The organism is Burkholderia perseverans, from assembly GCF_022870505.1.
Taxonomy (GTDB): domain Bacteria; phylum Pseudomonadota; class Gammaproteobacteria; order Burkholderiales; family Burkholderiaceae; genus Burkholderia; species Burkholderia plantarii.
Genome location: NZ_CP045093.1, coordinates 2,939,845 through 2,995,191, shown reverse-complemented (window position 1 = coordinate 2,995,191; position 55,347 = coordinate 2,939,845). Strand labels below are relative to the sequence as shown.

General features: G+C 69.5%; 51 protein-coding genes and 1 pseudogene (1 of these 52 only partly in view). 29 read left to right on the top strand and 23 right to left on the bottom strand.

Annotation, left to right across the window (positions count from 1 at the left end; genetic code table 11):
• Positions 1–334: 334 nt before the first annotated feature.
• Positions 335–1,141: a sulfite exporter TauE/SafE family protein gene (locus tag BpN12_RS12470; RefSeq protein ID WP_246792890.1), complete on the top strand. Its 807-nt coding sequence runs from the start codon at positions 335–337 to the stop codon at positions 1,139–1,141.
• Between the two features lie 109 nt (positions 1,142–1,250).
• Here the strand turns inward: BpN12_RS12470 and BpN12_RS12465 are convergent, their stop codons facing one another.
• Positions 1,251–2,903, bottom strand: a complete 1,653-nt coding sequence (locus tag BpN12_RS12465) for an MCP four helix bundle domain-containing protein (RefSeq protein ID WP_246792889.1) — start codon at positions 2,901–2,903, stop codon at positions 1,251–1,253.
• 211 nt (positions 2,904–3,114) lie between these two features.
• Between BpN12_RS12465 and BpN12_RS12460 the strand changes: the two genes are divergently transcribed.
• Positions 3,115–3,294 (top strand): hypothetical protein, encoded by a 180-nt coding sequence (locus BpN12_RS12460; protein WP_246792888.1) that lies wholly within the window; start codon positions 3,115–3,117, stop codon positions 3,292–3,294.
• A 55-nt stretch (positions 3,295–3,349) separates the two neighbouring features.
• Here BpN12_RS12460 and BpN12_RS12455 read toward each other — a convergent pair whose 3' ends face one another.
• Positions 3,350–3,850: an MEKHLA domain-containing protein gene (locus BpN12_RS12455; protein WP_246792887.1), complete on the bottom strand. Its 501-nt coding sequence runs from the start codon at positions 3,848–3,850 to the stop codon at positions 3,350–3,352.
• A 338-nt stretch (positions 3,851–4,188) separates the two neighbouring features.
• On the opposite strand from BpN12_RS12455, the gene BpN12_RS12450 reads away from it, so the two are divergent.
• The 5 genes from BpN12_RS12450 to BpN12_RS12430 all read left to right on the top strand — a co-directional run bounded on the left by BpN12_RS12450 (position 4,189) and on the right by BpN12_RS12430 (position 10,391).
• The gene (locus BpN12_RS12450; protein ID WP_246792886.1) at positions 4,189–4,848 is read left to right on the top strand and encodes an HAD family hydrolase; all 660 of its coding nucleotides are present in this window, start codon (positions 4,189–4,191) and stop codon (positions 4,846–4,848) included.
• Between the two features lie 379 nt (positions 4,849–5,227).
• Positions 5,228–6,535 (top strand): MFS transporter, encoded by a 1,308-nt coding sequence (locus BpN12_RS12445; RefSeq protein WP_246792885.1) that lies wholly within the window; start codon positions 5,228–5,230, stop codon positions 6,533–6,535.
• 46 nt (positions 6,536–6,581) lie between these two features.
• The gene (locus tag BpN12_RS12440) at positions 6,582–7,520 is read left to right on the top strand and encodes a dihydrodipicolinate synthase family protein (protein WP_246792884.1); all 939 of its coding nucleotides are present in this window, start codon (positions 6,582–6,584) and stop codon (positions 7,518–7,520) included.
• A gap of 196 nt (positions 7,521–7,716) precedes the next feature.
• Entirely contained in the window at positions 7,717–9,462 is a 1,746-nt protein-coding gene (locus BpN12_RS12435) for an IlvD/Edd family dehydratase (RefSeq protein WP_246794707.1), read from the top strand.
• Positions 9,459–10,391 carry a 2-hydroxyacid dehydrogenase gene (locus tag BpN12_RS12430; protein ID WP_246792883.1) on the top strand — a complete coding sequence of 311 codons (933 nt, stop codon included), beginning with the start codon at positions 9,459–9,461 and terminating at the stop codon, positions 10,389–10,391. Before BpN12_RS12435 ends, BpN12_RS12430 begins: the two co-directional genes overlap by 4 nt.
• A 54-nt stretch (positions 10,392–10,445) precedes the next feature.
• Here BpN12_RS12430 and BpN12_RS12425 read toward each other — a convergent pair whose 3' ends face one another.
• Together BpN12_RS12425 and BpN12_RS12420 are read right to left on the bottom strand one after the other, a co-directional pair.
• Positions 10,446–11,351 (bottom strand): LysR family transcriptional regulator, encoded by a 906-nt coding sequence (locus tag BpN12_RS12425; RefSeq protein ID WP_246792882.1) that lies wholly within the window; start codon positions 11,349–11,351, stop codon positions 10,446–10,448.
• Between the two features lie 254 nt (positions 11,352–11,605).
• Entirely contained in the window at positions 11,606–12,754 is a 1,149-nt protein-coding gene (locus BpN12_RS12420) for an MFS transporter (RefSeq protein ID WP_246792881.1), read from the bottom strand.
• 228 nt (positions 12,755–12,982) lie between these two features.
• Between BpN12_RS12420 and BpN12_RS12415 the strand changes: the two genes are divergently transcribed.
• Positions 12,983–13,468 carry a winged helix-turn-helix transcriptional regulator gene (locus BpN12_RS12415; RefSeq protein WP_342346192.1) on the top strand — a complete coding sequence of 162 codons (486 nt, stop codon included), beginning with the start codon at positions 12,983–12,985 and terminating at the stop codon, positions 13,466–13,468.
• 6 nt (positions 13,469–13,474) lie between these two features.
• Here BpN12_RS12415 and BpN12_RS12410 read toward each other — a convergent pair whose 3' ends face one another.
• Positions 13,475–13,993 carry a hypothetical protein gene (locus tag BpN12_RS12410; protein ID WP_246792879.1) on the bottom strand — a complete coding sequence of 173 codons (519 nt, stop codon included), beginning with the start codon at positions 13,991–13,993 and terminating at the stop codon, positions 13,475–13,477.
• 330 nt (positions 13,994–14,323) lie between these two features.
• On the opposite strand from BpN12_RS12410, the gene BpN12_RS12405 reads away from it, so the two are divergent.
• The 5 genes from BpN12_RS12405 to BpN12_RS12385 all read left to right on the top strand — a co-directional run bounded on the left by BpN12_RS12405 (position 14,324) and on the right by BpN12_RS12385 (position 18,072).
• A complete protein-coding gene (locus BpN12_RS12405) occupies positions 14,324–14,707 on the top strand; it encodes a nuclear transport factor 2 family protein (RefSeq protein ID WP_246792878.1) in 384 nt (127 codons plus the stop codon).
• A gap of 72 nt (positions 14,708–14,779) precedes the next feature.
• A complete protein-coding gene (locus tag BpN12_RS12400) occupies positions 14,780–15,730 on the top strand; it encodes an alpha/beta fold hydrolase (protein ID WP_246792877.1) in 951 nt (316 codons plus the stop codon).
• 112 nt (positions 15,731–15,842) lie between these two features.
• Positions 15,843–16,373, top strand: coding sequence for a heme-binding protein (locus BpN12_RS12395; RefSeq protein ID WP_246792876.1), 531 nt, complete (start codon positions 15,843–15,845; stop codon positions 16,371–16,373).
• 139 nt (positions 16,374–16,512) lie between these two features.
• Positions 16,513–17,055 (top strand): hypothetical protein, encoded by a 543-nt coding sequence (locus BpN12_RS12390; RefSeq protein ID WP_246792875.1) that lies wholly within the window; start codon positions 16,513–16,515, stop codon positions 17,053–17,055.
• 72 nt (positions 17,056–17,127) lie between these two features.
• The gene (locus BpN12_RS12385; protein ID WP_246792874.1) at positions 17,128–18,072 is read left to right on the top strand and encodes a LysR family transcriptional regulator; all 945 of its coding nucleotides are present in this window, start codon (positions 17,128–17,130) and stop codon (positions 18,070–18,072) included.
• Between the two features lie 36 nt (positions 18,073–18,108).
• Here the strand turns inward: BpN12_RS12385 and BpN12_RS12380 are convergent, their stop codons facing one another.
• Positions 18,109–19,068: an NAD-dependent epimerase/dehydratase family protein gene (locus BpN12_RS12380; protein ID WP_246792873.1), complete on the bottom strand. Its 960-nt coding sequence runs from the start codon at positions 19,066–19,068 to the stop codon at positions 18,109–18,111.
• Positions 19,069–19,269: 201 nt separating this feature from the next.
• Positions 19,270–19,713: a MarR family winged helix-turn-helix transcriptional regulator gene (locus tag BpN12_RS12375; RefSeq protein ID WP_246792872.1), complete on the bottom strand. Its 444-nt coding sequence runs from the start codon at positions 19,711–19,713 to the stop codon at positions 19,270–19,272.
• Positions 19,714–19,889: 176 nt separating this feature from the next.
• Here BpN12_RS12375 and BpN12_RS12370 point away from each other — a divergent pair, with 176 nt between their 5' ends.
• Both BpN12_RS12370 and BpN12_RS12365 read left to right on the top strand, forming a co-directional pair.
• Positions 19,890–20,726, top strand: coding sequence for a hypothetical protein (locus BpN12_RS12370; RefSeq protein WP_246792871.1), 837 nt, complete (start codon positions 19,890–19,892; stop codon positions 20,724–20,726).
• A gap of 89 nt (positions 20,727–20,815) precedes the next feature.
• Positions 20,816–21,541, top strand: coding sequence for a GNAT family N-acetyltransferase (locus tag BpN12_RS12365; protein ID WP_246792870.1), 726 nt, complete (start codon positions 20,816–20,818; stop codon positions 21,539–21,541).
• 82 nt (positions 21,542–21,623) lie between these two features.
• On the opposite strand, the gene BpN12_RS12360 is transcribed toward BpN12_RS12365, so the two are convergent.
• Positions 21,624–22,202 carry a TetR/AcrR family transcriptional regulator gene (locus tag BpN12_RS12360; protein WP_246792869.1) on the bottom strand — a complete coding sequence of 193 codons (579 nt, stop codon included), beginning with the start codon at positions 22,200–22,202 and terminating at the stop codon, positions 21,624–21,626.
• Positions 22,203–22,331: 129 nt separating this feature from the next.
• Here BpN12_RS12360 and BpN12_RS12355 point away from each other — a divergent pair, with 129 nt between their 5' ends.
• Together BpN12_RS12355 and BpN12_RS12350 are read left to right on the top strand one after the other, a co-directional pair.
• The gene (locus tag BpN12_RS12355; RefSeq protein WP_246792868.1) at positions 22,332–23,750 is read left to right on the top strand and encodes an amidase; all 1,419 of its coding nucleotides are present in this window, start codon (positions 22,332–22,334) and stop codon (positions 23,748–23,750) included.
• Between the two features lie 107 nt (positions 23,751–23,857).
• A complete protein-coding gene (locus BpN12_RS12350) occupies positions 23,858–24,952 on the top strand; it encodes an alpha/beta fold hydrolase (protein WP_246792867.1) in 1,095 nt (364 codons plus the stop codon).
• 29 nt (positions 24,953–24,981) lie between these two features.
• On the opposite strand, the gene BpN12_RS12345 is transcribed toward BpN12_RS12350, so the two are convergent.
• Positions 24,982–25,140, bottom strand: coding sequence for a hypothetical protein (locus tag BpN12_RS12345; protein WP_246792866.1), 159 nt, complete (start codon positions 25,138–25,140; stop codon positions 24,982–24,984).
• On the opposite strand from BpN12_RS12345, the gene BpN12_RS33390 reads away from it, so the two are divergent.
• Positions 25,075–25,533 carry an isochorismatase family protein gene (locus BpN12_RS33390; RefSeq protein WP_342346207.1) on the top strand — a complete coding sequence of 153 codons (459 nt, stop codon included), beginning with the start codon at positions 25,075–25,077 and terminating at the stop codon, positions 25,531–25,533. The genes BpN12_RS12345 and BpN12_RS33390 overlap by 66 nt on opposite strands.
• 162 nt (positions 25,534–25,695) lie before the next feature.
• Positions 25,696–26,601 carry a LysR family transcriptional regulator gene (locus BpN12_RS12330; protein ID WP_246792864.1) on the top strand — a complete coding sequence of 302 codons (906 nt, stop codon included), beginning with the start codon at positions 25,696–25,698 and terminating at the stop codon, positions 26,599–26,601.
• A 122-nt stretch (positions 26,602–26,723) separates the two neighbouring features.
• Here BpN12_RS12330 and BpN12_RS12325 read toward each other — a convergent pair whose 3' ends face one another.
• Both BpN12_RS12325 and BpN12_RS12320 read right to left on the bottom strand, forming a co-directional pair.
• Positions 26,724–28,121 carry a hypothetical protein gene (locus tag BpN12_RS12325; protein ID WP_425306265.1) on the bottom strand — a complete coding sequence of 466 codons (1,398 nt, stop codon included), beginning with the start codon at positions 28,119–28,121 and terminating at the stop codon, positions 26,724–26,726.
• A gap of 551 nt (positions 28,122–28,672) precedes the next feature.
• On the bottom strand, positions 28,673–29,080 hold the full coding sequence (locus BpN12_RS12320) for a hypothetical protein (protein WP_246792863.1): 408 nt from the start codon (positions 29,078–29,080) through the stop codon (positions 28,673–28,675).
• A gap of 1,070 nt (positions 29,081–30,150) precedes the next feature.
• Here BpN12_RS12320 and BpN12_RS12315 point away from each other — a divergent pair.
• Both BpN12_RS12315 and BpN12_RS12310 read left to right on the top strand, forming a co-directional pair.
• On the top strand, positions 30,151–30,864 hold the full coding sequence (locus BpN12_RS12315) for a hypothetical protein (RefSeq protein ID WP_246792862.1): 714 nt from the start codon (positions 30,151–30,153) through the stop codon (positions 30,862–30,864).
• Positions 30,864–31,973, top strand: coding sequence for a DUF2817 domain-containing protein (locus BpN12_RS12310; RefSeq protein ID WP_246794704.1), 1,110 nt, complete (start codon positions 30,864–30,866; stop codon positions 31,971–31,973). Before BpN12_RS12315 ends, BpN12_RS12310 begins: the two co-directional genes overlap by 1 nt.
• Positions 31,974–32,064: 91 nt before the next feature.
• On the opposite strand, the gene gcvA is transcribed toward BpN12_RS12310, so the two are convergent.
• Positions 32,065–33,015 carry a transcriptional regulator GcvA gene (gene gcvA, locus BpN12_RS12305; protein ID WP_246792861.1) on the bottom strand — a complete coding sequence of 317 codons (951 nt, stop codon included), beginning with the start codon at positions 33,013–33,015 and terminating at the stop codon, positions 32,065–32,067.
• 482 nt (positions 33,016–33,497) lie between these two features.
• On the bottom strand, positions 33,498–34,127 hold the full coding sequence (locus BpN12_RS12300; RefSeq protein ID WP_280529117.1) for a glutathione S-transferase family protein: 630 nt from the start codon (positions 34,125–34,127) through the stop codon (positions 33,498–33,500).
• A 322-nt stretch (positions 34,128–34,449) separates the two neighbouring features.
• Here BpN12_RS12300 and BpN12_RS12295 point away from each other — a divergent pair, with 322 nt between their 5' ends.
• Positions 34,450–35,373 carry a LysR family transcriptional regulator gene (locus BpN12_RS12295; protein WP_246792859.1) on the top strand — a complete coding sequence of 308 codons (924 nt, stop codon included), beginning with the start codon at positions 34,450–34,452 and terminating at the stop codon, positions 35,371–35,373.
• 2 nt (positions 35,374–35,375) lie between these two features.
• Here BpN12_RS12295 and BpN12_RS12290 read toward each other — a convergent pair whose 3' ends face one another.
• The 5 genes from BpN12_RS12290 to BpN12_RS12270 form a co-directional block, all read right to left on the bottom strand.
• Positions 35,376–36,092, bottom strand: coding sequence for an SDR family oxidoreductase (locus BpN12_RS12290; RefSeq protein WP_246792858.1), 717 nt, complete (start codon positions 36,090–36,092; stop codon positions 35,376–35,378).
• A gap of 82 nt (positions 36,093–36,174) precedes the next feature.
• Positions 36,175–36,846, bottom strand: coding sequence for a peroxiredoxin-like family protein (locus tag BpN12_RS12285; RefSeq protein WP_246792857.1), 672 nt, complete (start codon positions 36,844–36,846; stop codon positions 36,175–36,177).
• A gap of 113 nt (positions 36,847–36,959) precedes the next feature.
• Positions 36,960–37,526: a carboxymuconolactone decarboxylase family protein gene (locus BpN12_RS12280; protein WP_246792856.1), complete on the bottom strand. Its 567-nt coding sequence runs from the start codon at positions 37,524–37,526 to the stop codon at positions 36,960–36,962.
• A gap of 417 nt (positions 37,527–37,943) precedes the next feature.
• Positions 37,944–38,741 carry an IS5 family transposase gene (locus BpN12_RS12275; RefSeq protein ID WP_246792855.1) on the bottom strand — a complete coding sequence of 266 codons (798 nt, stop codon included), beginning with the start codon at positions 38,739–38,741 and terminating at the stop codon, positions 37,944–37,946.
• A 48-nt stretch (positions 38,742–38,789) separates the two neighbouring features.
• On the bottom strand, positions 38,790–40,307 hold the full coding sequence (locus tag BpN12_RS12270) for a class I SAM-dependent methyltransferase (RefSeq protein ID WP_246792854.1): 1,518 nt from the start codon (positions 40,305–40,307) through the stop codon (positions 38,790–38,792).
• Between the two features lie 479 nt (positions 40,308–40,786).
• Between BpN12_RS12270 and BpN12_RS12265 the strand changes: the two are divergent.
• Positions 40,787–41,297, top strand: a pseudogene (locus BpN12_RS12265) (transposase).
• Positions 41,298–41,606: 309 nt separating this feature from the next.
• Here the strand turns inward: BpN12_RS12265 and BpN12_RS12260 are convergent.
• A complete protein-coding gene (locus tag BpN12_RS12260) occupies positions 41,607–42,719 on the bottom strand; it encodes an NADH:flavin oxidoreductase/NADH oxidase (RefSeq protein ID WP_246792853.1) in 1,113 nt (370 codons plus the stop codon).
• 572 nt (positions 42,720–43,291) lie between these two features.
• Here BpN12_RS12260 and BpN12_RS12255 point away from each other — a divergent pair.
• Complete coding sequence (locus tag BpN12_RS12255) at positions 43,292–44,206, top strand: LysR family transcriptional regulator (protein WP_246792852.1); 915 nt, start codon at positions 43,292–43,294, stop codon at positions 44,204–44,206.
• A gap of 69 nt (positions 44,207–44,275) precedes the next feature.
• Here BpN12_RS12255 and BpN12_RS12250 read toward each other — a convergent pair whose 3' ends face one another.
• The 4 genes from BpN12_RS12250 to BpN12_RS12235 form a co-directional block, all read right to left on the bottom strand.
• Entirely contained in the window at positions 44,276–46,507 is a 2,232-nt protein-coding gene (locus tag BpN12_RS12250) for a xanthine dehydrogenase family protein molybdopterin-binding subunit (RefSeq protein ID WP_246792851.1), read from the bottom strand.
• Between the two features lie 35 nt (positions 46,508–46,542).
• Positions 46,543–47,523 carry an FAD binding domain-containing protein gene (locus tag BpN12_RS12245; protein ID WP_246792850.1) on the bottom strand — a complete coding sequence of 327 codons (981 nt, stop codon included), beginning with the start codon at positions 47,521–47,523 and terminating at the stop codon, positions 46,543–46,545.
• Complete coding sequence (locus tag BpN12_RS12240; protein WP_425306264.1) at positions 47,523–48,320, bottom strand: (2Fe-2S)-binding protein; 798 nt, start codon at positions 48,318–48,320, stop codon at positions 47,523–47,525. Before BpN12_RS12240 ends, BpN12_RS12245 begins: the two co-directional genes overlap by 1 nt.
• Before the next feature lie 356 nt (positions 48,321–48,676).
• Positions 48,677–49,621, bottom strand: a complete 945-nt coding sequence (locus tag BpN12_RS12235) for a LysR substrate-binding domain-containing protein (RefSeq protein ID WP_246792849.1) — start codon at positions 49,619–49,621, stop codon at positions 48,677–48,679.
• Between the two features lie 174 nt (positions 49,622–49,795).
• Here BpN12_RS12235 and BpN12_RS12230 point away from each other — a divergent pair, with 174 nt between their 5' ends.
• From BpN12_RS12230 to BpN12_RS12210, 5 genes are all read left to right on the top strand, one after another.
• On the top strand, positions 49,796–50,824 hold the full coding sequence (locus tag BpN12_RS12230) for a DUF1338 domain-containing protein (RefSeq protein ID WP_246792848.1): 1,029 nt from the start codon (positions 49,796–49,798) through the stop codon (positions 50,822–50,824).
• 319 nt (positions 50,825–51,143) lie between these two features.
• Positions 51,144–52,292: a branched-chain amino acid ABC transporter substrate-binding protein gene (locus tag BpN12_RS12225; protein WP_246792847.1), complete on the top strand. Its 1,149-nt coding sequence runs from the start codon at positions 51,144–51,146 to the stop codon at positions 52,290–52,292.
• Positions 52,293–52,446: 154 nt separating this feature from the next.
• On the top strand, positions 52,447–53,946 hold the full coding sequence (amaB, locus tag BpN12_RS12220; RefSeq protein WP_246792846.1) for an L-piperidine-6-carboxylate dehydrogenase: 1,500 nt from the start codon (positions 52,447–52,449) through the stop codon (positions 53,944–53,946).
• Positions 53,947–54,025: 79 nt separating this feature from the next.
• Positions 54,026–55,198, top strand: coding sequence for an NAD(P)/FAD-dependent oxidoreductase (locus BpN12_RS12215; RefSeq protein WP_246792845.1), 1,173 nt, complete (start codon positions 54,026–54,028; stop codon positions 55,196–55,198).
• 17 nt (positions 55,199–55,215) lie between these two features.
• Positions 55,216–55,347, top strand: partial view of an aminotransferase-like domain-containing protein gene (locus tag BpN12_RS12210; protein ID WP_246794702.1) — the beginning only. The gene runs 1,077 nt beyond the window's last position; only the first 132 of its 1,209 coding nucleotides appear in the window; its start codon is at positions 55,216–55,218; its stop codon lies beyond the right edge, outside the window.

The window sequence follows — 55,347 nt, the reverse complement described above, 5'->3', positions numbered from 1 at the left end:
ACTGCCACTTCCTGCCACGAATCGCTGCCGATGGCGGCGTCGGCATGGGCTGCACGCGCCGCGGCCGGCTTGCGCCATCCGTTTCCGCCGGGTGTGCTGTGAGCAAAATCAAGTGTTTAGGCGCGCCTGTCGCAGGCTGGCATGCGACTTGTTAATAGTCGCTGCCTTCGTTGCACGCCCTCCCCAGGGCGCCACCCCCGACAGAAAAGAAAAGGAAACCGCGTTGACCCATGATGCCCATGCCGCCGTGGCGGCCGCCCGCTGTCATCCGTCGTCCGTCGCCTTGCCGCCGGCCGGCTCGCCGCGCGCGGCCTTCCCCTGCCGGAGCCGCTGAATGGAAACCGCACTGATCCTCGGCGCGCTGGTGGGCGCGGTGCTCGGCCTGACCGGCGCGGGCGGCGGCATCCTCGCCGTGCCGGCGCTGGTGGTGGGACTCGGCTGGCCGATGCAGCAGGCCACGCCGGTGGCATTGATCGCGGTGTCGGGCAGCGCGGCGATCGGCGCGCTGGAGGCGTTCCGGCAGCGGCTGGTCCGCTATCGCGCCGCGCTGCTGATGGCGGCGGCGGGCGTGCCGGCCACCTCGCTCGGCGTGCGTGCCGCGCATGCGCTGCCGCAGCGGCTGCTGCTCGCGCTGTTCGCGGCGGTGATGCTGGTGGTTGCGTTGCGGCTGTGGCGTCAGGTGCGGGCCGGGCGCACCGGGCAGCCCGACGCCTCGCCGCTCTGCGTCGGCCATCTCGATCCCGCGACCGGCCGGCTCGCCTGGACGCCGCGTACCGCCGTCGCACTCGCGGCCACCGGCGCCGTCACCGGCCTCATGACCGGGCTGCTCGGCGTGGGCGGCGGCTTCATCATCGTGCCGATGCTGCGCAAGCTGACCGACGTGCCGATGCACGGCGTGGTGGCCACCTCGCTGATGGTGATCGCGCTGGTGGGCGCGGGCGGCATCGCCTCGACGGTCGCGCACGGCACGCCGGTGCCCGTCGAGGTCGCCGTCTGGTTCAGCGTGACCACGGCGGCCGGCATGATCGCGGGCCGCTTCGCCTCGCATCGGCTCGCGGCGCGCCACGTGCAGGCCGGCTTCGCCGCGGTGCTGAGCGTGGTCGCGGTGGGGCTGCTCGCGAAGGCCGCGTTCGGCGCCTGAGCACGGCGGCTAGGGCGGCGATCGAAGCGGACCGGCGGCAGATCGCGCGTCATCGACCGACGCGTGAAGCGGCCGTCGGGCACGACCACCCAGCGCGAGGGCGCGCGCCCTAGGCCTTGGCGAACCGTTCGAACAGGTTCGCCTGCACCAGCGCGAACACCGCGGTGATATGCCGGGCGAGCGCGACGGCGTCCAGATCGTGCAATCGCACTTGCCGCGAGACCTGTTTCATCAAGGCCGCGAAGCCCAGCGCGCCGACGTAGGCGCTACTCGCCTCGAGCGTGTGCGCGAGCCGTGCGGCGTAGTGCAGGGCGCCGTATTCGAGCGCGTGGGTCAGCGCGGCGACCTGCGATGCCGAACTGGAGAGGTAGATCGCGACGACGTCGCGGGCGAGGTCGGGCATCTCGTCGTTGGCCTGCTCGCGCAGCGCGGCCACGCAGGCGTCGTCGATCGCGGCCTCGCTCGCGTAGTCCGGCAGCGCCGGGCCGCTGGTTGCCTCGAGGGCCGGCATGGCGGCGCCGGCCGGCGCGCCTGCGTCGATCGCCACGGGCATCGCGGCGCGCGGCGCGACCGGCAGATGCGTGCGGATCGCCGAGGCGAATTCGACGAACGTCAACGGCCTGGCGACGATGCTGCTGATGCCGATCGGATGGCGCGGGACGATGCTGCCCGCGCGCTCGGCGGGGTCGCGCGTGATGCCGTCCGCGCCGTCCATCAGCCGCGCCACGGCCTTGAGCAGGCGCCCGGCGCCGGCCCGCAGCGCCGCCCGCGGCCGCGCCGCCGGCACCGCACCGTTGCGCAGCACCCAGGCGCCGGCACCGCCGCCCATCAGCAGGGACGCGACGCCGAGCACACCGGCCAGCAGCAGCGCCTCGTGATAGCGCTGCTGCGCCCGGGCGAATTCGGCGAGCGCATCCTGGTGGCTCGACTGGATACCCTGCTCGATCATGAGCAGCAAGGCCGCGAAGACCTTGGGCGCCTCGCCGCCCGCCAGCTCGCGCGCCTCGATGCCGCCGGCCTCGCCGTGTTCGCTGGCGTCGACCGTCTGCTGGTCCAGCGCCAGATACTTCGTCCAGTTCCGGTGGATCCGGTCGTAGCGTTCGCGCTCGCGCGGCGAGCCGATCATCTGCTCGTATTGCGAGAAGTCGCGGTTCAGCGCCGCGATCGCGGCGCTGCGCCGGTGCAGCTGGCTGCGGCGCGCGGCCGGATCGGTGATGAGGGTCAGGCGCAGCGTGTTCCGGCGTACCCGGTTGGCGTTGGCCTGGATGTCGTCGAGCGTCTCGACGCCGGGCAGCAGGACGGTCGTGATGGTATGCGTGCCGGCGAACGCGCGGGAGACCTGATAGGCCCCGGCCGTCACGGCGAGACACAGCAGGAGCAGCGCGCCGATGATCCCGGTACCGGGACGCGCCTCGATTTTCATTTCGTTGACATGCATGACTTCACCCCGTCGCTGTTGTATCCCGTATCCGTTCGTCAGCGCCGCCGATGCCCGGAGTCGATCGCCGACCCCGCGCGATGCGTGCTCCACCATTCGGCCAGGCTTGGATCTTCTGTCGATCGTTTGCTCGTCGACTTTGCGTTTGCCCGCTGACTTCACTTTCCCAGCAAAGCGCGGTCTCGCCAATGGCGGTAGATACCTAGTTAACGGGGACGCGACGCGATTGCTGAATAGTCGACCCATAGGGATGAACCCGATCGGATTGAACCGTGTCGTCGGCCGGATCGCGCCGTGCGACGAGGCTTCGCGGGATCCTTGCATGGCCCGGGATGTTCGGGCGGGAAACTGCCGGGACAAAAAGCGCCGTCAGCCATCGCCGTTTGCTGCCGGCATCGCGAGCATGGCGCGGCGGCTGCCGTGGCGTGACGATGCCACGCTCGTGGCGGTAAGGGGGCCGACGGATCGACCTCGATGAAGCCGTTCCGGCAATCAGCCGGCGCAACGTTTTCATCCGATTTACTAGGGAGTCCCTATGTTTTCGGCAACCGGACGAAGCGTGATGATCGGCGGCTTCATCGGCGCGGGCGGCCAGCGTTCCGCGCAGTTGCAGCCCTTCGAGCCGCCGTGCATCGTCGGCGCGGCGGCGGGTGCTGGTCCAGGTTGCATCGGCGGCGCTGCGGTTCGTCCCGCGCCGCCCGATCATCCCACGTAGGCCGCGGTCGAATTGCCGCGCACGCGCGAGCGGTTCGGGCCGAACCGCAGCGCGCCTACGGCGCCGGGGCGATCGGCGTCACGTTCGGCAGCAGTGCCGCCTGTCCGCGATAGGTACCGTCGGCGTCGGTCAGCTGCCAGACGGTGACGTTCTCGATCCAGAACCGCGCGCCCGATTTCGCGATCCGGATGCCGCGATAGTCGTCGACGTAGCCGTGGTTCGTCACCTGATCGAGAAATGCCTGCCGCTCGCTGCGCTCGGGCGCCTCGGCCGACAGGCGCGAGGGCAGCGTGGTCAGTTCGTGCCAGTCGTAGCCGAAGATGGCCTGCGCGCGCCGATTGCCGTAGACGAACACCGGATCGGCGGCCGTGTCGTGCGCGAGGATGCCGAACGGCGCGGCCTCGTAGAGCCAGGCCGCCTGCTGGCCGGCCGGCACGGTATCGGGGACGAGCGGCTTGCCGAGCAGCCGGCGATAACTGTGAGCGAGCAGCGCGAAGAACGCGGGGTCGGTGCCGGACGAAGGCGGTGAAAGGGGCGAAGGCGAGGGCTGAGTCATGCGTGGCTGGCGAATGGAGGCGTGGAGGCATGGAATCGGAGCGAGACACGGCCGGCATGCGGGCGGTAGCCCGGGCGGCGCGACAGCGGCCCGACGTACCCGCGAAAGCGCGCCGGAAAATTCACCGCGGGCATACCGCGTCTGCGCCGACCCATCCGCCGCCATTGTAGGCGACCGGCCGCGCCGCCGCCGCCGGCCGGCACGAACCGCGCGCAAGCCATGCGAAGCGCCCGCGCTTGACGAAACACCGCGCGCGGCCGCGGGCGTTCCGCTATGATCGAGCGTTTGCGATTCCGGCACCGCCGCCCGGCCAGGCTGGCAGCCGCACCGATCCGATCATGTTTCCAGCCAGCCGCGCCTATCTCTTCGATTTCGATCTGACGCTCGCCGATTCGAGCGACGCCATCACGTTCTGCGCCGAGTCGGCGCTGACCGACATGGGCATCACGCCGCCGCCGGCGGCGCGCATCCGCGAGTCGATCGGGCTGACGCTGCCCGCCACGTTCACGTTCCTGACCGGCCTCGACGACGCCGCGCTCGCGGCCACCTACGCCACGCGCTTCGTCGCGCACGGCGACCAGGTGATGGTGAAGATGACGCGCTTCTACCCGGAAGCGATCTCGCTGCTGTTCACGCTGTCGGCGCAGGCGATTCCGGTCGCGATCGTGTCGACCAAGTTCCGCTACCGGATCGAGCAGATCCTGCGGCATGCGAATCTCGCGCACTACGTGACGGCGATCGTCGGCAACGAGGACGTCACGCATCACAAGCCGCATCCGGAAGGGCTGCACAAGGCGCTCGCGCTGCTCGGCGTCGCGCCGCACGAGGCCGTGTACATCGGCGACCACGCGGCCGACGAGCAGGCCGCGGCCGCCGCCGGCGTGCCGTTCATCGGCGCCGTGACGGGCCAGATCGACGCGGCGCAGTGGCGCGAACGCGGCTGCCGGTCGGTCGAGCGCGACCTCGGCGAGCTGATGACGTTCGGTACGACGCGCTGAGCCTTGCCCAAGCGGGCGCCGTCTGAACGGCGCCCGAATGCTTCTCGCTCCGTCGGCACCGCGCGCCAGCCGGGTGGCTGACTCGAGCCGCCTCCCGTTTCTCCCCTCTCGCCTCCCGCCGCCGGGCCACCCCGGCGCCCGCACCACATTCCCCCGCTCCCCGGACCGAAAAATTTTTGAGGTCTGAACGACACGTTCCCTGCTTTTTCCGCGCTGCCAAGGTTGCAATACTGCTGCCAACGCCGGAAAGCGGGCGACCTCGCCCACCGCGTTCCGGCGGACCGCAAGCAACCGTGCCGACGAAGCGCGCCCATGCAGGCGTGCTCGCGACAAGGCGCGCGCGAGCCGCGCGACGCGCCGCCAACCGGAGACACCCGCAATGTCGACTCACCCCGCGATACCGATGGGGGCGGCCCGGCCGTCCGCCGACGCGACCTTTCGAAGGGCAGCCTGGCGCTTCATGCCGCTGCTGTTCATCTGCTACGTGGTGGCCTATCTCGACCGCGTGAACGTCGGTTTCGCGAAGCTGCAGATGCTGGGCGACCTGCATTTCAGCGAGGCCGTGTACGGCTTCGGCGCGGGGTTGTTCTTCGTCGGCTATTTCTTCTTCGAGGTGCCGAGCAACCTGCTGCTGCACCGGCTCGGCGCGCGCCGCTGGATCGCGCGGATCATGGTCAGCTGGGCGGTGCTGTCGCTGGCCACGGCCTGGGTGTCGACGCCGGCGATGTTCTACGCGGTGCGCTTCCTGCTCGGCGTGGCCGAGGCCGGCTTCTTCCCCGGCATGATCCTCTACCTGACCTACTGGTTCCCCTCGCACCGGCGCGGCAAGATGACGGCCGTGCTGATGGCGGGCAACCCGGTGTCGGGCATCGTCGGCGGCCCGCTGTCGGGCTTCATCATGCATGCGTTCAACGGCGCGGCCGGCCACGCGGGCTGGCAGTGGCTGTTCGTGGTGGAGGCGCTGCCGGCGGTGGTGCTCGGCGTCGTCGTGTATTTTTTCCTGGACGATCGCGTCGAGGATGCGACCTGGCTCAGCGCCGACGAGAAGGCCGTGATCGCGAGCGAGGTGGGTGGCGATTCGGCGGTGCGCACGCACGGCTCGGTCGGCGCGGTATTCGGCTCGGTGCGCGTCTGGCTGCTGTGCCTGATCCTGTTCGGGATCGTGATGGGCTCCTACGCGATCGGCTTCTGGCAGCCCACCATCATCCGCAACTCGGGCGTGGCCGATCCGTTCATGGTCGGCCTGCTCACCATCATTCCCTATGCGAGCGCGCTGGTGGCGATGCTGCTGGTGGGCCGCCATGCCGACCGCACGCGCGAGCGCCGCTGGCACGTGGGCGCGCCGGCGCTGCTCGCGGCGGCCGGCTTCTGCCTGTGCGCGGTGGCGGGCCAGTCGCTGCTGCCGGCGATGATCGGGCTCACGCTCGCCACGGTCGGCGTGATCTGCGCGCTGCCGATGTTCTGGGCGCTGCCCACCTCGTTCCTCGGCGGCACGGGCGCGGCGGCCGGCATCGCGCTGATCAACTCCACCGGCAACCTGGCCGGCTTCGTCAGCCCGGCCGTGATCGGCTGGCTGAAGACGCAGACCCACACGCTCGCCTCGGGCCTCTACCTCGTGGCCGGCACGCTGACGCTGTCGGCGCTCCTGATCGTGGCGTGCCTGCCGGCGCGGATCGTCAACCGATGAACCCATGCCGGCAATCGTTCCAACCCATCCCGCAGGAATTCCCCGCATGAACGCTTCCCGTCCGCCGCGGCTGCGCGGCGTGCTCGCCCCGGTGCTCACGCCGTTCCATCCGAACCTCGAGGCCGATACCGATGCCTTCGTCGCGCACTGCCGCTGGCTGGTGGCGAGCGGCGCCGGTCTCGCGATCTTCGGCACCAACTCCGAGGCGAACTCGCTGTCGGTGGCCGAGCGCATCGAGCTGACCGACGCGCTGCTCGCCGCCGGCGTGCCGGCTGCCGCGATGATGCCGGGCACCGGCGCCGCGGCGCTGCCCGACACGGTGCGGCTCACGCGTCACGCGGTGGAGGCCGGCGCGGCCGGCGTGCTGACGCTGCCGCCGTTCTTCTACAAGCCGGTGTCGGACGACGGCCTGTTCGCCTACTACTCGGAGGTGATCGAGCGCGTGGGCGACGCGCGGCTCGCGCTGTACCTCTATCACATCCCCGCGCTGTCGGGCGTGCCGATCACGCTGAACCTGATCGAGCGGCTCTGGACGCGTTATCCGCACACGCTGGCCGGCGTCAAGGATTCGTCGGGCGACTGGGCCAACACGCAGGCGATGATCGAACGCTTCGCGGCCGACGGCCTCGACATCTTCCCGGCCAGCGAGGCGCTGCTCGGCGCGGCGCTGCCGCTCGGCGGCGCGGGCTGCATCAGCGCGACCGCGAACCTGAATCCGGCCGCGATCGCCCGGCTCTGCGCGCACTGGCGCGACGCCGATGCGGATGCGCGGCAGCAGGCCGTCACGGCGGTGCGCCGGATTTTCCAGGGGCGGCCGATGATCGCCGCGATGAAATTCACGCTCGCGCACTGGCGGCGCGACGAACGCTGGCGCATCGTGCGCCCGCCGCTCGTCGCGCTCGACGCCGCCGAAGGTGCGCAGCTGCTGGCCGAACTCGACGCGGCCGGCTTCGCGATGCCGGGGCTCGCCGCGCGCGAGCCATGAGGCGCCCTGGCGAGCCGCCGGCCGCCAACGCAGGCACGATGCCGCTGCATCCGCAAACACGGACGCACACGATAACCACGCAATCCGAAGCAGGGAATACGCCATGAACGATCGATCCGACCAGCCAACCCGCCCGCGGTCCGGCTCGCCCTCCGAACCTTCCACCACGTCCGGGGCCGCCGACGAAGCCACCGGCATGCGGCGCGGCCTGACCTCGTATGGCGATTCCGGCTTCTCGCTGTTCCTGCGCAAGGCCTTCATCAAGGGCGCCGGCTACACCGACCCGGCGCTCGATCGCCCCGTGATCGGCATCGTCAACACCGGCAGCGGCTTCAACGCGTGCCACGGCAACATGCCTCAGCTGATCGAGGCCGTGAAGCGCGGCGTGATGCTGGCGGGCGGCCTGCCGGTGGATTTCCCGACCATCTCGATCCACGAGAGCTTCGCCTCGCCGACCTCGATGTACCTGCGCAACCTGATGTCGATGGACACCGAGGAGATGATCCGCGCGCAGCCGATGGACGCCGTGGTGCTGATCGGCGGCTGCGACAAGACGGTGCCGGCGCAGCTGATGGGCGCGGCCTCGGCCGGCATCCCGGCGATCCAGCTCGTGACGGGCGCGATGCTGACGGGCTCGCATCGCGGCGAGCGCGTGGGCGCCTGCACCGACTGCCGCCGCTACTGGGCGAAGTTCCGCGCGAGCGAGATCGACGATGACGAGGTGGCCGACGTCAACAACCAGCTGGTGGCGAGCGTGGGCACCTGCTCGGTGATGGGCACGGCCAGCACCATGGCCTGCCTCGCCGAGGCGCTCGGCATGACGGTGCCGGGCGCGGCCACGCCGCCGGCCGTCACGGCCGACCGGATCCGCGCGGCCGAGGAAACCGGCACGGCGGCCGTGTGGCTCGCGGCCGAACGGCTCACGATCGACCGGATCCTCACGCCGTACGCGTTCGACAACGCGCTGCGCGTGCTGCTCGCGATCGGCGGCTCGACCAACGCGATCGTGCATCTGGCCGCGATCGCCGGGCGCCTCGGGCATCGCATCGATCTGGACGCGCTCGACCGCATGGGCCGCGAGACGCCGGTGCTGCTCGACCTGAAGCCCACCGGCCAGCACTACATGGAGGACTTCCACAAGGCGGGCGGCGTCGCCACGCTGCTGCGCGAGCTGAAGCCGCTGCTGCATCTCGATGCGCTGACGGTGACGGGCGAGACGCTCGGCGAGCGGATCGAGGCGGCCGGCGCCGGCTTCGCGCAGGACGTGGTGCGGCCGTTCTCGCGGCCGATCTATCCGCAGGGCGGGCTGGCCGTGCTGCGCGGCAACCTCGCGCCGGGCGGCGCGATCATCAAGCAGTCGGCCGCGGACCCGAAGCTGATGGAGCACGAGGGGCGCGCCGTGGTGTTCGAGAACATCGAGGACCTGGTCGCGCGGATCGATGACGAGGCGCTCGACGTGAACGCCGACGACGTGCTGGTGCTCAAGCAGATCGGCCCGCTCGGCGCGCCGGGCATGCCCGAGGCCGGCTACATCCCGATTCCGCGCAAGCTCGCGCGCGCCGGCGTGAAGGACATGGTGCGGATCTCCGACGGCCGCATGAGCGGCACCGCGTTCGGCACGATCGTGCTGCACGTCACGCCCGAAGCCGCGATCGGCGGGCCGCTCGCGCACGTGCGCAGCGGCGACCGGATCCGGCTCAGTGTGGCGCGGCGCGAGGTGGCGCTGCTGGTGACGGACGAGGAACTGGCGCGGCGCGCGAGCGAGCGGCCGGTGACGCGGCCGAGCGCCGAGCGCGGCTATCGCAAGCTGTTCCTGCAGACCGTCACGCAGGCCGACGAAGGCGTCGATTTCGATTTCCTGCGCGCGGCGAGCCTGCAGCGCGGCGCGCAGGATGCGGGCGATGCCGGTGGTGCGGACCCCGCGATGGACGCGCCGCGATGACCGACGACGCACGCGTGCCGGTGCTGCGGATCGGAGAATTCCCCGAGGCGCTGCAGCGCGCGATCGACGCCGAACTCGACTGCCACGACGAGGCGCGGGTGATGGACGACGCGGCGCTGCGCGGCCGGATTCGCGCGATCGTCACGCGCAGCCAGTATCCGGTCGCGCCGGCGTGGTTCGAGCGGCTGCCCGCGCTGGCGATCGTCGCGACCTCGGGCGTCGGCTACGACGGCATTCCGCTCGCGGCGGCGCGCGAGCGCGGCATCGTCGTCACCAACACGCCGGGCGTGCTCGACGCGGCGGTGGCCGAGCTCGCCGTGGGGCTGCTGCTCGCGCTGCTGCGCGAGATACCGGCGATGGAGCGGCACCTGCGCGACGGTGGCTGGGCGCGCGCGCCGTACCGGCTCACCACGGGCCTTGCCGGCAAGCGCGTGGGGATCGTCGGGCTCGGCCGGATCGGCCTCGGCATCGCCGCGCGGCTCGCGCCGTTCGGCGTCGAACTTGCCTATTGCGGGCGCGCGCGCCGGCCCGTGCCGTATGCGTATTTCACGGATGCGGCCGCGCTCGCCGAGCAGGTGGACATCCTCGTCGTCAGCTGTCCGGGCGGCGCCGCCACGCGCCACCTGATCGACGCGCGCGTGCTGGCCGGCCTCGGGCAGGACGGCTTTCTCGTCAACGTCTCGCGCGGCTCGGTGGTCGACGAGGCCGCGCTCGTCACGGCGCTGCAACGCGGCACGATTCGCGGCGCCGCGCTCGACGTGTTCGAGACGGAGCCGCTCGTCGATTCGCCGCTGCTGACGATGCCGAATTGCGTGCTGTCGCCGCATGCGGGCTCGGCCACCGTGGAAACGCGCCGCATCATGCTGCGGCTGATGCTCGACAACGTGCATCGCGTGCTGGGCGGCGAGCCGGCGCTGACGCCGGTCTGAACGTGGGGCGGGGCCGCACGGGCGTCGTGCCCGCTCGGGATCGCCGGGGGCCGCTCAGGACGCGACGGCGGCCTCGCCGGCACCGGCCGGGCGGAACAGCTCGGCCGCCTCGTGCGCGAACGCCTGCGCGAGCGGGAAGCGCGGCGTGTGTCGCGCGATGATCAGGCCGATCCGGCGCACCGGCGCGCGTTCGGGCAGGGGGATGCGCGCGATCGCGAGGCCGCTGGTCCAGAGCGAGGGCCAGTCGGGCAGCAGCGAGATGCCGAGCCCCTTGTCGACCAGCGCCGCGATCGCGAGCAGCCCGTCGATCTCGAGCCGCTGGCGCGGATGCAGATCGTGATCGCGCAGGTAGCGCTCGGCCAGCTGGCCGCCGAGCACGGCGCGATCGTAGCGGATGAACGGTTCGCCGCGCAGCAGCTCGTGCGCGTCGCGGCCGGCCAGCCGCGCGGGCGCCACCACCACCAGCGGCTCCTCGGTCAGGCTGCGCCATTCGCAGGTCTTCTGGATCGTGAACTGCGGCTCCACCACGATCGCGACGTCGAGTTCGCCGGTGCCCACCTTGCGGCACAGCTCGACCGACGCGCCGGGCTCGACGAACAGCTTCAGGTCCGGATACGCGGCGTACACGCGCTGCAGCACCGACGGCAGCACGCTCACCATCGCCGACACGAACACGCCGAGCCGCAACTCGCCGAGCTGCGTGCGCCCGCCCTGCGCGATCGCCTGCAGGTCGCGCACCGAGTGCAGCACCGCGTGCGCGCTGTCGAGGATACGCAGGCCGTCGGCGGTCGGCACCACGCGGCGCCCCGAGCGGCGGATCAGGCGCGCGCCGAGCGCTTCCTCGAGGGAATGGATGCGTGCGGCCACGGCCGTCGCGGTCAGGTCGAGCCGGCGCGCCGCCTCGGCGATCGAGCCGCATTCGAGCACCGCGACGAAGCTTTGCACGTAACGAATGTCCATCCGGCGATTGTAGCGAGCCGGCGGGTGGCGGCGCCATCGGTGCCAGTGCGGACGTGCGGCCGGCGACAGTGTTTTAACGCACGTTTCAGCGCATGATTCGGGCTGCTTTTCGATGGGTGTTTCGTGGCGCGCGGCGGCCTGCGGCGCGATGCGTTCGGCGATTCGCTCAGGCCGCGTTACCGCCGCGTTACCGCCGCGTTTCGAATCGCGTTTCGAATCGCGATTCAAGCCGAGACTCGGGCCGAGAGCAACACTCAAGCCACGACCGCGCTCGCCGTGCCCTGCCGCCGCGCCGTCGCCCGGATGTGTCGCGCCGTAAGCTCGGCGACGCCAAGCGCCGCCGCCAGCAGCACCGCCGCGACGAAGCCGAGGCGATGCGCGCCCACCGCCGGCAGCGCGGCCGCGCCGATCAGCCCGGCCGCCGACACGCCGAGATAGGTGGCCGCCGTGTTGAGCCCGACCACCACCGGCGCGATCGACGGCGCGAGCGTGACGAGCCGGTGCTGCTGCGGCACCAGCAGGCCCCAGCCGCTGGCGCCCCAGATCGCGATCGCGAGCGCGGCGCTCCAGACCTGCGCACCGCTCCACGGCATCAGCGCGACGTCGATCGCGAGCAGCGAGAGCATCGTCATCAGCACGCGGCGCGAGCCGATCCGGTCGATCAGGCGGCCGGCCAGCAGGTTCGAGGCGGTGCCGGCCGCGCCCCAGATCACCAGCAGCACGCCGAGCACGGCGGTGTTGCCGCCCGTGGCCCGGTCGAACACCACGGCGAAGTAGGTGTACATGGTGAACAGGCCGGCCATCGCGAGCAGCGTGGTGGCGAGCGTGAGGCCGATGCGCGCGTCGGCCAGCGGCGCGAGGCGCTGGCGCAGCGACACGGCCGGCGGCAGCGGCATGGCCGGCAGCAGCGCGTGCACGCCGAGCGCCGCCAGCGCGCCGAGCGCGGCGACGAAGCCGAGCGTCCAGCGCCAGTTGCCGAGCCCGCCGATCACGGCGCCGAGCGGCGAGCCGAGCGCGGTGGCCGCGGTCAGCCCGGCCACCACGATCGACAGCGCGAAGCCGCGCCGCTCGGGCGGCACCAGCATGGTGGCCGCGCCGGTGGCGGTGGGCGAGAACATCGCGGCGCCGAGCCCGGCGAACGCGCGCGTGAGCAGCGCGATGCCGAGGCTCGGCGCGAACGCGGTGGCGAGGTTGGCCACCACGAACACGCCCAGGCCGCCGAGCATCAGCCGCCTGCGCGGCACCGCCGCCGCCACCGCCGCCAGGGTCGGCGCGAGCAGCGCGTAGCTGACGGCGTACACGGTGGTCATCTGGCCGGCCGCGCCGATGCCGACGCCGAACGCGCGAGAGAGTTGAGGAAGGATGCCGGCCACGACGAAGCTGTCGGTTCCGAGTGCGAACATTCCGAGGGCAAGCACCAGCAAGCGGCGATCCATGGCGAGGGTTCCCGGGGCAAGCCCGTTGACGCGTTGAGTTTCGTGACGCAACTATACGGAGCTTAGTTTCGTGATGCTACTGTTCGAGGCGAAACCCTGCCGGGCGTAGGGTGACCGGCTCGAGAGTTGCGTGACGAAACCTTGTGTGCTACAACGCGGCGCATGTACCGAAAACGCTATGACGGATCGAACTGCATGATCGCGCGCGCCCTCGACGAGGTGGGCGAGTGGTGGTCGCTGCTGATCGTGCGCGAATGCACGCAGGGCACGACGCGCTTCGACGAATTCCAGAGCCGGCTCGGCATCGCGCGCAACGTGCTGGCCGCGCGCCTCGAACGGCTGACCGAACTGGGCATCCTCGAGCGCTATCCGCTCGCCGAGCGCGCCAACACCGACGGCTACCGGCTGACCGAAAAGGGCAGCGAGCTGTATCCGGTGCTGGTGGCGCTGATGCAGTGGGGCGGCCGCTGGCTCGCCACCGACGGCAAGCCGCCGATCGCGCTCGTCGACGACGCGAGCGGCGAGCCGCTCGAACCGCTCGCGCTGCGCGGCAGCGACGGCCGCGAGTTGACGTTTCGCGACGTGCGTTTCGCGCCGGGGCCGGGCGCCAAGGCCAGCACGCACGAGGCGATCGAGCTGCGCAACGCGCGCGTGCTCGGCAAGCCCGACGCGCAGGACTGAGCGCGATCAAGCGTGATCGGGCCGCCGTTGGCAACATCGCGGCCGCCCGGCGCTGATCTGCGAACCCGCGCCGTGACTCGCTGCGCGATTCGGCTTCTTCTCCCTTCCGCTACAACCCACCCTCCGCACGCGGTGCCGGCAAATCGATCTCGGTGCGCGCCACCGCGCTCGGCGTCTGCGCCCCTGCAGCGCGAACCTCACGGCCGCCGCTGCCCGCGGGGCGGCCGAACCGCCCTGGCGATTCAGGTCGATTTCCTCCGGATACCGGTGCGCGACGTCGAGCGCGAGATAACGATGCTCGGCCAGCGTGTGCTCGCAGCCGGCCTGCTGCGCGAGCGCGAGCCCGATGCGCTCGCGCATGGGCGCGTCGAACACGCGGGCGAGCGCATCAGAGAGCGCCGTGTAGCCCTGCAACACCGCCGGGTGGCTGCCAGGGACGAAGCCGGGCCGCCGGTGGACGGCATCGAGCCGCGCCATCGAGACGTCCGGGGCATCGTCCCGGCCCGGAACGGCTCCGCGTGACATGGCGATTCCCCGTCCTGTCGCTCCGCGCGAGGCGGCGTCCGTCGAATTCTGCCGCCCGGCGGCGCGCCGAGCAATCCATCGAAAACGAACACCATATCCTCGAAAAACGAACAGCCGGGCCGGGGGCGAGCGGGCTATGCTTGGCCTCGCCGCAGCGAACCGGGCTGTCATTGGTAACCATTTAAATAAGTTTTGACAGGTTACTGATGGCGATGCTACGTTACGGGCGTCGTCGATCCCGTGGTGCCCGCGGGAACCCGGATCGACATCGTTCGTGCGTGCCGGCCGGCGGCGCGCGCTCCACTGGTGATTTTCGAAGGCAGGCACCCCATGACGACTCCCGTCCAGATCGTTCAGCACTTCTACGCGGCGCTCGAGAGCGGCAACGCCGAGCAGGCGCTCGGCCTGATGGCCGACGACATCGAATGGATCGCGATGTGGCATTACCAGGTGAAGGGACGCGGCCCGCGGCAGGTGGCCGAAGGGCTCCTGATGCCGCTGATGAAGGAATGGTCGACGTTCCGGATCGCGGCCACCGAGTTCGTCGCCGAGGGCGACACGGTGGTCTCGATCGGGCGCTTCGTCGGCACCCACGGCACCACCGGCAAGCGTGCCGACGCCGCCTACGCGCATGCGTGGACGATCGAGAACGGCAAGATCGCGCGATTCCGCCAGTTCATCGACACGCTGGCCGTGGCGAGCGCTCGGGTTTGAACATGCCGGCCATCAGTTAGCCGGAACGAGGAACAGCAGGGCAATCGCTGGATGGATTGATCAGGAATGCAAATGAAAAAGGCAAAATTCGCGAGCGGCATGCTGCTCGTGTTCGCGGCCCTCGTGGGCAACCGGGCGGCGCTGGCCGCCACGCCGTCCGACGCGGCGAGCGTGACCTATCACGTCGCGCAGGTGGACGGCGTCGGCGTGTTCTACCGCGAGGCCGGCCCGCCGCGCGCGCCCACCATCGTGCTGCTGCACGGCTATCCGTCCTCGTCGCGGCAGTACGCGGGGCTGATCCCGCTGCTGGCAACGCGCTATCACGTGATCGCACCGGACTATCCCGGCTTCGGCCAGAGCGAGGCGCCGCCGCCGGCGCGCTACGGCTACACGTTCGATCATCTGGCGCAGACCACCAGCGCGCTGCTCGAGCAGCTGAAGGTGGACCGCTACACGCTGTTCGTGCAGGACTACGGCGGCCCGGTCGGCTTCCGGATCATGGAGGCGCATCCCGAACGGCTGCGCGCCCTCGTGGTCCAGAACGCGAACGCGTATCAGGAAGGGCTCGGCAAGAACTGGCAGACCATCGCGAAGTACTGGGCCGATCGCGACGCGCATCCCGAGATCCTCGACGGCTTCACCGGCCCCGAGCTGACGAGGAACCGCCATCTGATCAACAGCCCGCATCCGGAACGCTACGACCCCGACGCGTGGCTCAGCGAGGACGCGTTCCTCGCGCGCCCCGGCGAGCGCGAGATCCAGGGCGACCTGATCTACGACTATCGCAACAACGTGGCCGCGTATCCGCGCTGGCAGGCATGGTTGCGCGCGCATCGGCCGCCGACGCTGGTGATGTGGGGCCGCTACGACCCGTCGTTCGTCACGCCGGGCGCGCTGGCCTACCGGCACGACCTGCCGGACGCCGAGATCCACGTGCTCGACGCCGGCCACTTCGCGACCGAGGAAAAGCTCGACGAGATTGCGCAGCTGACGCTGGCGTTTCTCGACCGGCAAAAGGATTGACGCGAGGCGGCATGCCGCCGCCGCGTCGCCGGCACCGGCCCGATGCCGGGAAATCGGGTCGACGAAAGCGTAGCGGGTCCGATGCGTACCGAATACGGACCGAAGGTGAATCATGCGGAAACGAAAGCAGGCGATGGTGATGGGCCTCGTCGCGGCGGCGGCGCTGGCGGCGTGCGGGCCGGCGGGGGCGCAGGTGTCGAGGAGTGGCTACGCGCTGCCGCTCGATCTCGCGCTCGACGGCGCGCTCGCGGCGCTGCACGCGTGCGAGGCGAAGGGCTACGACGTGACGGTGGACGTGGTGGACGTGTCGGGCACGCAGCAGGTGGTGCTGCGCGGCGATCATTCGACGATCCATACCAAGGACTCGGCCTATCACAAGGCCTACACGATCGTCACGATGGGGCCGATCTGGCATTTCGACACGACCACCGCGTTCCTCGGCGTGCTCGCGAAGTATCCGCCGGTGGCCGCCGAGAGCCTCGCCTCGACGCCGAACGTGGTGGCGCTGCCGGGCGGCGTGGCGATCAAGCTGCACGACGAGATCGTGGCCGGCCTCGGCGTGGGCGGCTCGCCGGGCGGCGACAAGGACGAGGTCTGCGCGCAGGCCGGCGCGGCCGCGATCGAGGCGAAGCTGCCGGGCTGAACGGCGGCGCGCGCGGCCGGCTTCCACGCGGCTTTCATCCGGCTGGATTTTCTCCTACAGTATCGTGGCTCACGCGGCGCCGGGCGGGTTCGCCCGCCGGCGCCGACGATCCCCACGACGACCGAGGAGAGACGAAGCGATGACCATCACCAAACGCGGCGACCACCTGTTCGCGGCCGGACTGTCGAAGACGATGCGCGACGTGGGCGACCTGATCCACACCGGGATCGGCCAGACCAGCGAAGGGCGCGTGCTGTACGCGAAGCTGGCGGCGTGCCGGCGCACCCTGACCGGCGACGCGTTCGAGATCGCCATCGACCGGGGCCGCGTGGTCGGCGGCGCCGACGCCCACTCGGTCGCGTTCGGCCACGCGATCCGCGATTTCGACCTGACCATGCGCAGCCTCGTGTTCGCGCTGCAGCACCGGCGCGGCATCGACGAGGTGCGTGACCAAGGCAAGCGGACCGACGACCTGATGCAGGCGTCGCGGCTGGTGGACGACGCGAGGCAATACGCGACGATCGCGGTCAACCGTCTGTTCGAGACCGTGATCGATCCCGACGTGCTGGGCCGCCTCCTCGGCGACGGCGGCGGCCGCGCCCAGCTCACGCAAATCACCGCCGCGCGCGAGACGCTGCGGCGCGCACGCAGCGAGATCGTCGCGACCATCGCGAGGATGTAGCGCGGCGCGTAGCCGGCCCGGGTTCGAATCCTCTAGAATCGCGTCACCTTTCCTCGAAACCGGGCAAACGATTTGGACCGTCTGGAAGCGATGACGATGCTGCTCGCGGCCGTCGAAACAGGCAGCCTTTCGGCGGCCGCACGCGAACTGGGCGTGCCGGTGCCGACGCTCACGCGCAAGGTCACCGACCTCGAGGAGCAACTCGGCACGCGCCTCTTGATCCGCACCACGCGCAAGCTGACGCTGACCGACGCCGGCATCGGCTACGTGGCGTCGGCGCGGCGCATCCTCGATCTGGTCCACGAGCAGGAGCGCGAGGCCTGCGGCGAGTTCACCGCGCCGCGCGGCGAACTCGTGATCACCACCTCGGTGCTGTTCGGCAAGCGCTACGTGCTGCCCGAGATCATGGATTTCCTCGCGCTGTTTCCCGACATCAACGTGAAGATGCTGCAGTCGGACCGCCATATCGACCTGGTGGACGCGCACGTCGATCTGGCGGTGCGCATCGGCAAGCTGGCCGACAGCACGATGATCGCGACGCGCGTCGGCTCGCTGCGGCCGATGGTGTGCGCGAGCCCCGCGCTGCTCGCCGCGCAGGGCGTGCCGCGCACGCCGGCCGACCTGCTGCGCATGCCGTCGGTGATGTTCAACGGGCCGATGCTGTCGCCGGACTGGACGTTTCGCCTGCCCGAATCGGGCGAACTCAGCACCGTGGCGGTCAAGCCGCGGCTGCAGGTGGCGACGCCCGATTCGGCGGTCGAGGCCGCCGTGCGCGGCGTCGGCGTCACGCAGCTGCTGAGCTACCACGTGGCCGACGCACTGGCCTCGGGCAAGCTGCGCGCGGTGCTCACGCACTACGAATGCGAGCCGGTGCCCGTGCATCTGGTGCATGTCTCGCGCAACCTGATGCCGCTGAAGCTGCGCCGCTTCATCGATTTCATCGCGCCGCGGCTGCGCGCGGCGCTGGCCGGGATCGAGACGCCGGAGCTTCCAGGGGACCCGGCCGGGCGTGGTTGAGATCGGACCCGGCCGGGCCGCCGGCATCGGGGATCGTCAGGAAACGCGCGCCGGCTCGGCCGCGACGGCGGCCAGCGCCTGCCGCAGTCCGTCCGCATACGGCGTCTTGCGGATCGGCCCGATCAACTGGTGCAGCGCCGAATCGTCGAGCAGCAGCGGCGCCGTCATCAGGTAGTTCATCTCCACCAGTTCGCGCATCAGCGGATTGAACAGGCCGAGCACGCGCAGCATCGTCTTGTTGGCGACGCGCGTCTTCACGGGGCGGCCGGTCTGCCGCGCCAGCTCGTCGAGCAGCGCGCGCTGCGTGGTGACGCCGGCGCCGGCCAGATGCCAGATCCGCCCGAACGCGGCCGGCGTGTCGAGCAGGCGCGCCACCACCGGGCCGACGTCGGGCACGAACACGAATTCGTGTTCGCGATCGAGCGGGCCGAGCAGGTTCGCCGTGCCGCCCTTTACCGCCGCGCGGATCGCCTCGTGCAGCATGCTGGCCTGCACGCCGGGGCCGTAGAAGTCCGGCAGCCGCAACACGCACGCCTCGATGCGCCCCTGCGCATGCGCCGCCAGCAGCAGGTCTTCCTGCGCCTTGCGCATCCTGCCCTTGAACGTGTGCGGCTCGCGCGGATGGTCTTCACGCACCGGGTTGCCGCGCGAGTGCCCGTAAGGATAGACCGTGCCGATCAACACGATGCGCTTCACGCCGGCGGCGATCGCGCCGTCCAGGGTCCGGCGCATCAGTTCCGGGTGCAGCTCGAATTGCCAGTAGTTGACGCCGACCAGATAGACGAGCGTGTCGATGCCGTCGGCGGCGGCGCGGATCGATTCGGGTGCCTCGGGATCCCAGCCGACGATCTCGGCGAGCGGATCGGCGCCGAACCTGTCGCGCAGCGCGGCCAGGTTGCGGCCGACCACGCGGTACGGGCGCCGCGCCTCGCGCAGCGCCTCGGCGATGCTTTGGCCGATCGCGCCGGCGGCGCCGAACAGGGCAATTTTCGACATGAGGGCTCCAGGTGGTGGCTGACTGGTGGCTGGTGGCCCGTTGCGGCCACCGATGCAGCGCAGTTTGCGCGTGGGACGCAGCAAAGGAAATTGGCTGATGTCGTGCGGTATCCATGCAGAAATGCATGGCTATGCCGGCAGCGCGGGTCCGGCGTCCGGGTGGCGTCGCGGCTCCCCTCCGACAGGCCGCGCGATCGCCGCCTATGCCTCGCCGAAACCGCCCGACGCCAGATGGTCCAGCAGGGCCAGCAACGTCTTCGTTTCCGGCTGCCCCAGGTAGGCCTCGAAGCGCTTCTGCACCGGCTTCCAGAGCCGCAGGGCGGCTCGCAGCCGGTGGCTGCCGTCCGGGGTCATCGCGATCAGCCGCCGGCGGCTGTCGGCCGCGTCCTTTTCCAGCGTGATCCAGCCGTCGCGGATCAACGGCTTGAGCGTGTGGCCCAGCGCGGACAGATCCATCACGACCTCGTGGGCGAGTTCGCTTTGCGTGGCCGCCCCGAGCCGCTCGATCGCGCGCAGCAGGTTGAACTGGGCGGCATTGATGCCCGCCGGCGCAAGCGCCTGGTCGTATTGATCGCTGATGCCGCGGGTGGCGCGTCTGAGCGCGCCGTAACTGCAGACGCTGGGAGTCAACGGCCGGACGGTCATGATTTCGGCTCCTGTCGAAGGCAAGCGCATCGGGCTCGCCGGTCCGGTCGAATTATGGCATATGCCAGTTGCGAGGAAGCCGGATGCGGTCGAGATGTTCCCCAACCACGAGCCGGCCGATATGATAAGGTGGCATATACCAGTATTTGATGTGTACCGGAGCACACCGGGCGCCGATGAACCGGTTCGGCGGCGATGAGCCGGAACACGCCATCAACCTTTCATACGAGGAACCTGCGATGGATGATCAGGATGCCAGTCGAGCCATGCCCGCGCGCGATCCGGGCCGCGATCCGACGGCGGTGAAGCCGGATTCCGTGTCCCGGCGTCAGGCGCTGGCCGGCATCGGCTTCTTCGGGGCGGCCATGACGGCGCTCGCCGGCGGCAAGGCGCTGGCCGCGGATACGGTCCAGGGCAGCTACGGCAACGAGGCGATCGCGCTGCCGCCTGGCCCCGCGTCCGCGGATGCGGACGAGCAGGAGCGGGCGGTCAGGATCGCGCGTGCAATGCAGGCCGGCCCGCCGCAACTGACCCGGGACGCCACCGTCGCCGAAATGGACCGGCACGGCAATATGTCGAAGGTCCTGCGCCGCGGCACCAACGGCTGGGTCTGCACGCCCGGCAACGAGAACCGGATCGGCGATCCGCCGATGTGCGTGGACCAGGTCGGCATGCAGTGGTTCCGGGACATCCTGGCCCGCAATCCGCGCCCGTCGATCACGACGCCGGGCCTCTGCTACATGCTGTGCGGCGCGACCCAGCACAGCAACACCGACGCGCTGGACACCACCAGCCCCGCGATCCCGATCGGGCCGCACTGGATGGTGCTCTGGCCTTTCGACTCGGCGCATTGCGGGTTGCCCACCGATGTCCGCGATGCGGGCGCCTGGATCATGTTCGCGGGGACGCCTTATGCCTACCTGCACATCTGCGGGTCGCCGTGGGTCGGCAACAGCTACGAGCCCGGGGACCGGGCGGTATGGACCATGCAATACATGAAGCCGTCCGCCTGATGCCGCGCGACGCGCGCATTGGCGCCATCACGCGCCGGCGGACTTCCCGCCGGTCGGCACGACCGGGCGGCAATCCAGGAGCACGCTGCATGTTCGAAGCAGAAACAGGATCGCGCACCGGCACCCATCCGCTGGATGCCCTCATCCACCACGCGCTGTCGGGGCGGCAGCGCCGTTTCGCGATGCCAACCGCCGGCGTGCTGCGGTTTCCGCCCGAGGTCGCGCCGTTCGCCGCGATGCCCGACACCACGCCGGCCTCGTTCGAGGCGCTGCGCGAATCGATCCTGCGGCACGGGCCGGCCGCGCTGACGACCGTGGCCGTGATCGAGCCGCCCACGGCGTTCACCGTGCTGCGGCGCGCGACGCTGCTGCAGATGATCGGCGCACGCGTGCCCGAATCGGGCCGGCCCGAGCCGGCCTTGCCGGGCCAGGTCCGGCTCGGGGCACGCGACGTGCCGGACATGCTCGCGCTGACGGCGGCGACCCGGCCCGGGCCGTTCGGTCCGCGTACGATCGAACTGGGTACGTATCTCGGGGTGCGCCGGCAGGGAGCGCTGGCGGCGCTGGCGGGCGAGCGGCTGCAGATCGACGGTTATGCCGAGATCAGCGCGGTGTGCGTGGATCCGGGATTCCGCGGGCAGGGCCTGGCCACCGGCTTGATGGCACGACTGATGGCACTGATTCGCGCGCGCGGCGAGGTGCCGATCCTGCATGTGCTGACCTCGAACCACCACGCCATTTCCCTTTATCGCACGCTCGGTTTCGTGGTGCGGCGCGAGGTGCATCTGACCGTGCTCGGCCGTGCCGCCGACTGACGCCGCTGGGACCTCGCCGGTGGCGCGCGAAAGCGCCGCCAGCCCGGCACGCAGGCGGCCACCGAAGCCGGCGGGCGTGCCGTTACTTCGGCAGGAGCCCGGCGGCGCGGTAGCCGTCGATCAAGGTATCGAACAGCGCGAGGTTCGAGCGGCCGCGCGCCACCAGCTGCGCCCCGGCCACCGCGGCGAAGATCGCGCGCGCCTGCCGCTTGGCGTCGCGCGGGCCGGCGAGTTCGGCTGCGAGCAGCGCCTTTCTCAGCCATTCGATGTTGACGTCCGCGAAGGTCTGGGCTTCGGTCTTCACGATGTCGGGCAGGTCGTCGTATTCGGCGGTCATGAAGCTGGCGAGGCACATGCGGTTGCCGTTCTCGAGCGACTTGCGAAACGTCTCGGCCGGATATCGGCGCAGCCGGTCGACGGGGTCCTTGGCCTCGGTCCATAACGCTTCGAGCGTTGCGGCCGCGTCCTCCCAGTAGCGCCGCGCGACCGCCGCCGCCAGCTCGGCCTTGCCCGGGAAATGGTGATAGAGGCTCGCGGCCTTGATGCCGACGTCGTCCGCGAGATTGCGGATGTTCAGGCCGCTGTACCCGTGGGCCTGCGCCATCCTGGTGGCCGCCGCCAGGATTCTCTCGCTGGAATTCATGCCCGCCTGGTCTTTCATGGACTCGCCCCGAAAAAAGTGTTGACGAGCCGAAGTATAACCTCCTAGCATTCAAACTAACAAACGTTAGGTAGTTAAAAACACTACCCGGCTTTGTGCATGACCATCGATTCCATTCAAAGGCAAGCCATGAACAACGAAATCTTCTATCAGGATGCAACCCGGCTCGCGGAACTGATCCGCACCCGGGAGGTATCGCCGGTCGAGGTGGTACGGGCCCATCTCGACCGTATCGAGGCGGTGGACCCGAAGATCAATGCGATCGTCACGCTCGCCGGCGATGCGCTCGATGCCGCGCGGGCCGCCGAGGCCGCGGTCCTGAACGGCGAGGCGCTCGGGCCGCTGCACGGCGTGCCGTTCACGGCCAAGGATTCGATCGACACCGCCGGCGTGAAGACGCAGCGCGGCTCGCCGATCTTCGCGGGCCGCGTGCCGGACACGGACGCGACCACCGTGGCGCGCCTGAAGCAGGCGGGCGGCATCCTGCTCGCGAAGACCAATCTTCCCGAGTTCTCCTACTGGATCGAGACCGACAACCTGCTGTCGGGGCGCGCGCGCAATCCGTGGCATCTCGATCGCACGCCGGGCGGATCGAGCGGCGGCGAATCGGCCGCCATCGCGGCGGGCATGTCGCCGCTCGGCATCGGCAGCGACGTGGCGATTTCGGTACGTGGCCCGGCCGCGCTCACCGGCATCGTCGGCCTGAAGGCGACGCACGGGCGGATTCCGATGACGGGCCTGTGGCCGCGCGTGCCGCGCCGCTTCTGGCATGTGGGGCCGATGGCGCGCAGCGTGCGCGACGTCGCGCTGGCCTATTCGCTGCTGGCCGGCCCGGACGGCGCCGATGGCTTTTCCATGAGCCCGCCCGCGCTCGACGCCGGCGTCGGCGCGCGCCCTGCGCGTCCGGTCCGGGTCGGCTGGCTGGTGGACCCCGGCTTCCTCGGTCCGGTCGATGCCGAGGTCGCCCGTACCGTGCAGGCGGCCGCCGACGCGCTGGCGGAGGCCGGCGTCGTCGTGGAGCCGGCCCGCATCCCGGTGCTCGAGCAGATCGACGCGCTCGACGTGCTGTGGAAGCTCCAGGCGATGGAAACCAAGCCGGCCTTTCGCAAGGAGACGGCCGGGCACGAGGACCAGATCTTCAAGCATGTGCAGGGCGTCTATGACACGCCCGATACGCCGATCGCCGATTTCGTGCAGGCCGAGCAGCAGGCCGAGGCGCTGCGCGACGGCTTCGCCGGCTACTTCCAGCACTACGACGCGCTGCTTTGCCCGGTGACCCCGGTACCCGCGCATGCGCACGATGCGGCCGAGTTCGTCATCGGCGGCCAGACGGTGTCGTCGCTGCACGTGATGCATGCGACCGCGCCGTTCAACGTGACCGGGCTGCCGGGCCTGTCGTTGCGGTTCGGCACCAGCGGCGACGGGCTGCCGATCGGCGTGCAGCTGGTCGGGCCGTGGCTGGCGGAGTCCACGATCCTGCACCTGGCGGCGCTGCTGGAAAGCGTGAGCCCGGTGCGGGGCATGAATCCGGACCTGTCGAACCTCTGAGTCCGGTTCCGCCGCCCGTCCTGCGTCGCGGGCGGCGGGCTTTCCAGGGCCGCACGGCATCACGCGGCTTGTGACGTGACCGTTTCTTCATCCAGGATCGTAGCAACATGCCCAATCCGCCCGATCTTCTCCGCCGCCGCCTGTTGAACCAGACCTCGGCCCTGGCCGCGCTGACGCTGCTTGACCTGCCCGGCGCGGGCGCGGCTCTCGCCGCGTCGCGCGATGCCGGTTCGCCGGCCGCCGCGCCCGCCGCGTCTGTCATATCCGCGTCATCCCCGGTATCCGCCGCGTCCGGGCCGGGCCTGCCGTTCGCGCCGGTTCGCCAGATCGGCGCGAACGGGCTCGACGTCGGCTATCTGGACGCCGGCCCGGCCGCCGGCCCGGTCGTGATCCTGCTGCACGGATGGCCGCATGACGTCCACAGCTTCGTCGACGTCACGCCGATGCTCGCGGCCGCGGGCCATCGCGTGATCGTGCCGTATCTGCGCGGATACGGCTCGACGCGCATCGTGCGCGCGGACACGCCGCGCAACGGCCAGCAGGCGGTGTTCGCCGCGGACCTCGTCGCGCTGATGGACGCGCTGCGGATCGACCGGGCAATCCTCGCCGGTTTCGACTGGGGCGGGCGCGCCGCGAACATCGTCGCCGCGCTCTGGCCCGAGCGCTGCCGCGCGCTGGTGTCGGCCAGCGGCTACCTGATCGGCAGCCAGGCCGCCAACCGCAAGCCGCTGCCGCCGCAGGCCGAACAGCAGGCGTGGTTCCAGTACTACTTCGCCACCGAACGCGGCGCCGAGGGCTACGCCGAACATCGCGACGAATTCAACCGGCTGGTCTGGCGCAATGCATCGCCGCGGTTCCGCTTTGACGACGCCACGTTCCTGCGCACGGCGCAGGCATTCGACAATCCCGATCACGTCGCCGTCGTGATCCACAACTACCGCTGGCGGCTCGGGCTGGCCTCGGGCGAGGCGCGCTACGACGAACTGGAGCGGCGGCTGGCGCTCGCGCCGACGATCGCGGTCCCCACCATCACGCTGGAGGGCGATGCGAACGGCGCGCCGCATCAGCCGCCGGCCGCCTACGCGAAGCAGTTCACGGGCCGCTACCAGCATCGCGACGTCGTCGGCGGGATCGGCCACAACCTGCCGCAGGAAGCGCCGAGGGCATTCGCCGACGCGGTCCTGCAGGTCACGACGCTGTAGCCGGGCGGCGCGCGGCCGCCTCATCGACATCAACGGCCATCCGCGATGGCCTGTTCCGGAGTCAGCACCATGTCCCATCCCGTGCCGCGCCGCGCGTCGGTCCTCATCGACGTGCAAAACGAATAGGCCGACGGCAAGTTCCGCATCGAATATCCGCCGGTGGCTGCGTCGCTGCCGAAGATCGCCATGGCGATCGACGCGGCCAACGCACATCACGTGCCGGTCGTGCTGGTGCGGCACGTCCTGCCCGCCGACGCGCCGATCTTCGCCGACGGCAGCATCGGCGCGCAATTGCATCCGTTGGTGGACGGCGGCGCCATGACCACGTCGTGAGCAAGGTGCTGCCGAGCGTGTTCTTCGCGGCCGGTTTCGACGACTGGCTGAAGGCGTGCGGGATCGGCACGCTGACGGTGATCGGCTACATGACGCAGAACTGCAACGGCGTCGAGTTCCTGGCCGATGCGGCCGGCTCGCTGTCGTACCGGAACAAGGGACCGGCGAATGGGTGGAGAAGCTGCGCGATCCGGAGCGCGTCGCGGGCGATGACATCCGCGAATCTGCGTGCGCACGCAACGAGATGAGCGTCCGACGGCGCCTGTCGGCGGTGCCCGGGTCGTCGGCGTCTGGCGGCGTGCCTCCGGTTCGCGGGCGTGATCGGCGCCGCCGCGCGCCGGCAGGTTGCCGCTTGCCGGTGTGATGCGGTAGCGTGCAGGTATCAACCCCTATCCTGCACATTGCACGCCATGAGCAAAGACGAACCGAACTGGGAGTGGTACCGCACCTTCCTGAGCGTGCTGGAAACGGGTTCGCTGTCGGCGGCGGGGCGCGCGATGGGCATCGCGCAGCCGACCGCCGGGCGGCACATCGACGGGCTCGAGGCCGCGCTCGGCCTCACGCTGTTCACGCGTTCGGTGGACGGCTTCGCGCCGACCGACGCGGCGCGCGAACTGCAGCCGCACGCGGCGGGCGTCGCCGCCTCGGCGGCGGCGCTGCGGCGCGCCGCGAGCGGGCACGGCGAGGGCGTGCGCGGCACTGTGCGGCTGACGGCGAGCGAGGTGATCGGCGTCGAGGTGCTGCCGCCGATTCTCGCCGCGCTGCGCGAGGCGCATCCCGGGCTCGACATCGAGCTGATGCTGTCGAACCGCGTCGACGACTTGCTGCATCGCGAGGCCGACATCGCGGTGCGGATGTTCCGCCCGGAGCAGGCGGCACTGGTGGTGCGGCGCGTCGGCGGCATCGAGGTCGGGCTGCATGCGCATGCCGCCTATCTCGCGCGCCACGGCACGCCGCGCTCGCTGGCCGAGCTGCCGCGCCACACGATGATCGGCTTCGATCGCGAAACCGCCTTCACGCGTTCGGTCGCCGCCCGGTTCGCGCCGCTCACGCGCGACGATTTCGCGTTCCGCGCCGACAGCGATCTCGCGCAACTGGCCGCGATCCGGGCCGGCTTCGGCATCGGCTTCTGTCAGGCGGCGCTGGCCGCGCGCGACGCGTCGCTGGTGCGCGTGCTGCGCCGCGCGATGTCGCTGACGATGGACACCTGGATCGCGATGCACGAGGACCTGAGACGCAGCGCGCGCTGCATGGCGGCGTTCACGGCGCTGGCCGAGGGGCTGGGCGCCTATGCGCGAGGCGGCGCGGCGCGCTGAGCGCGGCGGCGCCTGCCGTGCGTGGAAAGCAGACGGGCCCGGCAATGCCGGGCCCGTCGGTTCAGGCGACCGCGCCGTCGGACAGGAGGCGCCGCCTGCCTCGGCGGCGCCTCGCCGGGCCGTCAGTAGCGGCCGAGGTAGGTTTCGCTGCAGATGTGCGTGAAGTACGCGTAGGACGAGCCTGCACGATACTGGCCCGCGTCCGTGGACGCGGCGGCCACGGCGTTCGGGTTGTAGGTGATCTGCCAGTGATCCGCCGGCGTGGAGAGCGTCTGGTAGTTCTGCGTGTAGGTGCCCGCGCCCTGGCACACGCCGATGTTGAGCGGCAGCGTCACGCTGCCGTCCGGACCGGTATAGCCGGAGTTGGTGGTCAGCAGCGTCAGCGCGCCGGTGGTGCTGCGGTCGAACACCTGGATCGTGACATGCTCGCCCGCCGGCAGCCGCACGTTGCCGGTATGGTCCCAGCCGATCACGCCGGCGTTGATGCTGCGCGCCACGTTCTCGTTGCCCGGCACGAGATGCGTGATGTTCTCGCTGTCGAGGAAGCTGTAGAACCCGGCGATGCCCGCGCCGTCCGACACGCGCAGCGTGTAGGTCTGCGAGGCGGGAGCGGTGGTGCCGGTGTTGTAGACGCGCAGCGCCAGCGTCGCGCCGGCCGGGGCGCTGACGTTGTAGGTCGAGCCGCTCGCCAGCGTGGCCCACGTGTTCGGCGCGGTTTCGAGCTGCGCCGTCTGCGTGCCGGTGCCGGTGAAGGTCACCAGGTTGGCGGTCTGCGTGCTCGGCGTCTGCACCGTGTAGTAGTCGACGTCGCTGACGGTGTCGAGGTTCGCGCTGATCAGCTGGTTGCCGGTCAGCTGGGTCGGATGGAGGATCGAGTCGTTCGGCTCGTAGCTGTCGTAGCCGGTGGTGCCCGTCACCTGGAACTGGAACGTGGCGCCGCCCGTGCCCTGTTGCGAATCGACCAGCAGCAGCAGGCGCACCGGGCCGGCCGGCGTGCCTTCGACGATCTTGGTCTGGGCCGTGCCGGTATCGTCGTCGAGATAGGTCAGCGTGCCGTCGTTGTTGACCTGCACGAGGTGCGCGTCGTGCTCCTCGTTGGCCGGCAGGTTGACCACGTAGCCGACGGTCTTGGTCAGGTCGGCCGCCACGAACTCGAAGCAGTCGGTCTGGCCGGCCGGCGCGGTGCTGGCGTTGTACGCGGCACCGACCTGGATGTCGGCGCAGCCGGCCACCGGCGGCGCGACGGTGGCGGCCGCCGTGGTGCCGGCCGCGGCGAGCCGCGAGACGGGCGCGCCGCGCAGCGTGCGCAGCGATTGCAGGCGGCTGGTGAGCACGCCCTGCGGCTGGATCGGCGTGATCTTGCCTGCTACCGCGGCCACCCGGCCGGCGGCCGGCAGGGCGTCGTTCTTGCTGATGCCCGGCACATACGATTCGGCGGTGAGGGGTTGCGCGGCATAGGCCTGGAGCGGCACGAGCATCGCGCCGACCAGCAGACTCAGTAACCGGAATTTGCTCTTCATGATGGTTTTTGGGCCCTGTTTGGAATGAACGCGACAGCCGGTGAACCAGCTTGGCATGGCACCGCACAAGCGGTCCGCGGTATTCGATTGCGCTGTCGCCTCTCTGATTACGGACGATTTAAGTAAATATTTAGGGCGCCGTCATCGCAAAAAAATCGGGCTCAGGCCGGATATGCGACGGCACCAAGGCGGCTGCGTATGGCCGGATCGGCGGTATTGCACCAATCGGAAAGCCGGCGCAAGCGCGGGTTTTCCCGGGGCTGCACGCGCGTCAATCCGGGCATTGATGTGGTGAATGTCGGGGCCGCGCCAAGGCATCGGCACGCAGGTGGCCGGAATTTCAATCCGGCGCTTGCGCGGCTGCCAGGTTGTTCTGCATAATATCGAAAAAAGAATTACGAGTAATCGCGGCGGCGTGCGTTAATTAATGTCTTTTATGCTGCGATCGCAGTTGAAAATTCTAAAAACACCGGAAATCGCACGACACCGAAGCAAGTCGGCCCTGAATGCTCGCTGGTCGTCGTCCGCGGCCCCGGAAAATGCGCCGCCGATCAACGAAAAGCCGCGCCGGATAAGGATTCAGGTCGATCCTTCAGCACCGCTCCCCACCTCGAATCGCCCTCTTCGAAGATTAGTAAATCTAACGCTCGTGAAGAAAATCTAGCTTGTTCGGCCAGTTTCGCATTGGTAATCTGCCCACCGATGTTGAATTTGTACCGCTTTATTAATCGACCCGACGATTCTTTTCGGTTCGTGAGACGATACGCAATCGGGAAGAAATAGTAGGCGGTGGCTACGCGCCAGTACGATCGAATATCAGTCTGATCGGGTTTTTGGGCCGGGGCGTTTTCATTGCCGCCTGGAAATCCCGTTTGCTGAAGCAGGGCGCCGGTTATTGCCGTCGATTGGCCATTGATCGGCCGGTGATTCGCCGTGTGCGAATCGCGTGATCGACGCATCCGCCATCATCGCGGATTGCCCGCTTTCGACGCCGGTAAAGCCTGGTCGTTGTTGTCAGTACTCGCTGTCGACGTGGTTTTACCGGATTCATCCCAATTCGCTGCCGTTTCGCCTGTCGCGTGACCGCGCGAGGGTGGCGCGCGTGCGGAACCGGGCCACGGCGTGGCGTGTTGATGCCGGACGTGAGCCGTTTCGACGGCGGCGTCCGTCGGGTGGGGCAGGTCGGCCCCGCGCCGGATCGAATAACAGCCTGGGAGCAACGACTCCCTGCATCCGAGAGAGCAGAGGGACGCGAGTTCCGAAGCCGTCACAGAGGGGCGAAAAGCCCCCGAACCTGAGAGAGCGCCGCGAGGGCAACCCGCGGCATAGAGAGAGCGAGGGGTACGAGCCCCCACAACCGTAAGAAGAACCCGCGAGGCCGGGCCTGCGGAAAACGAGAGCACAGCCTATGCGGGAAGAGGTGTCGAGCGTCGAGGGGCCGCTCGTGGAAGCGCCGGATCATGCCGGCCTTGCGCGAGTCCGGGTGGCCGTCGTGCCACGTCCCGCCGTCCGCCTGCCCGGGCGCCATGATCCGGCGCCGCCGCGCGCGGCCGGCCGGCAGCGGGCCGCGATTGCGCGCGTTGCGCACGATTCGCGTGTCAGCCTGCCGGTCGGACGTTTTTTTTCGATTGCGGTATTCAGTTTTCCTATGCAACGCGCGAAACGCCGGCGGCTTGCCGTCGAGGTCGCGCGTCGTCCAGCGTATCCGGGGCATCCGGGTCGCGCACGCCGCCGCGAGGCGCGATGCGGCGGCTCGCCGGCGCCATCGGCGCGCCGTGCCGCCTTGCCGTGTCGCCACGATGGCCGCCGCGCGCGATCACCCGTTCCGGCCGTCGCGCCCGAGCCCCACACGCTTTTCATGCCGGCGCAGCCCGGCGCTTCCCTTTGCGATGACGGACCCGCGTGCGCGATGCATGGCGCGCTGGCGCCCCGCGCGCGGTCCGCACTCGCCAGCCGGGCGCCTCGCGCCCGCCCGCCGCGCCGCGCGCGCGATCTGCCGACGCGTCGGCACGACCAAGGAGCATGACGGATGGAATTACACAGGAAGATCCTCGACCAGGGCGGCCAGGAGTTGCTCGACCTGATCCTGACGGTCAACGTCAATTTCTACTTCTCGGAACTGGAGATCATCGACCTCTGCGCGAAGTGGATTCCGCGCCGTGACGATCTGCGCGAGAAGTTCTACCTCGTCCACCACGCGCACGACGAGATGGCGCATTCGAACCTCTTCAAGGACGGCGTGCGCCACCTGGGCCTGCAGTGGGACGACGCGCTGATCGAGCGCTACCGGCTCAGCGATCTCGACCACCGCTTCGCCAAGCTGCTCGACAGCGACGACGAACTCGAGGTGCTGATCGGCCTGAACGTCTACGCGGAGGGGGTGCTCGCGATGGAGTCGCTGGTCGAGATGGGCGAGACGCGGCCCGACATCTTTCCGGCGTTTCGCCAGATCGCGCGCGAGGAACTCACGCATCTCGCGTTCGGCAAGAAGGTGCTGCAGCGCATGTTCGAGGAGAACCCGGCCGAGCGCGAGCGCGCGCAGATGCATTGCGACTGGTATCGCGACCACATCCATCCGTACCTGTGGCGCGACATCTCCGGGCTGCTCGGCACCGGGATCCGCCACGGCATCCTGCATGCCGATTACCGCGAGCGCGCGGTGGCGCGCTTCGAAAGTGAAATGACGTCGCTCGGCCTGGTGGTGGACTGGCAGCGCGCGACTGGCATCGAGCTGGCGGCGTGATGGCGCCGCACGACCTGTTTTCGCGCGATTTCGAGCAGGCGCGCGCACGCTTTCGCGAGGCGGCGGCGCAGCGCGGCGCGCGGCTCGCGCAGCGACACAACCCGGTGCCCGGGCCCGATGGCGTGACGCTGACCACCGACGTCGCGTGGCTCGGGCCGGCCACCGCGCCGCGCGTGCTGACGGTGGTGTCGGGCACGCACGGCGTGGAAGGCTTCGCGGGCTCGGCGATCCAGTGCGCGTGGCTGCGGCTGCCGGAAGCGGCGGAACTGCCGGACGACACCGCGGTGATGCTGGTGCATGCGCTGAACCCGTTCGGCTTCGCCTGGCTCCGGCGCGCCACCGAGCACAACGTCGACCTGAACCGCAACTTCGTCGACCGCAGCGCGGCGCTGCCCGAGAACCCCGGCTACGACGCGCTGCACGACGCGCTGCTGACGGGCGAGGGCGACCCGGTGGCCCGCACGCGGGCCGACGCCGCGCTGCGCGACTACGCCGGCCGGCACGGCATCGCCGCGTTCCGGCAGGTGCTCGCGCGCGGTCAGTACCGCCATCCCGACGGCCTGTTCTACGGCGGCGCCGAGCCGGCCTGGAGCGCGCAGCTGATCGGCGAGCTGGTGCATGAATATCTCGGCCATGCGTCGGACATCGCGCTGGTCGACCTGCATACCGGGCTCGGTTCCTACGGCGACGTGCAGGCGGTGTCGTTCGACCAGCCCGGCTCGGCCGCGCTGGCGCGCGCCAGCGCATGGTTCGGCCCGGCGCTCGGCGCGCCGCGGGCTGGCGAGGCGGTATCGGTCGATCTCGACGGTACGCTCTACGATGCGTGGCGGCGCTGGCTGTTCGGCCGCTCGCTGACCTCGATCGCGCTCGAGATCGGCACCCATCCGGTGCCGGACCTGATCGCCGCGCTGCGGGCCGAGGCGGTGGCGTGGCGCGACGAACCGTTCGGGCAGTCGGCCGAGGCGCTGCGTTCGCGGGCCGCGCTGCGCGCGTTCTTCGACGTGCCGCGCGAGGACTGGCGCGAGGCGGCGCTCGACGGCGGGCTGGCGGCGCTGCGCGCCGCGCTTGCCGGCGTGGCGGGTCGGGGCGTGGCGGCCGGGGTGGTGTGAGGCGCGAGCGCGGTGCGCGGCGTGGCGCTCTGAAGTAACGAGGCGCCGGGAGAGGACAGCGGCGAAACCATGCAGCAACGGCCGCCGTCGATCACTCCGGCACGGTGTCGTCAACCGCCGCGCCGCCCGGGTCCGAGCCCCTGACCGCCTGCATCAGCCACTCGCGGAACACGCGCGCGCTCGGATTGTCGAGCGTCTGCTCCGGATAGACGAGGTAGTAGGCGTAATCGGGCGTGAACGGCGCGTCGAACAGCACCGTCAGGCGCCCGTCGGCCAGCTCCGAGGCGACGATCGACCGGCGCGCGAGCGCCACGCCGTGGCAGGCGATCGCGGCCTGCAGCATGCCGTTCGAATCGATGAACACGGCGCCCTTGTCGCCGCGCACGCCGTCCACCTGATGATGCTTGAGCCACGCGAGCCATTCCTTGTGGCGCTCGTCGTGCAGCAGCGTGGTGCGCGCGAGGTCCTGGAACGACGTGAACGGCCCGAGCCGCTCGACGAGCCGCGGGCTGCAGACCGGATAGAGCGGATCGTCGAGCAGCAGCTCGGACTTGAGCCCCTGGTAGCGGCCGGCGCCATGGCGCAGCCCGAAATCGATCTGGTCGTCGACGAACGCGGCGTAGCGGTTGGTGGTGCTGATGCGCAGGTCGACGGACGGCGCGTACTGCGCGAGATCGGACAAGCGCGGCACCAGCCATTGCATCGCGAAGCTGTGCGCGCAGCTGACGGTGACGATGTCGGTGTGGTTCGCGTTGCTGCGCAGGCGGTCGGTCGCGCGCAGGATCAGGTCGAACACCTGCTGCAGTTCCTGCAGATAGCGGCTGCCGTGCGGCGTGATGTCGATGCCGCGCGGCGAGCGCTGCAGCAGGCTCACGCCGAGTTCTTCCTCGAGCTTGACGATCTGCTGGCTGATCGCCGACGGCGTGACGTGGATTTCCTCCGCGGCGATCTTGATGCTGCGATGCCGCCCGACGCTGACGAAATAGCGCAGCGCACGCAACGAAGGCAGTGCGGAGTATTTGTTCGTGTTCGGGCTCGACATGTTTTTCTGACTTTGCCTGAAAGTTGAGCGGTCGCGCCCGCCGCAGGCAGCCCGGTCCGGACGCGGTGGGGGCCTGCCACCCTGTCCGGCGGGAACGGAGACCGGCGATGCGCGTCGGCAGGCCGTGCCCGCCCGCTCGCGCGTGTCGCGCGGATGCCGCTGCATGAAGCGCGCCGACCTCTCGCATCGGCGTGCCATGATTTCATCGTCGATCCATCGTGAATGACCGCGGCGCTCGTTCGGCGATTGCTCGACGAAGCGAAAACGCCAGCGGGATTATAAACAGCAATTGACGCACGGGTATGTTCGCGGCCGTCGCATCGTGCGGCCGGCGGCGCGCGGTGCGGGGCGTCGGCGGCACGGCCGTCGTCCGTGGCCGTCAGCGCGGGTTTCGTTGCGCTTACAACTACGCTTTCGGCCGCGATTTCCGCCATGTTTTCCGCCGCGCCGCCCGGGCAGCCACGACGCGCGGCCGGCCCGCTTCAACTCGCCGCCGCGAGCGCCTCGACCTTCGCGATCGCGGCGGCCACCGCCGCTCGCGCGGCGATTTCGTCGTACCAGCGCGCGACGTTCGGCGCGTCGGTCAGCTCGATGCCGGCAAAGCCGCGCCGCCACAGCCAGCCGAAGTGCGCGATGTCGGCGATCGTGTAGCTGTCGCCGGACGCGAAGCGGTGTTCGCCGAGCACGCGGTCGAGCAGCCGCAGCTGACGTTCGGCCTCGCCGGCGAAGCGCTCGATCGCGTAGGCCGAGCCGTCGGCCGGCGCCGCGCGGCGGAAATGGCCGGCCCGCCCGAACGCGGGGCCGAGCCCCGAGGCATGCACGAACAGCTGCTCGAAGGTGCGGGCGCGCGCCCGCGGCTCGACCGGCAGCAGCGCGCCATGGCGCTCGGCCAGATGGACCAGGATCGCGGCCGATTCGGTCAGCACGAAGCCGCCGTCGGCCTCGGCCAGCACCGGCACCTTGCCGTTCGGGTTCAGCGCGAGAAACGCCTCGTGCCGCTGTTCGCCGGCGCGCACGTTGACGGCGTGCAACTGGTACGGCACGCCCAGTTCCTCCAGCGCGATCGGCACTTTCACGGAGTTCGGGGTGGCAAAGGCATGAACGTGATACATCGGGAATCCTCGGGTCGGAGTGGGGGGATCGATGACGTATCGTGCCCGGCCGGCCACGGCCCGGGAACGCCGGCGGCGGCAATAGCGCTTATTCCCGGCGGGCATTGCGCGCCGGGCCGGCGCCGCTGCCGTGCCGCCATTCCCGCCGGGAATGACTGTTATCCGTGCGCCGGCCGGCGCCCCCGGGGCGTAAGCGGTGGCCGCCGCGCTAGACTTCACGCTGGCGCGCGGCAGGTGGCGCGCGCATTCATGCAGATTCATCTGAACGCACGCCGCCGTGCAGGCAGCCGTGCAGACAGCAACCCCGGGGAGAAGCGAAGCGATGGACCGAATGGCAGCCATGGAAACCTTTGTCGCGGTGGTGGACGCGGGCTCGTTCTCGGCCGCGGCGCGGCGCCTCGCGCTCGGGCAGCCGGCCGTGTCGAAATCGGTCGCGCAGCTCGAGGAGCATCTCGGCGCGCGGCTGCTGCTGCGCTCCACGCGCGGCCTCACGCCCACCGACGCCGGCCTGCGCTTCTACGAGCACGCGCGGCTGTCGATCGAGGAGGCGGACCAGGCCGAGCAGGCCGTGCGCGAATCGTCGACGGGGCTGTCAGGCCGGCTGCGGATCGGCGCGGCCGTCACCTTCACGCGGCTGCACGTGCTGCCGGCGCTGAAGACCTTCGCCGATCGCCATCCCGACCTGCAGCTCGACATCATCCTCGACGACCGCTCGATCGACCTGCTCGAAGAGGGCGTGGACGTGGCGCTGCGCATGGGCGCGCTCAACGATTCCTCGATGACGGCGCGGCGCATCGCGAGCAGCCGACGGCTCGTGGTGGCCACGCCGCAATATCTGGCCGAGGCCGGCACGCCCGCCACGCCGGCCGAGCTGAGCCGCCATCAGGCGATCATCTATTCGCAGCGTGGCGGCGGCGAAACCTGGGCGTTCCGCCGCGACGGCACCGAGGTGGCGGTGGCCGTCTCGGGACGGGTGCGGATGAGCGCGGCCGAGGGCATGCGCACCGCGGTGCTCGGCCATATGGGGCTGGCCGTGGCCTCCGAATGGATGTTCGAGCCCGAACTCGCGAACGGCAGCGTGCGCGCGGTGCTGACCGACTGGACGCTGCCGGAGGTGGACCTGTGGGCCGTGTTCCCGGCCGGGCGGATGGTCACCTCGAAGGCGCGCGCGTTCGTCGATTTCGTCGCCGAACTGCTGGGCGGCTCGGCAGACGAGAGAGCCGGGAGCGCCGCGCCAGCCGCCTGAGTTCAGAACGCGCGCTTGCCGAGCGACGCGCCGCCGTCCACGAACAGCGTCTGGCCGGTGATGAAGCCCGCATCCTCCGAGAGCAGGAACGCGATCGCGGCGGCGATTTCGTCGGGCTGGCCGAAGCGGCCCATCGGCACGGCCGACAGATAGCGGCGCTCGCCTTCGCTGCCCGGCCCGTTGTTGGCGCGGAACAGCTTGGTCTCGGTCGGCCCCGGCGCCACCGCGTTGACGGTGATGCCGGTCTCGGCCAGTTCGAGCGCCCACGAGCGCGCGAAGCTGACCAGCGCGGCCTTCGCGGCCGCGTAGGCGGTGCGCTCGGCGATGCCGAGGATGGTCAGGCTCGATACGTTCACCACGCGGCCCCAGGCGCGCGCGCGCATGCCCGGCAGCAGCGCCTGTACCGCCTGCACGGCCGGATGCAGGTTCACCGAGAACACTTCGTCGAGCGTGTCGAGATCGACGCCGCCGAGCTTCTGCGGCTTCACGAGGCCGACGTTGTTGACCACGCCGTCGAATTCATGGCGCGCGAGCAGGGCGGCGAGCGCCGCGTCGGTGGCCGCGCGGTCGGCCAGGTCGACCGTGACGAGTTCGCCGGGGAATTCGGCCGGCCCGCGCGCGAGGCCGACCACGCGATGGCCGGCGCGCACGAGCCGTTCGCTGAGCGCGAGGCCGATGCCCTTCGAGGCGCCGGTGACGAGAAAGGTACGTTGCTTCATCGGAAGGACTCCATGGACGATGCGCCGGCGCCGCGTCACGAGTGAGCGGTGACGCGGGCCGGCGCGGAAGGCGGCGCGGCGTTCAGCGCGTCGCGCGGGCGCGGTCGAGCACGGGGAACAGGTCGTCCGGCTCGGGGCGATGCGTGTAGTCGGGATTGACCTCGGAGTAGAGCACGATGCCGTCGCGGCCGATCACGTAGCGTGCCGGCATCGGCAGCGTCCACGACGGATCGTCGTTGGCCACCGGCAGGTCGTTCTTCAGTTGCTTGTAGAGGTCGACCAGATAGTCGGGCAGCGCGAAGCGCAGGCCGAACGCGGCGGCCGTCTCGCCGTGGGCATCGCTGAGCACCGGGAAGTCGAGCTGGTTCTCGCGCACCGACTTGCGGCTGTTGACGGGCGTTTGCGGCGAGATCGCCACCAGGTTCGCACCGTACTCGCGCAGCCGTGGCAGCACCGCGTTCAGCGCCTGCAGCTCGATGTTGCAGTACGGGCACCAGACGCCGCGATAGAACGTGACGACGAGCGGCCCCTGGGCGAGCAGGTCGGTCGAGGCCACCTCGCGGCCGTTCTGGTCGCGCAGCGTGAACTGCGGGGCGCGCTCGCCGGCCTTGATCGCGCGGCCGGCCTGGCCGCTCGCGATCAGCTCGGCGGTGGCGCGCTCCATGATCGGATGGATCTCCGGCGGCGCGTGGTAGGGCGGCTTGCCGCCGCGGAAGTCGGCCTTGAAGGCGTCGAGTTGCTGTTGCAGGGACATGGTCGTCTCCATCATCGAGGAAGGCGCGCCGCGCCCGGGGGCGCGGGAACGCGGCGCGGTGTGCGTCGGTATCAGGTGCCGGACATCGGATGCCGGACTTCAGGTGTCGGACTTCAGGCCGCGGCGGTGCCGGGCTTGGTCCACTCGTTGCCCTTCATGAACGCGTCGTTCTCGGTATGCACGATGTGGTTCGTGTAGTTGCTCATCACCTTGGTGGCGACGCCGAGGATCACTTCCAGCACGTTGCGGCGCGTGTAGCCGGCCGCGAGGAACGCGTCGATCTCGGCGTCCGGCACGAAGCCGCGCTCGCGCACCACGATCGTGGTCAGGCGGTGCAGCGCCTCGAGCTTCGGGTCGGGCAGCGCGGTGCCGGCGCGCAGCGCGGCGATGGTGGCCGCGTCCATGCCGATCATCTTGGCCAGCGTGCTGTGGCCGGCCATGCAGTAGTGGCAGTTGTTCTCGAAGTTCGAGGTCAGGTAGACCACCTGCTGCTCGTGCGCGCTCAGCGTGCTCTTGGCGAACAGGTCCCAGAGGGCCGAGTAGCCGGCCAGCAGTTCGGGCGATTCGGCCATGTGCGACTGCAGGTTCGGCACGAAGCCGAAGGCCTTCTTCGCGCCTTCGAGCGAGGCCTTCGAATCGGCCGGGGCGGTGTCGATCGTGTGGGAGGGAAACTGGCTCATCGTGTTGCTCCTGTTGTGGTTGGGTCGATGAGTGAATCTTGACGGCCGGGCGCCCGGCGAAGAAGGCGGGGCGCGGCGATAACAGTCATTCCTGGCGGGCATGCGGGGTGGCGTGGCGAGCGAGGCTGGGGGCGGCACGTGCGAGTCCGACGGCGGGATGCCGGAACGGATGACGATGGTTGGGCGCCCTTGAGGGGGGCGGAGGGGATGACGGGCTGCGGGCAGTGTTGCGCGTGAACCCTGAAAGTTCATCGCGGATTTCGGGGGAGGGGCTCTGTTCGACCCGGAGCGGACCATCAGATGCGCGTAAGCGAGTCCAGCGTACCGTCTCGACGCCTCGATCAGAACTTTGGTGACGTATGCCGATTCCGTTATGCGTTGTCCAATGCTTCGCGTCCTAGAGTGTGTTATGCACTTTCAAAAGTACTGAGCCGCGCGAGCGAGCATCGAGGAGACAAAGACGACGAAGTGCAAGCCGGCCAGCGTTTCAGGCAGACGCTCGTAATCACGTGCCAGCCTGCGAAAGCGATTGAGCCAGCCGAAGCTGCGCTCGACTACCCAGCGTCGTGGCAAAAGCACGAAGCCTTTCTTCGCCTCGGGTAGTTTGACGACCTGCAGCTCGATGCCTTCGGCGCTCGCGGCCGCCGCCGCATCCTTGCCGGTGCAACCTTGGTCCGCGAAAGCCAGTTTCACCGTTTTGCCCGTCGCTTGCTGGACTTGTTGCGCCAGTTCCTTAACCTGGGCGCGCTCCTGCTCGTCGGCTGGCGTGATGTAGGCGGCCAGCAGATGTCCCAATGTGTCGACAGCGATATGCGCTTTGCTGCCACGCTTGCGTTGGTAGCCGTCGTATCCTGCACGCGGGCCGCTTTCGCATGTGGACTGAAGCGTTCGCCTATCGAGAATGACCGCACTGGGCTGGCCCTGACGCGCTTGCGCAACGCGAATGACCGAGCGCAGATCGTCGGTCATCGCTTCAAAACACCCGGCGCGAAGCCATCGTTGTGTCTGCTGATAAACGGCTTCCCACGGTGGAAAATTGGTCGGCAGCAACCGCCATGGCGCGCCTGCGCGGGCCAGCCAGCGCAGCGCGTTGTATAGCTCTCGCAGGTCGTATTGCCGCCACGGGGCGTCCTCTTTCATCAAGGTCAGATAGGGCGCCACGAAGCCCCATTCTTCATCCGCTATATCGCTTGGGTAAGGGCGGCGTTTTTCCATCCAGCTTCGACCCAACTCAGCTAGAAGAGTGCATGACACGCTCTAACGTCAGAACTGTTTGCGCCGGAACACCCCATGCATTTCAGTGCCTCTTCCTCCTCTGACCCAGTGCATCGCCTCTGCGATAACCAATTCACGGAGGTGCTGCAAGTCTTCAGGAAAAGATAGGTTGAAATTGTCGCAGTAGGTTGCATCGGACAAGCGCCAAAGAAAGCAGTTACGTTTGTAGACGTCAACCGGAACTAGATAGCTCTCAAGCATTGCGCTGAGTTCTTCGCTTCTAATGCCCTCGAAGCAGCCAGTCGAAAAATCATCATCCGGTACAGTCTCATCAATTTTGTTGGTATGGGCGTTCTTTCTGTACCGTTTCGGCAGCTTTTTGAAGGCATCGTTTGCTGCAGACATTGCTTCTGGCCACAGTCGATTTCCGTTCCTTCCAATTTGCTCGCCGATGCTCCAAAATTCCCCGTCCGGCGTAAGGCGCTCATTGATTTGTGACAGAACCAGCTCAAGATTAGCTACATGGTGGAGGGCCGATACACAGACAATAATGTTGAATGATTCATCACCGGGAAGCCCATTATTAATATCCCCGACCAGACATCGTACTTTGTGACCACCTTCTGAGAATCTGGCCGCCGCACGCTGGATGAGGTCCTCGCTAACATCAAGTAAAGTGAGTTCGACTTGCGTCTGGCAGTGTTTAGTGATCTCCTCTTCGATTCGCGCCGCGCCCGCACAGAGAGAAAGGATGCGAAGCGTACGATCCCGGCCGAGGTTTGAGGCTCTCGAGTAGAAATCCGGGGGCGTCAATGGAATCACGCTGCCAAGGCAGCGCTGCGCGAAACCAAACACCGGCTCACCGGCCTCTGGTTGGACTAGGGATACAGCCTTTCTGAGAGACGCTTCCTGCTCCAGAAGGAAGCGCGGTTGGGCATGCAGCTGCGCCTGATGCCGCTCCAGCTCAATTTCTTCAGATCGACTTTTTTGGCTCCCGTACATCGTGTGCGTATAGGCGGTCCCCGAAAAATGTGAAATCTCATTTTTCAAGCGTTGGTCATAATTCGACAGGGCATTGACGCGAGATAGACGGCCCTGTTCGCAGATAACGAACCGCGAAATGCCCACCGTTGCGTTGATCCCCGACGACGAAACGAGGGCAAGCTCAAACCAACGTGTCTCTCCTGCAAACTGGGATAGCCCAAGCCTGATGGTCTGTCGACAAAGGGGCTTTAGTTCTGAAATACGATGCGTATACCATGTCGAAATAGAGGCTCCCCCATTGCTGAGCCGCAACTCGATTGCGGCCCCCGAACGGGCATCCATCCCCGTAGGTAAGGAAAAGGCCAGTTCCAGGACGTGTTCGCTCGAAACATGGATCGGTTCGGTAATGATCCGCTGGCCAGCCGAAAAAACGATTACTTTTTCGACGGTCTGCGAGCCGTTCGGCCAAACATCGAAGCGCTCAGTCGTGCTGGCCGGCTTGATGTATTGATTGCATGTCTCGTATTCAAGAGCAAATGAATCGCTTGCGATGCTATGGGTAAACGGCAGCAAACCTTTCATTTTTTTGACTCCATGGCTGTTTGGTCATTACTTTCGCATTGTAGTGCTAGCCAGGTGTAGCGGCTCGATTACATAATTCGCCGGGCCCAATTACATCGATGAATTCGGGATCGCATTGCGTGAGAACGGACGATGATCAACCTGCGACAATACTGCCACAGCTGATCTCCCCGCTCGAGATCTTTGTTCCACCGTCGGCGCATCGCGCCGTGATCCCGTTCGCCTGCGCCATACCGAAATCTTCGCGCCACGACACACATCGTCGCGTCGCGCGCTGTTGTCGCTGCGAATTGACGTAACTGTTTGCGACGTACTTTTTTGGCTCATCGCGGATTACCGGGGAACGCGGCGCGGATTTTGAGGAGGAAATACTCCTCGTCGCGATACCCATAACAGTTTGCTGAAATACCCCCCCGGCCTGGCATCGAGCGGAACAGCTGACACGTTGATACGAGAACCCACCCTGCGTCCTGGAGATCATGCGCGGCGCCGACACCTTCACTGAAAGCCTGTTCGCGGTTCGCAAGCTGGACGATTTCGTTCCGGCATCGCATCCGCTGCGAGCGATTCGCGAGATGGCGAACGAAGCGCTGGCGAAGCTGGATCGATTGTTCGCGCAGATGTACGAATCTGACGCGAAGGGCGGACGACACGACACCGATCACGCTGGGCGCGGACAAGGGCCACGACGCGCAGGAATTCATCGAAACCTGCGAGCAGTTGAAGGTCGTGCCGCATATGGTGCAGAACAAGTCGAATCGCCACTCGGCGGTAGCCGACGAGATTGCCGGGAGCGTGGGTTACGCGCTGTCGCAACAAAAGCGCAAGCTGATCGAGCAGTCGTTTGGCCGGGTCAAGATGGTGGGCCGCATGCGGCAGGTGATGGTGCGCGGGCTTGAGAAGGTTGACCAGATGTTCGCGCTGAACATGGCAGCCTACAACCTTGTACGCATGCGCTCGCTGGGAGCAGTCCGTCCGGCGGCGGCGTAAAAGGAGGAATTCGGGCAGGAAACGGGCTCAGACCATCGGAAATCGCGGCACCGAAGCTTGAATTCCCGTCTCCCGGAAAGCCGCGCCCGTTCGGCGAGCGGGCGAAGCAAGTCTGCTCGCTGACGAGGGGTATTTCAGCAGGCTGCTAATGGGCATCCCTTGTTGGCCCGACTACGGCCAATCCGCCAGCAGTCTCCACGAAAATCAAAAAAAACGGCGGCACGCAATGTGCCGCCGTTACCGCGAGCCCGCCCACTACCGGCCCGAACTCGCGAATCCGCGCACGGGACCGGTTCGTCGCCGTGCTTGCTACGCCGCGCTATCCGTAGCCGGCGCGTAGCGCTCGAGCCAGTGCGCATACGGTGCCGGCAGCACCCACGACGGGCGCTTGATGCCGAGCTTCTTGCCCGCGTAGTACGGCCAGTGCGGATTGGCCAGATGCGCGCGGCCCACCATCACCAGGTCGAGCTGGCCGTCGGCCACGGTGCGGCTGGCGATGGCCGGATCGTCGATGCCCCAGGCCGAGGCCACCGGCAGCCCGGTTTCCTGCTTCACGCGCGCGGCGATCGGCGCGAGGAACGCCGGCCCCCACGGGATGTTCGCGGCCGGCGTCGAGAAGCCCACGCTGACGCTGAGCAGGTCCAGGCCGCCGCGCTTGAAGTCGCCGGCCAGGTTGATCGAGGCGTCGAGCGTGGCGGCGTCGTTGCCGTCGTATTCGATCACGCCGAAACGCGCCGTCAGCGGCAGGCGCTCCGGCCACACATCGCGCACCGCCGCGAGCGTCTCGTTCAGGAAGCGGCCGCGCTTGGCCCAGCTGCCGCCGTATTCGTCGTCGCGCTGGTTCGCGTGCGGCGAGAAGAAGCTCTGCGCCAGATAGCCGTGCGCGAAGTGCAGTTCGAGCCATTCGAAGCCTGCCGCCAGCGCGCGGCGCGCGGTGGCCGCGAAATCGGCGCGCACGCGCGCGATGTCGTCGAGCGTCATCGCGGTCGGCACCTTCGGCAGGTTCGCGCCGAACGGTACGGCCGACGGCGAGATGGTCTGCCAGCCGCCGGGCGCGTCGTTGGCGATGTGGTCGTCGCCTTCCCACGGGCGGTTCGCGCTGGCCTTGCGGCCGGCGTGCGCGATCTGGATGCCGGGCACCGCGCCGGCGGCCTTGATGGCGGCGGCGATGCGCGCCATCCCTTCGATCTGCGCGTCGTCCCAGAGGCCGGTGCAGGCGGGCGTGATGCGGCCTTCCGGAGCGACGGCGGTCGCCTCGACGATCACCAGGCCGGCGCCGCCGCGCGCGAGGCTCGTGTAGTGCGCGAGATGCCAGTCGTTGACGAAGCCGTCGACGGCGCTGTACTGGCACATCGGCGGCACCGCGATGCGGTTGCGCAGCTTGGCGTCCTTCAGGCTGAACGGGGTAAACAATGCGGTCATGCGGTTTGCCTCTCGGTCGGATGCGGGGCGCGCGGCGGCTGGAGCCGGCGGCGCGCGCCCCGCGGGGAAACGATCGATCCGGACGGACCAGGCCCAATTTCCGGATCAGGGTTTGCACGGAGTGTAGATGCGCGTCGCCATAATAAAAACTATCTTTGGTTTATCAAATTGATAAACATGACTTATGGCGATGCGGGGCGAGATAGCCGCGCAGGGCCGCGGGCGGCACGGCGCGGGCTGGGCGGGCCGATCGGGTGGCGGGAACGGTCACGCTCATGCCGGCCCGCGTAGCGCGTGCGACACGTGAGCCCGCCCGGTGATCGAACGACAATTCGGTGCTCTCCGCACGATCCGGCACGATTGCCGACGCGACGGCGGCACCTGTCGCCGGCAGAGCCGCTCGATGGACCTTCGCCGCCGAGCCGTCGCCGAGGCGCGCGATGCGTGCCGACACGAAAAACTCAATGACATCACCGTTCCCAGACAAGTGACGCTGAATCATCAATCGCGACAGCCGGCGTGGTAGCCTGCGAGCCACCTTCCCCCATGCCGGCGCGGCCGGCCACCCGACCATGCGAACCCGTCACGAGAACCTGTCCGGTGGCATCAGCGTGTTCGCGGCGGTGGTGGCGGCCGGCACGTTCGCGGCGGCGGCCGACGCGATCGGCATGACGCCGCCCGGCGTGAGCCGCGCGATCGCGCGGCTCGAGCAGCGGCTGCGGATCCGCCTGTTCCATCGCACCACGCGCTCGGTGGTGCTGACCGACGAGGGGCGGCGTTTCCACGAACGCGTGATGCCGCATCTGGCGGGGCTGGAGGAAGCGGCGGCCGGCGCGGCCGGCGACGCCGCCGTGGCGCGCGGGCGCCTGCGCGTCAATCTCGATCCGGTCTGCTATGCGGCGATCCTCGGCGCGCCGCTCGAACGCTTCATGGCCGCGCATCCCGAGCTCGAACTGGAGTTCATCGCGCGCGACACGGTGGGCGACCTCGTGATGGACGGCTTCGATCTGGCCATCCAGTTCGGCGAGCCGCGCGCCTCCACGATGATCGGCCGCAAGCTGCTCGACACGGCCGTCGTCACCACCGCCGCGCCCGCGTATCTGGCGCGCCGCGGCCGGCCGGCCACGCCCGAGGCGCTCGCCGACAGCCGCCACACCTGCATCGAATTCCGCAACCCGGAGACGGGCAAGCCGTTTCCGTGGGAGTTCCATCGCAAGCGCGCGCGCCGCGTGGTGGCCACGCGCGGGCGGCTGATCGTCAACGATCCGTCGGCCATGATGCAGGCCTGCGTGGGCGGGCTCGGCATCGCGCAGATGCTGCGCTTCTCGGCCGGCCCGCTGCTCGCCGACGGCCGGTTCGTCGAGCTGTTCCCCGACTGGGCCGACGAACGTTTTCCGCTCTACGCCTATTACCCGTCGCGCGACCACCTGCCGGCGCGCACGCGCGCGTTCCTCGATTTCGTGATCGCGCTGCTCGGCGAAGCCTGAGGGTGGCACGGCGCAGGGTGCGCGCGTGCCACCGTGCGATATCGAGCGACGTCGTGCGGTATCGCGCGTCTACGCGAACACCGGCGCGGCCGGATCGAGCAGCTTGTCCAACGTGATCGGCAGCTCGCGCACGCGCTTGCCGGTGGCGTGATGAACCGCATTCGCCACTGCGGCCGCGAGCCCGGTGATGCCGATCTCGCCCACCCCGCGCGCGCCGAACTCGTTCAGTTCGAAATCGGGGTGATCGAGGAAGATCACCTCGATCTCGGGCTGGTCCGCGTGGACCGGCACCACGTATTCGGCGTAGTTGTTGTTGGCGGGCAGGCCGGTGCGCGGGTCGTACTCGGTGGCCTCGAACAGCGCCATGCCCACGCCCATCACGATCGCGCCTTCCACCTGGTTGCGCGCCGTCAGCGGGTTCATCACGCGGCCCACGTCGATCGCGCTGACCACGCGCGCCACGCGCAGGTGCGAGATGCCCGGGTCCCAGCGGACCTCGACGAAGTGGACCCCGAACGAGCGGAACGAGACCTTGCCCGAGGGCGCCGCGGCGGTGCTCGCGAAGCCTTCGGCATTGGCGTAGCGGCGCGCCTTGAGCACCGCGTCGAACCCGGCTTCATGCTTGCCGTCGCCGAGCATGCCGCGTTCGAAGCGCAGATCCTCGGGCTTCACGCCCGCGAACGGCGCGCCGTCGGCGGTGGCGATCGTCTTCAGCTGCGCGATCGCATTGCGGGTGGCCTCGGCGATGGCCGGCGACACGCTCGCGGTGGCCCACGAGCCGCCCGACATCGGCGCGGGCGGGAACGAGGAATTGCCGAGCCGCACCTTGATGCGCTCGACCGGCAGGCCGGTCAGCTCGGCCACGATCTGCGCGGCGATCGTGTAGGTGCCGGTGCCGATGTCCTGCACCGCGCAGTTGACGAGCACGGTGCCGTCGCTCGCGAGCTGCACGCGCGCCTCGGCCGGGGTGCGGTAGGCATCCCAATTGCAGGCGGCCATGCCGTAGCCGATCACCTCGCGGCCGTCGCGCATCGCACCGATGCCCGGCTCGCGCGCCGCCCAGCCGAAGCGCTCGGCCGCCGTGGCGATCGCCTCGGGCAGATGGTTGCCGGACCACGGCAGGTTGGCCACCTCGTCGCGCGTGGAGAGATTCTGCAGCCGGAACGCGAGCGGGTCCTGGCCGACCGCGAGCGCGAGTTCGTCGATCGCCGATTCGAGCGCGAACAGGCCGGGCGCGGCGCCCGGCGCGCGCATCGAGGTGGCCGAGCCGTGGTTCACGCGCGTGGTCTGGTGGCTCACCAGCACGTTCGGGCAGGAGTAGAGCACGCGCGACACGCCGCCGCAGTTCTCGACGAACTGGTCGGTCATCGAGGTGGTGTTGACCGATTCGTGGCGCAGCGAGACGAGCCGGCCCGACGCGTCGGCCGCCAGCCGCAGCCGCTGCCTGGTCTCGGGGCGATGGCCGGTGGTGGTGAACATCTGCGCGCGCGGCACCACCAGCTGCACGGGCCGGCCGACCGCGAGCGCGGCGGCGCTGGCCGCCACCGAATGCGGCCACATGAACAGCTTGCTGCCGAAGCCCGAGCCGATGAACGGCGCGTCCACGGTGACCTGATCGGGCGTGAGGCCGAACACGCTGGCCAGCGTGTTGCGATGCACGGTGACGCCCTGCGAGGCCTCGAACACGTAGAGATGGCCGTCCTCCCAGCGCGCCACGGTGGCATGCATCTCCATCGGGTTGTGGGTTTCCACCGGCGTGCGGTAGGTCGCGTCGATCCGGTGCGGCGCCGCGTCGAACGCCGGCTCGGCCTCGCCGCGCGCATGGCCGCGTCCGCCGTCGTGCGAGCCGCCCGTCGCGAGCCCCTGCTCGAGCGTGGCGGCGGCGTGGTTGCGCGCGTAGTCCACGCGCACCCGGCAGGCGGCCTCGCGCGCGTGCTCGAACGTATCGGCGATCACCAGCGCCACGAACTGGCCCGCGTAGTTGACGTTGGCGTCCTCGAGCGGCAGGCGCGATTCGTCGGTGATGGTCGCGCGCAGGATGGTCGGGATCGAGATCGGGCTCTTCTTCGGCCGGTACATGCGCGGCACGTGCTCGTGATGGAGGATCTCAATCACGCCCGGCACGCGGCGCGCGTCGCTGGTGTCGATGCGCGTGACGCGTCCGCTCGCGATGGTGCTGAACACGCCATAGGCATACACCATGCCGGGCGGATGCTGGTCGGCCGTGTAGCGCGCGGCGCCCGTCACCTTCAGTTGGCCGTCCACGCGCTTCATTGGCCGGCCGATCGTCGATTCGCTCATGCGAGGCTCCGGAGTGGGCTGGAAAGGGGCGGACGTCATGCGGTGACCGTCTGCAGGTTGCGCACGATCGCCTGCTGGCCGAGCGCGATCTTGAAGCCGTTCTGGCCATACGAGCGCGCGCCGGCGAGCGCCAGCGCGGCGGCCTTCGCGAACGTGTCGACCGTGGCCGGCTGGCCGGCCAGCGCCTGTTCGGCCGCGAGCGCGCGCCACGGCCGGGTGGCCACGCCGCCCAGCGCGAGCCGCGCGGTCTCGATGGTGCCGCCGCGCATCACCACGATGGCCGCGCACGAGGCCAGCGCGAACTGGTACGAGGCGCGGTCGCGCAGCTTCAGGTAGGCCGAGCGGCTGCCGGCGAGCGGCGCGTCGAGCGTGACGTGGGTGACCAGTTCGCCGTCGGCCAGCGCGTGCTCGCGCCACGGCGTGGCGCCGGGCAGCAGGTGGAAATCGGCGAAATCGATCTCGCGCGCGCCGGCCGGCCCCTGCACCTGCACGCGCGCGCCGATCGCGGCCATCGCCACGCACATGTCGGACGGATGCGCGGCGATGCAGTGGTCGCTGCCGCCGAGCACCGCGTGGACGTTGCGGTTCTGGCCGTCGATCGCGGCGCATCCCGAGCCCGGCTCGCGCTTGTTGCACGGCGAGACGCCGTCGCGGAAGTAGCCGCAGCGCACGCGCTGCATCAGGTTGCCGGCGGTGGTGGCCTTGTTGCGCAGCTGCGTGCTGGCGCCCGACAGCAGCGCCTGCGAGAGCAGCGGATAGGCATGGCGGATCGCGTCGTCGTGCGCGAGCGCGGTGTTCGACACCATCGCGCCGATCCGCACGCGCCCGTCCGGCAACGGCTCGATCCGGTCCAGCGCGAGTTTGTGGATGTCGACCACGCGCGCCGGGCGCATCACGTCGAGCTTCATCAGGTCGAGCAGCGTGGTGCCGCCCGCGAGGAACACCGCCTGGTCGGCCGCGCGCGCGGCCAGCGCCTGCGCGACCGAATCGGCGCGCTGGTAGTCGAAGCTGCGCATCAGAGATTCCTCCCGCCCTTGGCGCGCGCGTCCTGGATCGCGGCGACGATGTTGCGATAGGCGCCGCAGCGGCAGATGTTGCCGCTCATCGCCTCGCGCACCGAGTGGTCGTCGGCGGGAATCCGCGCGTCGCGCAGCACGGCCACCGCGCTCATCATCTGGCCGGCCGTGCAGTAGCCGCACTGGTAGGCATCGTGGTCCCAGAACGCCTGCTGGACCGGGTGCAGGCGGCCGTTCTGCGCGAGCCCCTCGACCGTGGTGATCGCGTCGCCCTCGTGCATCAGCGCGAGCGACAGGCACGAGTTGATCGCCACGCCGTTGACGTGGACCGTGCAGGCGCCGCACTGGCCGTGATCACAGCCTTTTTTCGTGCCGGTCAGCTGCAGCGTGTCGCGCAGCACGTCGAGCAGGATCGCGTTCGGCGCCACCGTCAGCTCGTGCGTGACGCCATTGACGGCGAAGCGCAGGTTCGGGCGGCCGGCGTCGTTCGCGGCCGGCTGGAGCGCGGCGGCGGGGGCGTCGCCGGCGGCGGCGGGCGTTTCCGCCGCCGTCGCGCCGTCGAGCCAGCCGCCCGTGCCGGCGGCGGCCACGCCCGAGGCGCCGGCCTGCAGGAAGCGGCGCCGCGAAATCGCGGGGCGCGGCGCGGCGGCCGACGCCGGCGCGGAACCGGAGGACGGACCGGCAGCGGGAACAACAGCGGGAACAACAGCGGTGGCGGGGCTGGCCGTCCGGGCCGTGGCCAGGGCGGTGCCGTCGCCGGACTCGGGGGCGAACGGAGTCGGGGAATCGTGGGTCATCGGCTTTCCTGTGCGGTGGGGGCGCACGCCGGGTGCTGCGCGCAATCCCTATTAAAGCCGGTCGCGGCGCGCCTCACCAGCCCCGCCTGCCTCAAAGCCCCGTGCAGGAAATCTCATCAATCGGACGGGGCCCGATCGCCGAGGATGGGCGGCCGGCGCGAAGGCGGTGCGATACCCGGCGCGCGCCATTCCCCGCGGGCATCCGGGAAGGCGCCCACGGCAAGCTTCGTTCCCGGCCGGGGCGCTGGCGGGCGTGGCGCGGGCGAAGCTCAGGAGGGCGGGGCGCAACGGACGCGGGAACGTGGCGGCGATGCCGGGCGGCGTGAAGCGCGAACGGGTGGCATGCGTGCGCGGCGCTAACCGCGCGCCGCCCGGCCCGGCGCCTGCCCATACGCATGCGCCTGCGCCAGCAGCCACGCGCGAAACGCCTCGAGCGGCTTGCTGTGGCTGAGTTCGGTCGGATAGACGAGGTAATAGGCGGCGTCGTCGGCAGCCGCCGCGCGCGCGGCTTGCGCGGGCGGCACCACATAGGGCACCACGATCCCGAGCTGCTTCTCGCGCCCGTCCACGAAGAACTTCGGCACCAGCGCGATGCCGAGCCCGGCCGCCGCCGCGCTGATCAGCATGGTGTGCAGCTCGTAGCGGTCGCCCTGCATGGTGCCGTGCTCGTCCACGCCAAGCGAGGCGAACCAGCGCGCCCAGCCGTCGGGCCGCGTGGTCGAGTGCAGCAGCGGGTAGGCGAGCAGCTCGTGCGGCTTGCGCACGGGCTTGCCCAGCAGCGCCGGCGAGCAGACCGGCACGACTTCCTCGCCGAACAGGTAGTCGGCCGACGCGCCGGGCCAGGTCGGCTTGCCGTAATGGATCGCCGCCTCGAAATGCGATTCCGCGAATGAAAAGATCCCGGTGCGCGCGCCCATGTTCACGCGCACGTCGGGCGTGCGATCGTAGAAATCCTTCAGGCGCGGAATCAGCCACTGCGAGGCGAAGGTGGGCAGCACCGCCAGTTCCAGGTAGCTGCCGCCGCTGCCGTGCGCGATGATCGAGAGCGTGTCGCGATCGAGATGTTCCAGCGCGCGGCGCACCTGCGTGCTGTAGAGGCGCCCGGCGCGCGTGAGCACCACGCGCTGCTTGGCGCGCACGAACAGGCGCACGCCGAGGCTGGCCTCCAGCGTCGCGATCTGCCGCGAAATCGCGCTTTCCGTCAGGAACAGCTCGCGCGCCGCGTAGGTGAAGCTCTCATGGCGGGCCGCCGCCTCGAACGCCAGCAGCGCGCCCATGTTCGGGATCTTGAATTTGCGCATGATGATTCCGAAAACGCATCAAGTCCCGATTTTATCTCGCTTTACGGCGGACTCGGTCGTTCCGATAATGCGGCGAGTTCAAGGCCGACGGCACCCGCGAATCCGGCCACGCACCGCCCGCTGGCCGCCGTCCGCCACGCCGGCGAGCCCCACTTCGTTTCGACCAGAGACCCGATGCGCAATCCCAACCTCGACACCCTGCTGTCCGCGCTGCTCGGCCCGGCCACCGCCGATGCGCTGTTCGCGACGCTGAACCTGCCGCCGTGCCTGGCCGATTGGGAACCCGGCAGCGTCACGCGCGCCGAGCTCGCGCAGGCGATGAACATGGCGCTGTTCGAGGGCCTGCTCGACCGCTCGCCGAACGGCCGCGCCTACACGCGCGAGACGGTGGAGGCGGGCGGCTCGGTCTGCTTCGATCACGGCGCGCTGCGTACCGTGCGCTGGCACGACAACGGCGCGCTGCCGCCCGGCGAGGCCGCGTTCACGCGCATCCTGCGCCCGCTCGGGTTCCGTCCGAACGGCCGCTATCCGCTCGACCGGCTCGGCATGACGGGCCGTGCCTATGCGCACGAGGACGCGCCCGACGACATCGCCCAGTTCTTCGTCAGCGAGCTGCATCCGGAGCGCTTCTCGTCCGAGTTCCAGCAGGCCGTCTCGAACGTGGTGCGCAGCTCGCGCGACCCGCTCACGCCCGAGGCCGCCGGCCTGCTCTGGGAACTCGAACGCGACGGCACGCTGCCGCTCGCGGCCGCGCAGCGGCTGCTGCCGGTGCTGGTCGGCGCGTTCGCGCGCCAGCATGACGTGCCGGCCGTGGTCGACTACGAGGCGCTGCTCGCCGAATCGGCCGAGATGGCCTGGATCGCGACCGAGGGCAACGCGTTCAACCACGCCACCGACCGCGTGGCCGACGTGTTCGCGCTGGCCGAGGCCGAGAAGGCCAGGGGCCGGCCGATGAAGCCCGAGGTCGAGCGTTCGCGCTCGGGGCGCGTGTTCCAGACCGCCTACCGCGCCGACATCGTCGAGCGCGAGTTCCGGACCGCCGACGGCCGCACGCTCTCGCGCAGCGTGCCGGGCTCGTTCTACGAATTCATCACGCGCAAGCGCGAATTCGACCGCGCCACGCAGCGCTGGACGCTCGACCTGCGCTTCGACGCCGGCAACGCGCAGGGCATCTTCCGCATGACCGCGAACGCGGGCAGCTGACGCGAAGCGCCCGGCGGCGCCAGCCCCAGCCCCTTCGCGCCGGGCTTGATGAGCAAACCGCAAGAGGTGGTGCGCAGATCTCGTTTGATCCGCGCGTATTGGCTGCCGAGAATCAATCGCCGCGCCCGAGCGAGCCACCGGCCGCCTGCCGCGGCGCACGATATCGAAACAACGAGACCGAACCCGGGAGCCCCGAACCCGCAATCCGCAATCCGCATCGCCCGACTCGCGGCGCCGCGCGCCGCCGCCGGCCCTGCATCGCCGTCACCGCCGTCACTGAATTCGCGCCGCGAATTCCCCACCGAGAAGGAAGCGTCCGATGAAGATCCGTTCGAGATTCGCCCGTCGCATCGTCCTGACCGCCGTGCTGGCCTGCGCCGCCGGCGGCGTGCTCGCGCAGGAAATCGTGAAGATCGGCGTGGCGAGCCCGCTCACCGGCAGCGCCGCCGCCTACGGCAAGGACATCGAGGACGGCGTGCGCATGGCGGTGGACGAGGCGAACGCCGCGCACCCGGTGATCGGCGGCAAGCCGGTGCGCTTCGAGGTCGATTCGCAGGACGACCAGGGCGACCCGCGCGTGGGCGTGCAGGTCGCGCAGCAGCTGGCCGACGATCACGTCGCGGCGGTGATCGGCCATTTCAACTCGGGCACCACGCTGCCGGCCTCGAAGATCTACGCGAAGGCGGGCATCCCGATGCTCACGCCGGCCGCGACCAATCCCGACATCACGCGCGCGGGCCTTGCCACCGTCTATCGCGTGATCGCCAACGACGTGCAGAACGCCGGCAACGCGGGCGCCTACGCGGCCACCGTCACGCGCGCGAAGCGCATCGCGATCATCGACGACCGCACCGCGTTCGGCCAGGGCGAGGCCGACCAGTTCGAGAAGGCGGTGCGGGCCAACGGCGGCACGGTGGTGGCGCACGAGTTCGTGTCGGACAAGGCGGTCGATTTCAGCGCGCAGCTCACGCGCATCAAGAGCGCCAGCGCGGACCTGGTGTTCTTCGGCGGGCTCGACGCGCAGGCCGCGATGCTCGTCAGGCGGATGCGCCAGCTCGGCATGCGCGCGCAGTTCCTGGCCGGCGGCGGCGTGATGAACGCGAACTTCATCCGGCTGGCCGGCCCGGCCGCCGAAGGCGCCTCGGTGTGGGAGTACGGCCAGCCGCTCGCGCGGCTCGCCAAGGGCCGGCAGTTCGAGACGCAGTTCCGCGGCAAGTACGGCGTGGACATGCTGGCCTACGCGCCGTTCGCCTACGACGCCACCTGGATCGTGATCCACGCGATGCAGCAGGCCGGCACGGTGGCGCCCGCCGGCTACAACGCGACGCTGAAGGCCACCCGCTACGACGGCATCACCGGCACCATCGCCTTCATGCCCAACGGCGACCTGAAGCAGCCCAGCTCGACGCTCTATCAGGTGAAGTCGCTCGCCTGGGTGCCGGTCACGACGCGGCAGGGCGCCGAATGACGCCGGACGCGCAGGACCCGGTACGACGCACGGCGCGCCTCGGCCCGAAGCGCGCCGTGCGCGGCCGTCCCGGTCGCGCACGGCGGCAACCGCCACGGCAGCGGCCCGGCCGCTCCCGCATTTTTCCTTTTCCCGACTCACCATAGGTGGCAACGTGAACGCAACCCGCATCCTTTCCGAGCTCGGCATCGAGCGTCTGGCCGACTCGGGCGACCTCGCCGTCCATTCGCCGATCGACGGCCAGCCGATCGGCCGCGTGGCGAGCCGCTCGGCGGCCGAAGTCGACGCGGCGCTCGACGCCGCGCAGCGCGCCTTCCTCGCCTGGCGCGAGGTGCCGGCGCCGCGTCGCGGCGAGCTGGTGCGCCTCCTCGGCAACAAGCTGCGCGAGAAGAAGCAGGCGCTCGGCGCGCTGATCACGCTCGAATGCGGCAAGATCCTGCAGGAAGGGCTCGGCGAAGTGCAGGAGATGATCGACATCTGCGATTTCGCGGTGGGCCTGTCGCGCCAGCTGTACGGCCTGACCATCGCGTCCGAGCGCCCCGGCCACCGGATGGCCGAGACCTGGCATCCGCTCGGCGTCTGCACGGTGATCTCGGCGTTCAACTTCCCGGCCGCCGTCTGGTCGTGGAACGCGGCGCTCGCGCTGGTATGCGGCAACGCCGTGATCTGGAAGCCGTCGGAGAAGACCCCGCTCACCGCGCTGGCCACCCAGCAGATCCTCGACGACGCGCTGCGCGAATTCGGCGACGCGCCGGCCGGCCTCTCGGCCGTGCTCAACGGCGGGCGCGAGGTGGGCGAGCAACTGGTGGCCGATCCGCGCTCGAACCTGGTGAGCGCCACCGGCAGCACCGCGATGGGCCGCACGGTGGGCGTGGAAGTGGCGCGCCGCTTCGGCCGCTCGCTGCTCGAACTGGGCGGCAACAACGCGGGCATCGTCTCGTCGACGGCGAACATGGAGCTCGCGCTGCGTGGCATCCTGTTCTCGGCAGTCGGCACCGCCGGCCAGCGCTGTACCTCGCTGCGGCGTCTGTTCGTGCAGGCCGACGTCTACGCGGCCACCGTCGAGCGGCTCAAGGCGCTCTACGCGAAGGTCACGATCGGCAATCCGCTCGAGGCCGGCACGCTGATGGGGCCGCTCATCGACGGCGCCTCGTTCGCGCGCATGCAGGCGGCGCTGGAGCAGGCGCGCCGCGAGGGCGGCACGGTGTTCGGCGGCGGCCGCCACGCGGTGCCGGGCCACGACGGCGGCTTCTACGTGCGGCCGGCGATCGTCGAGATGCCGGCGCAGACCGACGTAGTGCTGACCGAGACGTTCGCGCCGATCCTCTACGTGCTGAAGTACGAGCGCTTCGACGAGGCGATTGCCGCCAACAACGCGGCCTCGCACGGCCTGTCGTCGTGCGTGTTCACCACCGACCTGCGCGAGAGCGAGCGCTTCCTGTCGGCGGCCGGCAGCGACTGCGGGATCGCCAACGTCAACATCGGGCCGAGCGGCGCCGAGATCGGCGGCGCGTTCGGCGGCGAGAAGGAGACGGGCGGCGGGCGCGAGTCGGGCTCCGACGCGTGGAGGAGCTACATGCGCCGTGCCACCAACACCATCAACTACTCGTCGGCGCTGCCGCTCGCGCAGGGCATCGACTTCAACATCGACTGAGCGCGGGCCATCCGCGATTCGTGCGCGGGCGCTCCGGTGCCCGCGCATCCCTGATACCGGCAATGGAATGGAGCCCTCCATGAGTTCCCGCATCGTTATCGTCGGCGGCGGCGTGATCGGCAGCGCGATCGCGTATTTCCTGCGGGCGTCGGACCCGAGCGCGTCGGTCACCGTGATCGAGCGCGATCCGACCTACGCGCGCTCGTCGTCGGCGCTGTCGGCCGCGTCGATCCGGCAGCAGTTCTCCACGCCGCTGTCGATCCGCATGTCGCTGTTCGGCATCGGGTTCCTGCGCGAACTCGGCGAGCGGCTCGCGATCGACGGCGAACGGCCGTCGATCGATCTGCACGAGGGCGGCTACCTGTTCCTCGCCACGCCGGCCGGCGAGGCCACGCTGCGCGAGAACCACGCGCTGCAGGTGGCCGAGGGCGCGCAGATCCGGCTGATGGCGCCCGACGCGCTACGCGCGACGTTTCCGTGGCTCAACGTCGACGATCTGGCCGCGGGTGCCTACGGCGAGCGCGGCGAGGGCTGGTTCGACGGCTACGGGCTGGTGCAGGCGCTGCGCAGGAAGGCGCAATCGCTCGGCGCGCGCTATCTGGCCGCCGAGGTGGTGGCGCTGCAGCGGGAGGGGCGCCGCGTCACGCAGGTGGTCACGGCCGACGGCGGGCGCCATCCCTGCGATACCGTGGTGAACGCGGCCGGCGCCTGGGCGAAGCGGATCGCGGCGCTGGCCGGCATCGAGATCCCGGTCCATGCGCGACGCCGCAGCATCTTCAACGTGTCGTCGCCGGCGCGGCTCGAGGCCTGCCCGCTGCTGATCGATCCGGGCGGCGTGTACTTTCGTCCCGAGGGGCGCGGCTATATTTGCGGCACCTCGCCGTCGCCCGAGCACGACCCCGATGACCTGCCGCTCGACGAAGTCGATCACGCGCTGTTCGACGAAGTGATCTGGCCGGCGCTCGCGCATCGCGTGCCGGGCTTCGAGGCGCTGCGCGTGGAGCGCAGCTGGTCCGGCTACTACGAATACAACGTGTTCGATCACAACGCGATCATCGGCTACCACCCCGATCTCGAGAACTGCGTGTTCGCCAACGGCTTCAGCGGCCACGGCCTGCAGCAGGGGCCGGCCACCGGGCGCGGCGTCAGCGAGCTGATCCTGAACGGGCGCTACACCTCGCTCGATCTGTCCGAACTCGACTGGCGGCGCGTGCTGGAGCGGCGTCCGATCGTCGAGAAGAACGTGGTGTGACGGGAGCATGAGCGATGATGCATGAGTTCACCGCGCCGTTTCGCGAGCCGGCCGGCTCGCCGATTCGCGAGCTGTTCAAGTATCTCGGCCAGCCGGGGATGATCTCGCTGGCGGGCGGCTATCCGGCCGCCGGCCTGTTCGACACCGAG

Coding starts and splice junctions, on each gene's coding strand:
- BpN12_RS12470 (WP_246792890.1), top strand. CDS start 335: ATGGAAACCGCACTGATCCTCGGCGCGCTGGTGGGCGCGGTGCTCGGC.
- BpN12_RS12465 (WP_246792889.1), bottom strand. CDS start 2,903: ATGCAAGGATCCCGCGAAGCCTCGTCGCACGGCGCGATCCGGCCGACG.
- BpN12_RS12460 (WP_246792888.1), top strand. CDS start 3,115: ATGTTTTCGGCAACCGGACGAAGCGTGATGATCGGCGGCTTCATCGGC.
- BpN12_RS12455 (WP_246792887.1), bottom strand. CDS start 3,850: ATGACTCAGCCCTCGCCTTCGCCCCTTTCACCGCCTTCGTCCGGCACC.
- BpN12_RS12450 (WP_246792886.1), top strand. CDS start 4,189: ATGTTTCCAGCCAGCCGCGCCTATCTCTTCGATTTCGATCTGACGCTC.
- BpN12_RS12445 (WP_246792885.1), top strand. CDS start 5,228: ATGTCGACTCACCCCGCGATACCGATGGGGGCGGCCCGGCCGTCCGCC.
- BpN12_RS12440 (WP_246792884.1), top strand. CDS start 6,582: ATGAACGCTTCCCGTCCGCCGCGGCTGCGCGGCGTGCTCGCCCCGGTG.
- BpN12_RS12435 (WP_246794707.1), top strand. CDS start 7,717: ATGCGGCGCGGCCTGACCTCGTATGGCGATTCCGGCTTCTCGCTGTTC.
- BpN12_RS12430 (WP_246792883.1), top strand. CDS start 9,459: ATGACCGACGACGCACGCGTGCCGGTGCTGCGGATCGGAGAATTCCCC.
- BpN12_RS12425 (WP_246792882.1), bottom strand. CDS start 11,351: ATGGACATTCGTTACGTGCAAAGCTTCGTCGCGGTGCTCGAATGCGGC.
- BpN12_RS12420 (WP_246792881.1), bottom strand. CDS start 12,754: ATGTTCGCACTCGGAACCGACAGCTTCGTCGTGGCCGGCATCCTTCCT.
- BpN12_RS12415 (WP_342346192.1), top strand. CDS start 12,983: ATGATCGCGCGCGCCCTCGACGAGGTGGGCGAGTGGTGGTCGCTGCTG.
- BpN12_RS12410 (WP_246792879.1), bottom strand. CDS start 13,993: ATGTCACGCGGAGCCGTTCCGGGCCGGGACGATGCCCCGGACGTCTCG.
- BpN12_RS12405 (WP_246792878.1), top strand. CDS start 14,324: ATGACGACTCCCGTCCAGATCGTTCAGCACTTCTACGCGGCGCTCGAG.
- BpN12_RS12400 (WP_246792877.1), top strand. CDS start 14,780: ATGAAAAAGGCAAAATTCGCGAGCGGCATGCTGCTCGTGTTCGCGGCC.
- BpN12_RS12395 (WP_246792876.1), top strand. CDS start 15,843: ATGCGGAAACGAAAGCAGGCGATGGTGATGGGCCTCGTCGCGGCGGCG.
- BpN12_RS12390 (WP_246792875.1), top strand. CDS start 16,513: ATGACCATCACCAAACGCGGCGACCACCTGTTCGCGGCCGGACTGTCG.
- BpN12_RS12380 (WP_246792873.1), bottom strand. CDS start 19,068: ATGTCGAAAATTGCCCTGTTCGGCGCCGCCGGCGCGATCGGCCAAAGC.
- BpN12_RS12375 (WP_246792872.1), bottom strand. CDS start 19,713: ATGACCGTCCGGCCGTTGACTCCCAGCGTCTGCAGTTACGGCGCGCTC.
- BpN12_RS12370 (WP_246792871.1), top strand. CDS start 19,890: ATGAACCGGTTCGGCGGCGATGAGCCGGAACACGCCATCAACCTTTCA.
- BpN12_RS12365 (WP_246792870.1), top strand. CDS start 20,816: ATGTTCGAAGCAGAAACAGGATCGCGCACCGGCACCCATCCGCTGGAT.
- BpN12_RS12360 (WP_246792869.1), bottom strand. CDS start 22,202: ATGAAAGACCAGGCGGGCATGAATTCCAGCGAGAGAATCCTGGCGGCG.
- BpN12_RS12355 (WP_246792868.1), top strand. CDS start 22,332: ATGAACAACGAAATCTTCTATCAGGATGCAACCCGGCTCGCGGAACTG.
- BpN12_RS12350 (WP_246792867.1), top strand. CDS start 23,858: ATGCCCAATCCGCCCGATCTTCTCCGCCGCCGCCTGTTGAACCAGACC.
- BpN12_RS12345 (WP_246792866.1), bottom strand. CDS start 25,140: ATGGCGATCTTCGGCAGCGACGCAGCCACCGGCGGATATTCGATGCGG.
- BpN12_RS12330 (WP_246792864.1), top strand. CDS start 25,696: ATGAGCAAAGACGAACCGAACTGGGAGTGGTACCGCACCTTCCTGAGC.
- BpN12_RS12325 (WP_425306265.1), bottom strand. CDS start 28,121: ATGAAGAGCAAATTCCGGTTACTGAGTCTGCTGGTCGGCGCGATGCTC.
- BpN12_RS12320 (WP_246792863.1), bottom strand. CDS start 29,080: ATGCGTCGATCACGCGATTCGCACACGGCGAATCACCGGCCGATCAAT.
- BpN12_RS12315 (WP_246792862.1), top strand. CDS start 30,151: ATGGAATTACACAGGAAGATCCTCGACCAGGGCGGCCAGGAGTTGCTC.
- BpN12_RS12310 (WP_246794704.1), top strand. CDS start 30,864: ATGGCGCCGCACGACCTGTTTTCGCGCGATTTCGAGCAGGCGCGCGCA.
- gcvA (WP_246792861.1), bottom strand. CDS start 33,015: ATGTCGAGCCCGAACACGAACAAATACTCCGCACTGCCTTCGTTGCGT.
- BpN12_RS12300 (WP_280529117.1), bottom strand. CDS start 34,127: ATGTATCACGTTCATGCCTTTGCCACCCCGAACTCCGTGAAAGTGCCG.
- BpN12_RS12295 (WP_246792859.1), top strand. CDS start 34,450: ATGGACCGAATGGCAGCCATGGAAACCTTTGTCGCGGTGGTGGACGCG.
- BpN12_RS12290 (WP_246792858.1), bottom strand. CDS start 36,092: ATGAAGCAACGTACCTTTCTCGTCACCGGCGCCTCGAAGGGCATCGGC.
- BpN12_RS12285 (WP_246792857.1), bottom strand. CDS start 36,846: ATGTCCCTGCAACAGCAACTCGACGCCTTCAAGGCCGACTTCCGCGGC.
- BpN12_RS12280 (WP_246792856.1), bottom strand. CDS start 37,526: ATGAGCCAGTTTCCCTCCCACACGATCGACACCGCCCCGGCCGATTCG.
- BpN12_RS12275 (WP_246792855.1), bottom strand. CDS start 38,741: ATGGAAAAACGCCGCCCTTACCCAAGCGATATAGCGGATGAAGAATGG.
- BpN12_RS12270 (WP_246792854.1), bottom strand. CDS start 40,307: ATGAAAGGTTTGCTGCCGTTTACCCATAGCATCGCAAGCGATTCATTT.
- BpN12_RS12260 (WP_246792853.1), bottom strand. CDS start 42,719: ATGACCGCATTGTTTACCCCGTTCAGCCTGAAGGACGCCAAGCTGCGC.
- BpN12_RS12255 (WP_246792852.1), top strand. CDS start 43,292: ATGCGAACCCGTCACGAGAACCTGTCCGGTGGCATCAGCGTGTTCGCG.
- BpN12_RS12250 (WP_246792851.1), bottom strand. CDS start 46,507: ATGAGCGAATCGACGATCGGCCGGCCAATGAAGCGCGTGGACGGCCAA.
- BpN12_RS12245 (WP_246792850.1), bottom strand. CDS start 47,523: ATGCGCAGCTTCGACTACCAGCGCGCCGATTCGGTCGCGCAGGCGCTG.
- BpN12_RS12240 (WP_425306264.1), bottom strand. CDS start 48,320: ATGACCCACGATTCCCCGACTCCGTTCGCCCCCGAGTCCGGCGACGGC.
- BpN12_RS12235 (WP_246792849.1), bottom strand. CDS start 49,621: ATGCGCAAATTCAAGATCCCGAACATGGGCGCGCTGCTGGCGTTCGAG.
- BpN12_RS12230 (WP_246792848.1), top strand. CDS start 49,796: ATGCGCAATCCCAACCTCGACACCCTGCTGTCCGCGCTGCTCGGCCCG.
- BpN12_RS12225 (WP_246792847.1), top strand. CDS start 51,144: ATGAAGATCCGTTCGAGATTCGCCCGTCGCATCGTCCTGACCGCCGTG.
- BpN12_RS12215 (WP_246792845.1), top strand. CDS start 54,026: ATGAGTTCCCGCATCGTTATCGTCGGCGGCGGCGTGATCGGCAGCGCG.